This window comes from Paenibacillus sp. p3-SID1389, from assembly GCF_025151705.1.
Lineage (GTDB): Bacteria > Bacillota > Bacilli > Paenibacillales > Paenibacillaceae > Fontibacillus > Fontibacillus phoenicis.
Genome location: NZ_JALXVO010000027.1, coordinates 1 through 53,624, shown reverse-complemented (window position 1 = coordinate 53,624; position 53,624 = coordinate 1). Strand labels below are relative to the sequence as shown.

The 53,624-nt window shown below is 49.3% G+C and carries 45 protein-coding genes and 2 tRNA genes; 40 read left to right on the top strand and 7 right to left on the bottom strand.

Annotation, left to right across the window (positions count from 1 at the left end; genetic code table 11):
• Positions 1-33: 33 nt before the first annotated feature.
• From M3G15_RS12755 to M3G15_RS12640, 24 genes are all read left to right on the top strand, one after another.
• Positions 34-110 (top strand) — tRNA-Pro (locus tag M3G15_RS12755).
• Positions 111-122: 12 nt separating this feature from the next.
• Positions 123-196: transfer RNA gene (locus M3G15_RS12750), tRNA-Gly, on the top strand.
• Positions 197-531: 335 nt separating this feature from the next.
• The gene (gene ppc, locus M3G15_RS12745) at positions 532-3,333 is read left to right on the top strand and encodes a phosphoenolpyruvate carboxylase (RefSeq protein ID WP_260071140.1); all 2,802 of its coding nucleotides are present in this window, start codon (positions 532-534) and stop codon (positions 3,331-3,333) included.
• Positions 3,334-3,607: 274 nt separating this feature from the next.
• On the top strand, positions 3,608-4,183 hold the full coding sequence (gene sigW / locus M3G15_RS12740; RefSeq protein ID WP_260071139.1) for an RNA polymerase sigma factor SigW: 576 nt from the start codon (positions 3,608-3,610) through the stop codon (positions 4,181-4,183).
• A gap of 143 nt (positions 4,184-4,326) precedes the next feature.
• A complete protein-coding gene (locus M3G15_RS12735) occupies positions 4,327-4,947 on the top strand; it encodes a zf-HC2 domain-containing protein (protein WP_260071138.1) in 621 nt (206 codons plus the stop codon).
• Positions 4,948-5,199: 252 nt separating this feature from the next.
• Positions 5,200-6,030, top strand: a complete 831-nt coding sequence (cdaA, locus tag M3G15_RS12730; RefSeq protein WP_009226540.1) for a diadenylate cyclase CdaA — start codon at positions 5,200-5,202, stop codon at positions 6,028-6,030.
• Positions 6,023-7,411: a CdaR family protein gene (locus tag M3G15_RS12725; RefSeq protein WP_260071137.1), complete on the top strand. Its 1,389-nt coding sequence runs from the start codon at positions 6,023-6,025 to the stop codon at positions 7,409-7,411. The genes cdaA and M3G15_RS12725 overlap by 8 nt, the downstream gene beginning before the upstream one ends.
• 101 nt (positions 7,412-7,512) lie before the next feature.
• The gene (gene glmM, locus M3G15_RS12720; protein ID WP_260071136.1) at positions 7,513-8,853 is read left to right on the top strand and encodes a phosphoglucosamine mutase; all 1,341 of its coding nucleotides are present in this window, start codon (positions 7,513-7,515) and stop codon (positions 8,851-8,853) included.
• Positions 8,854-9,869: 1,016 nt separating this feature from the next.
• Complete coding sequence (gene glmS / locus M3G15_RS12715; protein WP_036646334.1) at positions 9,870-11,702, top strand: glutamine--fructose-6-phosphate transaminase (isomerizing); 1,833 nt, start codon at positions 9,870-9,872, stop codon at positions 11,700-11,702.
• 676 nt (positions 11,703-12,378) lie between these two features.
• Entirely contained in the window at positions 12,379-13,887 is a 1,509-nt protein-coding gene (locus tag M3G15_RS12710) for a restriction endonuclease subunit S (protein WP_260071135.1), read from the top strand.
• 16 nt (positions 13,888-13,903) lie between these two features.
• The gene (locus M3G15_RS12705; protein WP_260071134.1) at positions 13,904-15,427 is read left to right on the top strand and encodes a class I SAM-dependent DNA methyltransferase; all 1,524 of its coding nucleotides are present in this window, start codon (positions 13,904-13,906) and stop codon (positions 15,425-15,427) included.
• Positions 15,417-16,751, top strand: coding sequence for a restriction endonuclease subunit S (locus M3G15_RS12700; RefSeq protein ID WP_260071133.1), 1,335 nt, complete (start codon positions 15,417-15,419; stop codon positions 16,749-16,751). The genes M3G15_RS12705 and M3G15_RS12700 overlap by 11 nt, the downstream gene beginning before the upstream one ends.
• Positions 16,752-16,769: 18 nt before the next feature.
• Entirely contained in the window at positions 16,770-19,907 is a 3,138-nt protein-coding gene (locus tag M3G15_RS12695) for a type I restriction endonuclease subunit R (protein WP_260071132.1), read from the top strand.
• Between the two features lie 156 nt (positions 19,908-20,063).
• Positions 20,064-21,323 (top strand): nucleotidyltransferase domain-containing protein, encoded by a 1,260-nt coding sequence (locus M3G15_RS12690; protein ID WP_260071131.1) that lies wholly within the window; start codon positions 20,064-20,066, stop codon positions 21,321-21,323.
• 4 nt (positions 21,324-21,327) lie between these two features.
• On the top strand, positions 21,328-22,023 hold the full coding sequence (locus M3G15_RS12685) for a ubiquitin-conjugating enzyme family protein (RefSeq protein WP_260071130.1): 696 nt from the start codon (positions 21,328-21,330) through the stop codon (positions 22,021-22,023).
• A complete protein-coding gene (locus M3G15_RS12680) occupies positions 21,992-23,167 on the top strand; it encodes an SAVED domain-containing protein (protein ID WP_260071129.1) in 1,176 nt (391 codons plus the stop codon). The genes M3G15_RS12685 and M3G15_RS12680 overlap by 32 nt, the downstream gene beginning before the upstream one ends.
• Before the next feature lie 1,366 nt (positions 23,168-24,533).
• Positions 24,534-25,166: a MarR family transcriptional regulator gene (locus M3G15_RS12675; RefSeq protein WP_260071128.1), complete on the top strand. Its 633-nt coding sequence runs from the start codon at positions 24,534-24,536 to the stop codon at positions 25,164-25,166.
• A 413-nt stretch (positions 25,167-25,579) separates the two neighbouring features.
• Positions 25,580-26,464, top strand: coding sequence for a helix-turn-helix transcriptional regulator (locus tag M3G15_RS12670; protein ID WP_011229682.1), 885 nt, complete (start codon positions 25,580-25,582; stop codon positions 26,462-26,464).
• A 384-nt stretch (positions 26,465-26,848) separates the two neighbouring features.
• Positions 26,849-27,304: a putative iron-sulfur cluster-binding metallochaperone gene (locus M3G15_RS12665; RefSeq protein WP_081133337.1), complete on the top strand. Its 456-nt coding sequence runs from the start codon at positions 26,849-26,851 to the stop codon at positions 27,302-27,304.
• A gap of 45 nt (positions 27,305-27,349) precedes the next feature.
• Positions 27,350-28,081, top strand: a complete 732-nt coding sequence (locus tag M3G15_RS12660) for an HNH endonuclease (protein WP_260071127.1) — start codon at positions 27,350-27,352, stop codon at positions 28,079-28,081.
• Positions 28,078-28,269, top strand: a complete 192-nt coding sequence (locus M3G15_RS12655; protein WP_042684494.1) for a fluoride efflux transporter FluC — start codon at positions 28,078-28,080, stop codon at positions 28,267-28,269. Before M3G15_RS12660 ends, M3G15_RS12655 begins: the two co-directional genes overlap by 4 nt.
• A 61-nt stretch (positions 28,270-28,330) precedes the next feature.
• Positions 28,331-28,888 (top strand): cupin domain-containing protein, encoded by a 558-nt coding sequence (locus tag M3G15_RS12650; protein WP_081133339.1) that lies wholly within the window; start codon positions 28,331-28,333, stop codon positions 28,886-28,888.
• Positions 28,889-29,012: 124 nt separating this feature from the next.
• Positions 29,013-30,169, top strand: a protein-coding gene (locus tag M3G15_RS12645; protein WP_127490457.1) for an IS3 family transposase whose coding sequence is annotated in 2 segments (ribosomal slippage) — positions 29,013-29,265 and positions 29,265-30,169 — 1,158 coding nt in all. Because the reading frame shifts where the segments join, the coding sequence is not laid out codon by codon here.
• 84 nt (positions 30,170-30,253) lie between these two features.
• Entirely contained in the window at positions 30,254-30,439 is a 186-nt protein-coding gene (locus M3G15_RS12640; protein WP_260071126.1) for a hypothetical protein, read from the top strand.
• An 83-nt stretch (positions 30,440-30,522) separates the two neighbouring features.
• On the opposite strand, the gene M3G15_RS12635 is transcribed toward M3G15_RS12640, so the two are convergent.
• From M3G15_RS12635 to M3G15_RS12615, 5 genes are all read right to left on the bottom strand, one after another.
• Entirely contained in the window at positions 30,523-31,002 is a 480-nt protein-coding gene (locus tag M3G15_RS12635; protein ID WP_260071142.1) for a TetR/AcrR family transcriptional regulator, read from the bottom strand.
• A 122-nt stretch (positions 31,003-31,124) separates the two neighbouring features.
• Positions 31,125-31,268, bottom strand: a complete 144-nt coding sequence (locus M3G15_RS12630) for a hypothetical protein (RefSeq protein ID WP_260071125.1) — start codon at positions 31,266-31,268, stop codon at positions 31,125-31,127.
• Positions 31,269-31,296: 28 nt separating this feature from the next.
• Complete coding sequence (locus tag M3G15_RS12625) at positions 31,297-31,443, bottom strand: hypothetical protein (RefSeq protein ID WP_260071124.1); 147 nt, start codon at positions 31,441-31,443, stop codon at positions 31,297-31,299.
• A gap of 212 nt (positions 31,444-31,655) precedes the next feature.
• A complete protein-coding gene (locus M3G15_RS12620) occupies positions 31,656-32,768 on the bottom strand; it encodes an NADH:flavin oxidoreductase (RefSeq protein ID WP_260071123.1) in 1,113 nt (370 codons plus the stop codon).
• A 91-nt stretch (positions 32,769-32,859) separates the two neighbouring features.
• On the bottom strand, positions 32,860-33,189 hold the full coding sequence (locus tag M3G15_RS12615) for an ArsR/SmtB family transcription factor (protein WP_260071122.1): 330 nt from the start codon (positions 33,187-33,189) through the stop codon (positions 32,860-32,862).
• Positions 33,190-33,473: 284 nt separating this feature from the next.
• Between M3G15_RS12615 and M3G15_RS12610 the strand changes: the two genes are divergently transcribed.
• Together M3G15_RS12610 and M3G15_RS12605 are read left to right on the top strand one after the other, a co-directional pair.
• Positions 33,474-33,716, top strand: coding sequence for a class I SAM-dependent methyltransferase (locus M3G15_RS12610; RefSeq protein WP_260071121.1), 243 nt, complete (start codon positions 33,474-33,476; stop codon positions 33,714-33,716).
• Positions 33,717-33,831: 115 nt separating this feature from the next.
• Positions 33,832-34,515 (top strand): DUF554 domain-containing protein, encoded by a 684-nt coding sequence (locus tag M3G15_RS12605; protein WP_260071120.1) that lies wholly within the window; start codon positions 33,832-33,834, stop codon positions 34,513-34,515.
• A gap of 311 nt (positions 34,516-34,826) precedes the next feature.
• On the opposite strand, the gene M3G15_RS12600 is transcribed toward M3G15_RS12605, so the two are convergent.
• Positions 34,827-35,837, bottom strand: a complete 1,011-nt coding sequence (locus M3G15_RS12600) for a LacI family DNA-binding transcriptional regulator (RefSeq protein WP_009226525.1) — start codon at positions 35,835-35,837, stop codon at positions 34,827-34,829.
• Positions 35,838-36,089: 252 nt separating this feature from the next.
• On the opposite strand from M3G15_RS12600, the gene M3G15_RS12595 reads away from it, so the two are divergent.
• The 14 genes from M3G15_RS12595 to M3G15_RS12530 all read left to right on the top strand — a co-directional run bounded on the left by M3G15_RS12595 (position 36,090) and on the right by M3G15_RS12530 (position 53,176).
• A complete protein-coding gene (locus tag M3G15_RS12595; RefSeq protein ID WP_260071119.1) occupies positions 36,090-37,418 on the top strand; it encodes an ABC transporter substrate-binding protein in 1,329 nt (442 codons plus the stop codon).
• 95 nt (positions 37,419-37,513) lie between these two features.
• A complete protein-coding gene (locus M3G15_RS12590; protein ID WP_009226523.1) occupies positions 37,514-38,500 on the top strand; it encodes a carbohydrate ABC transporter permease in 987 nt (328 codons plus the stop codon).
• 15 nt (positions 38,501-38,515) lie between these two features.
• Positions 38,516-39,394 (top strand): carbohydrate ABC transporter permease, encoded by an 879-nt coding sequence (locus M3G15_RS12585; RefSeq protein ID WP_009226522.1) that lies wholly within the window; start codon positions 38,516-38,518, stop codon positions 39,392-39,394.
• 33 nt (positions 39,395-39,427) lie between these two features.
• Complete coding sequence (locus M3G15_RS12580) at positions 39,428-40,522, top strand: glycoside hydrolase family 130 protein (protein WP_260071118.1); 1,095 nt, start codon at positions 39,428-39,430, stop codon at positions 40,520-40,522.
• A 17-nt stretch (positions 40,523-40,539) separates the two neighbouring features.
• A complete protein-coding gene (locus M3G15_RS12575; RefSeq protein WP_260071117.1) occupies positions 40,540-41,490 on the top strand; it encodes an MTP-1 family protein in 951 nt (316 codons plus the stop codon).
• Between the two features lie 186 nt (positions 41,491-41,676).
• On the top strand, positions 41,677-42,204 hold the full coding sequence (locus tag M3G15_RS12570) for a glycosyltransferase family 2 protein (RefSeq protein WP_260071116.1): 528 nt from the start codon (positions 41,677-41,679) through the stop codon (positions 42,202-42,204).
• Complete coding sequence (locus tag M3G15_RS12565; protein ID WP_260071141.1) at positions 42,147-42,665, top strand: glycerol-3-phosphate acyltransferase; 519 nt, start codon at positions 42,147-42,149, stop codon at positions 42,663-42,665. The genes M3G15_RS12570 and M3G15_RS12565 overlap by 58 nt, the downstream gene beginning before the upstream one ends.
• Positions 42,666-42,767: 102 nt before the next feature.
• Positions 42,768-42,941 (top strand): hypothetical protein, encoded by a 174-nt coding sequence (locus M3G15_RS12560; protein WP_009226517.1) that lies wholly within the window; start codon positions 42,768-42,770, stop codon positions 42,939-42,941.
• A gap of 150 nt (positions 42,942-43,091) precedes the next feature.
• Complete coding sequence (locus M3G15_RS12555) at positions 43,092-44,807, top strand: sensor histidine kinase (RefSeq protein WP_260071115.1); 1,716 nt, start codon at positions 43,092-43,094, stop codon at positions 44,805-44,807.
• Between the two features lie 138 nt (positions 44,808-44,945).
• Positions 44,946-46,520, top strand: coding sequence for a response regulator (locus tag M3G15_RS12550; protein ID WP_260071114.1), 1,575 nt, complete (start codon positions 44,946-44,948; stop codon positions 46,518-46,520).
• Positions 46,521-46,932: 412 nt separating this feature from the next.
• The gene (locus tag M3G15_RS12545; protein WP_009226514.1) at positions 46,933-47,853 is read left to right on the top strand and encodes an ABC transporter permease; all 921 of its coding nucleotides are present in this window, start codon (positions 46,933-46,935) and stop codon (positions 47,851-47,853) included.
• Between the two features lie 95 nt (positions 47,854-47,948).
• A complete protein-coding gene (locus M3G15_RS12540) occupies positions 47,949-48,851 on the top strand; it encodes a carbohydrate ABC transporter permease (protein WP_036624457.1) in 903 nt (300 codons plus the stop codon).
• Positions 48,852-49,137: 286 nt separating this feature from the next.
• Positions 49,138-50,742 carry an ABC transporter substrate-binding protein gene (locus M3G15_RS12535; protein ID WP_260071113.1) on the top strand — a complete coding sequence of 535 codons (1,605 nt, stop codon included), beginning with the start codon at positions 49,138-49,140 and terminating at the stop codon, positions 50,740-50,742.
• A 337-nt stretch (positions 50,743-51,079) separates the two neighbouring features.
• Positions 51,080-53,176 carry a beta-galactosidase gene (locus M3G15_RS12530; protein WP_016310775.1) on the top strand — a complete coding sequence of 699 codons (2,097 nt, stop codon included), beginning with the start codon at positions 51,080-51,082 and terminating at the stop codon, positions 53,174-53,176.
• 74 nt (positions 53,177-53,250) lie between these two features.
• Here M3G15_RS12530 and M3G15_RS12525 read toward each other — a convergent pair.
• On the bottom strand, positions 53,251-53,624 hold a 374-nt coding region (locus M3G15_RS12525; protein WP_260071112.1), incomplete at its 5' end, for a hypothetical protein.

The following is a 53,624-nucleotide window of genomic DNA, read 5'->3' as shown; positions in this document are numbered from 1 at the left end:
CCACTTTTTCAATTTCATATTTCACCTTATTGACGGGATGTAGCTCAGCTTGGTAGAGCACCTGGTTTGGGACCAGGGGGTCGCATGTTCGAATCGTGTCATCCCGACCATCTCTTTAAGGTGCGGGTGTAGTTCAATGGTAGAACTCCAGCCTTCCAAGCTGGTAGCGTGGGTTCGATTCCCATCACCCGCTCCATACATAACAGCAACATCATCGGATAAGATGATGTTTTTTGTTATAATTTTAACCTTATTACCATTGCGGCCTTCCTCCCGGGTATAAAAGTTTTCTATCGACGCCTTATACCCTTGCGTTTTACTGCTTTACCGTGTTAAGGTAAGTAAAGTTGCGACGGAATCGAATCCGCAGTCATAGCGTCCAAGAATTTCTTACAAATTAAGTGAAGATTTTCAGGTCAGTTTGTTGTATGATGTTAGGAAACGCTTGGCGCACGTCATTAGGTCTAACCGACAAAGATCATGACCATGCTGAATTTAGCATGCTGCATTGGGATGAAAAGGGGGAGAAACATGACAGAGTTAACGGTTACCGCAGGTAAAGGCAACTCGAATAACCTGCTTCGGCGCGACATTCGTTTTTTGGGCAATATTCTAGGAGAGGTCCTGGTGCATCAGGGCGGCAATGAGCTCTTGGATATTGTCGAGAAGATACGTGAAGCCAGTAAATCCCTGCGGGCTGTATTTTTACCGGAGTTACATGAAGAGTTTAAGGGAATGATCAATTCTTTAGAACCCGGCATCCGTCATCAGGTGATTCGTGCATTTGCGATCTATTTCCAATTAGTGAATATTGCGGAGCAGAACCACCGCATTCGCCGTAAACGCGATTATGAGCGTTCTGCAGGGGAAGAGGTTCAGAGCGGTACGATCGAGGCCGCTGTCCGCGATTTGAAGGAACAGGGTTTTAGTTATAGCGAAGCTCAGGAGCTCCTGAGCGGCATGTCTCTGGAGCTGGTCATGACCGCCCACCCAACGGAAGCGATGCGCCGTGCGATTCTGGACATCCACAAACGGATCGCTGACGATGTCATGCAGTTGGATAACCCCACGCTGACCTTCCGCGAACGGGAGCAATTGCGGGAGAAGCTGCTTAACGAGGTCATTACCCTTTGGCAGACCGATGAATTGCGGGATCGCAAGCCTACCGTACTGGATGAGGTCCGAAATGGGATGTACTATTTTCACGAAACCTTATTCCATGTGCTGCCTGAGGTTTATCAAGAACTGGAACGCTGCCTGACCAAATACTATCCAGAGCACTACTGGCACGTCCCAACGTACTTGCGCTTCGGCTCGTGGATCGGCGGCGACCGGGACGGAAATCCTTCGGTAACCTCCGACGTGACCTGGGAGACGTTGCGGATGCAACGTAAACTGGCGGTGCGCGAATATCAGCGGATTTTGTCCGATTTGTTCAAGCACCTTAGCTTCAGCACCACCATCGTGGACGTTACGGACGAGCTGATGGCTTCCATTCAGCGGGATCGCCTGCAAGTGACCCTGCGCAAAACGCAGCAATGGAACAACGAGAAGGAACCTTACCGTATTAAGCTGACGTATATGACGGAGAAGCTGCACAATGTTCTGGATGATAGCACAAAGGATACGCCAGAGCGTTATCCAAACGTAGAGGCATTTATCCAGGATTTGGAAATCATCGACCGCAGCTTGCGTCATCACTACGCAGACTATGTGGCGGATACGCATATCAAGAAGCTGATCCGTCAGGCGGAGCTGTTTGGCTTCCATACTGCCACGCTGGATATCCGTCAGCACAGTAAAGAGCATGAGAACGCCATGACGGAAATTTTGGCGAAAATGAATATTGTGGAGAACTATGCCGAGCTGGAGGAGCAAGAGAAGATTCAACTGTTGGAACGGTTGTTAAACGACCCGCGTCCATTAACTTCTCCTTATCAGGATTACTCGGAGAGCACAAGAGAATGTCTGGACGTATATCGTACGGTGTATCAGGCGCAAAAAGAATACGGCACACAGTGTATCACCAGTTACCTGATTAGTATGACAGAGGCGGCCAGCGATATCCTTGAGGTCATGGTCTTCTCGAAAGAAGTAGGCTTGTTCCGTAAAGAAGCGGACGGTACCGTCGTTTGCACGCTTCAATCGGTTCCGCTGTTCGAAACGATCGACGATCTGCACGCCGCACCAGGCATTATGCGTCAGTTGTTCAGCATGCCGATTTACCGGGAGTCGGTGGCGGCGATGAACGATCTCCAGGAAATTATGCTCGGCTACTCCGACAGTAACAAAGACGGCGGCGTAGTTACAGCAAACTGGGAGCTGCGCGTAGCCTTGAAACAAATCACAGCGACGGCCAATGAATTTGGCATTAAGCTGAAATTCTTCCACGGGCGCGGTGGCGCGCTTGGCCGCGGCGGCATGCCGCTCAACCGCAGCATCCTCGTGCAACCGCCGGAGACGATCGGCGGGGGTATCAAGATCACGGAGCAAGGCGAAGTGATCTCGTCACGTTATTCCTTGCGTGGTATCGCGTACCGCAGCTTGGAGCAGGCGACTTCGGCGCTGATCACCGCAGCGATTCAAGCGAAGCTGCATCAAGATCAAGGGCCAAGCGCAGAAGAACAACGCTGGGAAGAGATCATGAGCGGCATTTCCGAGACATCGCTTCAGAAATATCAGGACCTGGTTTTCCGAGAGCCGGATTTCTTGAAGTTCTTCCGTGAGTCAACGCCATTGGTCGAAGTGGGTGAGCTGAATATCGGCTCCCGTCCATCCAAGCGGAAGAACAGTGATCGGTTTGAGGATTTGCGGGCAATTCCTTGGGTGTTTGCCTGGACGCAAAGCCGGTATTTGTTCCCGGCATGGTATGCGGCTGGAACCGGCCTGTATAATTTCTATCAAAATAATGAAGAGAACCTCAAGGTTCTTCAGGATATGTATCAGAACTTCTCGTTCTTCCGCACGGTGATCGATACCTTGCAATTTGCGTTGAGTAAAGCGGACTTGGTCATCGCGAAGGAATACGCCAAGATGTGCAAGGATGATGAAGTGAGGGAGCGGATCCTGGGTCAAATTGAAGAGGAATTCCATTTGACGCGGGAAATGGTGCTGAAGATTTGCGGGATTTCAGAAATTTTCGACAACCTTCCTGGCCTGCAAGAATCAATCCGATTGCGTAATCCTTATGTTGATCCGCTGAGCTATTTACAGGTGCAGCTGTTAACGGAATTGCGGTCTGCGCGTGAAAAAGGGCAGGATGATGCCGAACTGTTACGTGAAGTGCTGCTTACAATTAACGGAATTGCTGCCGGACTCCGGAATACGGGCTGATCCATTATTGGCTCAGGATAGGGATGCCAAGCCAGACCTTCTTCATAAGAAGGTCCGGCTTTTTTGCTGTTGGCTTGGCTGGATGTATTGCATTTTGGGATAAGTTGCTTTAACATTTGAATGAAGTGCCGACGACTGGAAGTACCCTTTCAAGGATTTAATGGTCAGGATTCGGATCAAGGACGACCTATTACATTGCCTTAGACCAAGGGACGAATAGCCGGACAGGCAGGGTACAAGTACCTGAGCCCTTCCAACCGATTTGGGGGAAAATATGGTGGTGGAACATTTCGATGCAAGACTGGTGAAGCTGGCCCGTAAAGGGGATCAGGAAGCCTTCGCCGAACTTGTTGATCTATATAAGGATAAGCTTTATCATCTCGGATACCGGATGCTGTCCAACCGGCACGAAGCGGAAGATGTCGTGCAGGAGACGTTCTTAAGGGTACATAAACACTGGAACCGCTACGACGATAAACAGAAGTTCTCAACCTGGATTTACCGGATCGCGACGAACTTGTGTATTGACCGACTGCGTAAGCGGAAGCCAAGTTATTACTTGGACGCGGAGATGAACGATCAGGATGGCTTGGACGGATACACTCTGATTCCTGGGGATGAACGGACACCGGAAACGGAATACTTGCTGTCGGAAACGCAGCTAACGATTCATCAAGCGATCGAAGGCTTGCCTGCCAAATATAAGTCGGTGATCGTGCTCCGTTATTTGCAGGAACTGTCGCTGCAGGAGATCAGCGAAGTTTTGGATATGCCGGTGACCACGGTGAAGACGCGGGTTCACCGCGGACGCGAATTTTTACGTAAAAAACTGGAGCATAAAATGCTCTGAAATTTGGGCTCCGCCCGGGGAATTATTTTTTGAAACGAATTCTGTAGCATTACGTATTGTAAGGTAGGATGTAGGACGACTATGATCTTAGCCGTGCCTTCCGCATTTCGCATAGATTGATACTACTGAAAGGATTGGCTGATATGGAATGCAAACATGCCTCATCTTTGATGCATGATTATCTGGACGGCGAATTAAGCCGCGACCAAGCCGAACAGCTGAAGCAGCATCTAGACGAGTGTCCGGATTGCCTCAAGGAATTCAGGGAATTGGAACGAACCGAAATGATGTTGTTTGCCACCATCAAGCAGCATAGCAACATCTCGGCTCCCGATGAACTGGTGAACCGGATCATCAGTCAGATTCCAAGTCAACCCAAACAGCAGGCATGGATCCAGTGGATCAGACGCCATCCGGCGTTGACAGCGGCAGCAATGTTCTTGCTGGTGATGTTATTCAGCGCGGTATCGCTTTGGGATAGCGACGATCAGCTGGTCGTAAAAGGAGCGGGTCTGGATCAGGTCATCATTCAGGGCGATACGGTCACGGTACCAAGTGACGCCGTGATTGCCGGGAACTTGACCATTGAGAACGGGAAAGCCGAAATCTATGGTGAAGTTCAAGGCAACCTAACCGTAATTGATGGCTCCTATTACCAAGCCTCCACGGCGCATATTTCGGGCGAAGTTAAACAGATCGATCAAGCGCTGGACTGGATCTGGTACCGGATCATTAATACGTTTACGGAAGTCGCCTCTAGGTGATCGTAAGGCGATAATGAGTTTTTGGGCGCCCTTCCATCGGGAATTGGCGCTTTTTTTATTTTTTGGGACCAGGTAAAAATTTGCAATCGTTACGAAATGAACCTATTTTTGCTGGACGCTTGCATCTGACATGTGAACGTTATAACCTAGTATTTAGGGGAAACTTATAGAGACAGGCGTGAATGAAGCTGTACATATTGTTTCCTTGTTGGCGGGCCAAACGTCCGCAAGGAACTTTCCGGGGGTCGCAGCATGAACTATTTTGCGAATTTGACTTGGCAGGATACCATTAAGGATGTCATCGATATCCTAATTGTTACCTATATAATATATCACTTGATTTTGCTTGTCCGCGGAACACGGGCCGTTCAGTTGCTCAAGGGAATTTTAGTTCTGGTCTTTATTTGGGCCGTAAGTACCTGGTTCGACTTGTATACGCTGAAATGGCTGATGAATCAAATGTTTACGTTTGGCGTGCTGGCGATCTTCATTATTTTCCAACCGGAGCTTAGACGTGCGCTGGAGCAGCTTGGCCGGGGCAAGCTGTTCGGGCGAAACAGCGCGGACGAGGAAGAGTTTGGCAAAGAGATCGGTGAAATTATTAAAGCCGTGAATTATTTATCGCGCCGGAAGATTGGGGCTCTGATCGTGTTTGAACGCGATACGGGGTTAAATGAATATACCGAATCGGGAATTCCGATGCAGTCGATTATTTCTTCGCAGCTGCTGATCAACATCTTTATCCCAAATACGCCGCTTCATGATGGAGCCGTGATTATTCAAGGCCACCGGATCTCTGCGGCCGCCTGTTATTTGCCGCTGTCGGAGAATCCGTTCATCAGTAAGGAGTTGGGTACAAGGCACCGGGCAGCGATCGGAATTAGTGAGGTCGGAGATGCTGTCTCGATCGTCGTATCGGAGGAGACGGGACAAATTTCGCTTGCGATTGACGGTCAGGTCGTCAGGGACATTAACGAGGAGTCGTTGATTTCCAAGCTGTATGCGGAATTAGGTCCGAACTCGCGCACCCAAGATAAGCGCAGCCCGTTCCGTAGACGGAAGGAGGCCGACAAAAATGGATAAATGGCTAACTCACAACAATTTTGCCAAGGTCCTTGCGCTGGTGTTTAGTATCATGTTGTGGGCGATGGTTCATTTGGACAGCGGGACTCCCGTAGACTCCACTACCTTGGCGCAGTCGCGTTACATCGACAACGTCAAAATCGAAGTGACCGGATTTGACGAGGACAAATACGTTTTGTACGATCTGGATCCCAGCACCGTGCGTATGGAAGTGAAGGGGAAACGGATCGATTTGACGACGAATTTCTCGGATTATAAGGCGAGGCTAAATCTGGAAAATCTGGGACCTGGGACATTTACCCTTCCTTTAACCCATGAGCTTCCTCCTGGGGTCCAACTGGTCTCCATGGAACCCTCCATCGTAAAGGTAACGATTGAAGCGAAGGAAACCCGGACGATTCCCGTGACCATTGTCACGAAAGGGGAGCCGGCCGACGGTTTAGTGCTTGGGACGCCAATTGTTGCCGGGAGCGGCACCGTTGATGTGACCCTGCCGGCGAGTGAGGCGCAGGAGCTGAGCAAAGTCGAAGGTACGGTGGATGTGACGGGACTGAAGGAATCCGTTAAAGGCAAAAGCGTCAAACTGACAGCATATGATAAGCAAGGGATGCCCATGGAGAATGCGAAGATTTCACCTAGTTCCGTGGTTGTAGACATCCCAATCAATAAGCTATACAAAAATGTGCCGATCGAAATACGCAAAACCGGGCAATTACCTTCCGGATACGTCTTAACCGATGTGGATATTGACGTAGAGGGAGTCGTTCTATACGGTACAAAGGAAGCGTTGGAGGGTATATCCTCCTATCCGTTGACGGTGGATCTAAGCCGTTATAACGGTTCGAATGAGACTAAATACTCGGTGGACTTGACTCCTCCAAAAGGTTTTGAGAAAATCGAGCCGAGCTCTGCCACGATCACATTGCATGTAATGCCCGGAGGACAGAAGCAGCTGGACGACATCCCGATCACGTTGAAAAATGTCGGATCCATGTACGATGTCAAGTGGATCCGGCCAACTGAGCCGAGCTTGAGTCTGACAGTGATTGGGGCCAGCGTGGTGTTGGACGCGCTCCAGCCGGAGAACATTCAGTTGACCGCTGATCTCGCACATCTGGGGGCGGGGACGCATACGATCCCGATTGAGATTAAATTGCCGGAGGGTGTGGCTCTGGCCGACCCGAACACTTCATTGTCCGTGGACGTGGAGCTGACGGAGAAAGGAAATCCAACCTCCGGTGTTCCTGTGGAGCATCCAAATCCGTCAGACGGTACACAAAGCCCAGCCGGTAATGGATCATCGCATGGATCGCCATCTCATCAAGAGGATGGAAGCAATGCGACAGACGACGATACCTCAGGGAACGGTAATGGCACGTAACATGAACATAAGCAGACAACGACGAACATAGACCGGTCAGACGCCTCCTGGGAGATGAGGAGAACGGTGCGGTACTGGCAAACAGTTGAAGGAGTGAAATCATGGGGAAGTATTTTGGAACGGATGGCGTAAGAGGAATTGCGAATAAAGAATTAACAGCAGAACTGGCTTACCAGATCGGCCGCTGCGGCGGTTATGTGCTTGCAGGGCAGGTACCTAAGCCCAAGGTTGTCATTGGTATGGATACGCGTATTTCCGGCGTAATGCTGGAGTCTGCGTTGGTGGCGGGGCTGTTGTCGATTGGCGCCGAAGTAATTCGACTTGGCGTCGTGACGACACCTGCGGTTGCTTATCTCACTCGCTTGCTTAAAGCGGACGCGGGCGTCATGATTTCCGCATCCCACAATCCGGTGGAGGATAACGGGATTAAGTTCTTCGGCAGTGACGGCTTTAAGCTGTCGGATGAAACGGAGCTGCAAATCGAAGAACTGCTCGACAAGGCTGTCGACGAGTTACCGCGGCCGATCGGCGGCGACTTGGGGACCGTGACGGTGGACAATGAATCGAAGCTGAAGTACCTTGAGCACTTGAAAACGACGATCAACTCCTCGTTTAAAGGGCTGAAGGTGGTGCTGGATTGCGCGAACGGGGCGGCCTATGAGCTGGCACCAAGATTGTTCCGCGAGCTGGGAGCCGAAGTGCATACGCTGGCAGCTGAGCCTAACGGGCTCAACATTAACGATCATTGCGGATCCACGCATCCGGAGCGGCTGAAGGAAGAAGTCGTTCGACTTGGCGCTCATGTAGGGCTTGCGTTCGACGGCGACGCGGACCGGTTGATTGCGATTGACGAGCTAGGTCAAGAAGTGGACGGCGACTATATCCTGTGCATCTGCGGCGATGCGATGAACAAAGCCGGTAAGCTGAAAGACAGCACGGTTGTCTCGACAGTGATGAGTAATTTTGGCTTCTATAAAGCGGCCAAGAAATTGGGGCTGGCTACCCAGCAAACCGCAGTAGGCGACCGCTATGTTATGGCGGAAATGCTGCGCGGCGGCTACAATCTGGGCGGGGAGCAGTCCGGTCACGTGATTTTCCTGGACTACAATACAACCGGGGATGGCATTTTGACGGCGATTCAGCTGGTCGATACGATGCTGGCTTCCGGCAAGCCGCTTAGCGAGCTGAAGAAGGTCATGAAGCAGTATCCGCAGGTGTTGGTGAACGTTCGCGTACAGGACAAGAGCAAGTTCGCGGGTAACGCTGTGATTGCTGAAGCGATTGCGGAAGTAGAGCAAGAATTGGGCGATAACGGGCGCGTGCTGGTTCGGCCGTCGGGAACGGAATCCCTCATCCGCGTTATGGCCGAAGGGCCGGAGAAAGCGGAGCTGGAGAAGCTGGTCGCGCAAATTGTAGAGGTTGTAGAGAAGCAGTTGGTGTAACGACCTGATTGTTTGGTTCATGATATAGGACTTTGAGAACCGCCGGACGGGTGAGGATGCCTGTCGGGCGGTTTTTGCTAGGGAGAGGGCGTCTGTTTGGCTCTCTTTTTGACGATTATCCGGTTGCATCAGGTTGAGGAGAGGTGAAAAGCAGGTGCAACTTAAGGGCATTAAATGCCTCATTCGGGTGCGTATTCACCCAGATCTGAACGGAAAGGGATCATGGTGCAAAGTGTCGGGCGAAAAGGGAAATGAAGGGCGAATAAGGGACATTAGAGCCTTAAGTTCCATTAGGGTACAGGGGGACAAGCTCGACGGGAGAAGGAATTCCCGTTTTTTTCTAGGCCAATAGGGTAAAAAACACGGTTCGACGAATCAGGACAAGATGATCATTGCCAAATCGTGTGAAGGTGCATATAATTAAGCATATTCGAGCAGAGAAAGTGAGGGTAGTTAGGTTTACCGGATTTTAAGCGCCAGAACTTCATTGTGCGCGTTTCGTTTGGACCGATTTAGGAAATCGGCGCGATCAAGGGAACGTTGTTGAGAAGCAGGGGCGGAAGGCTGGCTTGCAGCGACAACGGTGAATCCTTGAGGCGTTATTATCGGTTCAAGCGTACGGCAAAGCGAAGTTGACGAGGTGGAGGTGTTCGGAATGTTCGGCGGGGGCCTCCCGGTGCTGCATCGCACCGTAACCGTATCGGCAAAAGGATGGGGCGACCTTTCCCACAAACCGTGCGGGCAGATGGATAATCACATTCATAGATCGTTCATGAATGTACGTAAGCAAGTGACGCGGAAAGAGCCGCGGTAGACGGAGCAATCTGGACATTCGTGAAAAAATGAATGAAAGTTGCGTAACGTTTGAGTGATGATCAATCTGTTGATGATTGGTTGGATATATTTTTTTACAATTGAATAGTTCTGTCTCGGTGTACCGCGTAAGGCTTCTTCCGTGTTTCATTTCTTACGGCCAAAAAACCATCTTGTAAGAATGAAACGGAGGATAAATGATTATGTGTGGTATTGTTGGATACATTGGGAATCGGGATACGCAGTCGGTGTTGCTTGAGGGATTAAAGAAACTGGAGTATCGCGGGTACGACTCCGCAGGGATTGCTGTGTTTACGTCGGAGGGGCTGAAGATTGCAAAATCGCTCGGCCGTCTGGCGAACCTGGAATCCAAGCTGGAGGATGCACCGCTCAAGGGTTCGGCCGGGATTGGTCACACCCGTTGGGCTACGCACGGCAAACCGTCTGACGTGAATTCTCATCCGCATACCGATCATACCCAGAAATTTTCTGTCGTGCATAATGGGATCGTCGAAAACTATCTGGAATTGAAGGAAGAGCTGATCAGTCAAGGGTATGTCTTTGTTTCTGAAACGGATACGGAGGTCATTTCCCATCTGGTCGCTCGCGAGTATCAAGGCGATATCGTGAAGGCGGTTCAGAAGGCGATCAGCTATATGCGCGGCGCTTTTGCACTTGGGGTGCTGACGGAGTATGAACCTGACAAACTGGTGGCTGTCCGTCAAGCTAGCCCGTTGATCATTGGTCTTGGCGAAGGCGAGAACTTTATCGGCTCCGACATTCCTGCGTTGTTGAATTACACGCGGAACGTCTATATTTTGAACGATGGCGAGATGGCGGTGCTGACGAAGGATTCTGTCGAACTGATGACCATCGAAGGGAATTTTATTTCTCGGGAAATGATTCGTGTCGATTGGGACGCTGTCACCGCGGAAAAAGGCGGGTTCGATCATTTCATGCTGAAAGAGATCCACGAGCAGCCGAAGGCCTACCGGGACACGATGCTGGGCCGCATCGACGAAAGCGGACGCAAAGTCGTGTTGCCTGGCTTGAAACTGACGGACGAGAAGATCCGCAGCCTGAGAGCGATTCATATCGTTGCTTGCGGTACGGCTTATAACGCCGGTCTGGTCGGCGGGACGGCGATCGAGCAACTCGTACGCATTCCGGTGATGACGGACGTCGCTTCGGAATACCGTTACCGCTCGCCGTTGATTACGCCGGATACGCTCGTGATCGTTGTCAGCCAATCGGGCGAAACGGCCGATACGCTGGCAGCACTGCGTGAAGCGCAAGCAAACGGTGCCCATGTGCTGGCGATCACCAACGTGGTTGGCAGCTCGATTGCCCGCGATGCAGACGATGTGATCGCTACGCTCGCTGGTCCGGAAATCGCCGTCGCTTCGACGAAGGCGTATACGTCCCAGTTGATTGCCTTTTACCTGCTTGCTCTGTACATGGCTCAGGTTCGCGGTACGCAAAGCGAAGATCAAGTGGCTCATGTGATTGCGGCCATGCAGTCGCTGCCGGAGCAGGTGGAAAGCATGCTGGCTCAGGCCGATGTGGTGAAGGCTTATGCGGAGCAAATTGCTAGCAATGAGCATCTGTTCTTTATCGGTCGCGGTCTCGACTATTCCGTCGTGCAGGAAGGTTCGCTGAAGCTGAAGGAAATTTCCTACATTCACTCTGAAGCGTACGCTGCCGGTGAGTTGAAGCACGGCACCCTGGCCTTAATCGAAGAAGGCGTTCCGGTGATTGCGCTGGCAACCCAGGAATCTGTGCTGGAGAAAACCGTCAGCAACATCAAGGAAGTAAAAGCGCGTGGCGCAGAAGTCATGGCGATCACGCACGAGGAGCATGTGCCTGACCTGCTGAAGTCGGTTGACCAAGCGCTGTCCATTCCGAAGACGCTGCCGCTGCTAACACCAGCCCTGTCGGTCGTACCGCTCCAATTGCTCGCTTACTACGCTTCCCTGGCTCGCGGCAACGACGTCGACAAGCCACGGAACTTGGCGAAGAGCGTGACGGTGGAGTAAGAGGAAATAAAATTGGTGCTATCTATAACAAGTAATTAAAGTCGCCACAAGGATTGTGAAGTCGATCTAAAGATTATGGAGTCGGTATCAAAAAGCCTAGGAAACTCAGAGTCACTCCTGAGTTTTCCTCGGCTTTTTTCATTTTTGTTGCTGTGATCCCTAGCTAATCCCTTGTTTATTAATTTTCTCCAGTTTTCCAACAACACCATTATCCGAATTCATCATTTCACTGGTTTTCGCATGTTAATCCACTATGATTCTTATCACTCGTGATGAAACCGGAATTTAAGACGAGAAGATACAAAACTAAGTGCGGCAAAGAGTTTCTCGGATTTTTCGTAGTTTTTTACGATGCAATCTTAACGAAAATATCCCGTAATCTGTAAATTAAAAATGTCCAGAGCCAATAAAAAATTCAATCAAATTCCCGGTGAATACTGAACTGAATTTAGTATTGAAATACTCGATTTATCCGTGGTAGTATTTGGGTAGAAGTTATGTTGATCAAAAGGGACTAATCCCGAATCTTCTTGTTATAAATTTCTCGATTATAAAATAAGGAAGTAACCTAACTTTTATCTTGAAAGAAGGTGATAAATTGATTGAATCGTTCTGGAATATCTGTCTGCTCCATGATATATCAACACGTGATCAGTTGCTTCGCGAGGCCATTCGAGTGAAACGGACGCAACAACTTCTGGAACAGCAACAGTTGGCCGAAACGGAGCTAATGACAGAACCTGAGAAGCTGTTTCAGTGGATGAAGGAACGAGCCTTAGACAAAGAATTAGGCCATTTTCCCGGCGATCGGGATTTATTTTATAAATTATACCATGCAGGCAAGGATATGGACTTGTTGGAATACGCCATGCTAACCATCCAACAAGATCGTGTTACAGGGAGCATTGTCGTCCATCCGGGAATCGTCGAGCGGTTTGTCGATCAGTGTGAGCGACATGGTTGCACGAACATCCTGTTTGCAGAAGCTGAAAAGTATATCAAAGGACTTATCGAAACGAAATGTTACCATCGACCATGGACAATCACATTGTTAACGGAAAACTACATCATCGGCAGATTGTTCAAAACGTATTTCGAGCCCTATTCCAATATCCGCATCGTTCAAGGGTCCATTTATCAACCGTTGCCTGCAGAACATCAATTCGAAGCGATCCTGGCGATGCCGAATTTTGGTATGAAGATGAACGATGACGATGTCGCGGTTCGGGAATCCGAAGGCGCAGCGGCCAGCTACCTCCTTCCACTCTTGCAAGACGGCGGGAGATTGAGCGTGACCTTTCCTGCACGGATGCTGTTTCAATCCGGCGCGATCGCCAGCTGGCGGAAGAAAATGAATGAACAGGCGCCGGTGCAAACGATCTATTCGCTTCCGGACGGCTTGTTTCGTCCCTACACTTCTATCAAGACCTATCAGGTTGACTTCGGCAAAGTGCCTGTGAAAGAGGTGATCCTCGGGCGACTCCATATGGAGAAGTCAAAGCTTGTGGGGGAACGGGAGATTACCATCCATCCGGATCGGTTCCGAGAGCTGGATCATTGGCGAATCGAACTGCTGCTGGATGAAGATCAGGATATACTTCGTTCGTTTCAGCAGGCGGCAACCCCGAAAGTGAAGTTGCGCGATGTGGCAGAAATTTTTCGGGGAAAATCGATTCTTAAGCAGGATCTAAAGCCTGGGAACATTAAGGTGCTGAATATATCCAATCTGGATGACGGCGAAGTGCTATTGGATCAGCTTGAAACGATTGACGAGGAAGAGCGGAAAGTGAAGCGTTACGAGATTCTCCCAGGCGATCTGGTTATGACATGCCGCGGCACCGTGATCAAGCTGGCTGTGTTTCCGAAGACCGAAGGGGTGGTCATCGCCTCATCGAATATGATCGTGATCCGATTCAAGTCGGCAATCAAGAGCCATTTTGCCAAAATGTTTCTGGAAAGCCCTGTTGGAACAGCCCTTATTCAAAGCTTCCAGCGGGGGACGACTGTAATGAATCTGAACCCGGCGGATGTGGCGGAATTGGAATTGCCCCTGGTACCGGAAGAAAAACAGCAAGAATTAGTACAGCAATATATCCGGGAGAAAGAACGATATAAAGAAGTTGTCCGAGAAGCGGCGAACCGCTGGGAACAAGTGAAGAGCCAGTTATACGAGCAACTCTACTGAGGAGGAATTTAGGATCATGGCAACAGCGAACATTGGATTCGAGGAAAAATTATGGAGCATGGCCGATAAGCTGCGCGGCAGCATGGATGCAGCGGAGTATAAGCATGTTGCGCTCGGCTTGCTATTTTTGAAATATGTGTCGGATGCATTTGAAGAGAAGTACGAAGCGCTTAAAAATGAACCGTATGCCGATCCGGAAGACCGGGATGAATACGTGGCGGCGAACATTTTCTGGGTGCCGAAGGAGGCGCGCTGGAGCCATATCAAGGATAATGCGAAGAAGCCGGAAATCGGGCAGATCATTGATAATGCAATGATTGCCATCGAGAAGGAAAACCCGTCGCTGAAAGGCGTGCTGCCGAAAGATTACGCTAGGCCGGCGCTGGATAAAACTCGTCTTGGCGAAGTGATCGATTTGTTCTCGTTCAAGGTCGGCGATGAAGAGAGCCGCTCGAAGGATGTTTTGGGTCGGGTATATGAGTACTTCCTTAGCAAATTTGCTAGCGCGGAAGGCAAGAATGGTGGCGAATTCTACACCCCGAACAGCGTTGTGCGCCTGCTCGTCGAGATGATTCAGCCGTTCAAGGGCCGCGTATACGACCCCTGCTGCGGGTCCGGCGGCATGTTCGTGCAGAGTGAGAAGTTTGTAGAGGAACATCAGGGACGCATCGGCGATATCGCGGTGTATGGGCAAGAGTCGAATCCAACAACGTGGAAGTTGTGCAAAATGAACCTCGCTATTCGCGGCATCGACGGCAATCTTGGAGAGCATCATGCGGACACGTTTCACAATGATTTACATAAAAACCTGAAGGCCGATTACATCCTGGCGAATCCGCCATTCAATATCAGCGATTGGGGCGGCGAACGACTGACAGAAGACGCTCGTTGGGCGTATGGGGTACCTCCCGCTGGGAATGCCAACTATGCGTGGATTCAGCATATCGTGAACAAGCTTGCGCCCAGCGGTGTTGCAGGCTTTGTACTTGCGAACGGCTCCATGTCGACAAGTACGACGGCGGAGTTTGAGATTCGCAGCAAGCTCGTTAACGCCGATTTGGTGGATTGCATCGTCACCTTGCCGGGGCAGTTGTTCTACTCTACGCAAATTCCGGTTTGTCTCTGGTTCATTGCCAAAAATAAAGCGCCAAAGGGCTTTCGGGACCGCCGTGGTGAAATCCTGTTTATCGATGCTCGCAAAATGGGCCATATGGTGGATCGGACACATCGCGAGTTGAGTACGGAGGATATCCGGAAGATCGCCGATACGTACCACGCATGGTGGGGACAGATGGATGCTGGACAGTATGAAGATGTGAAAGGTTTCTGCAAAGCGGCGAAACTTGCAGAGGTACAAGAGCACGAGTATATCCTGACACCTGGGCGTTATGTAGGCATCGAAGATGTGGAAGAAGACGGAGAACCGTTCGAGGATAAAATGGCACGGCTGACATCGGAGCTGGCGGAGCAGTTCGCCAAGTCCCGGCAACTAGAGGATGAAATTCGCAAGCGGCTTGGGGGGATTGGGTTTGAGTTTTGAGTGGAAAATCAAGAAGGTAGACGAAATTAAAGCAGATATCTCTAATGCAATAGCAATGGGACCATTCGGTTCAAATATTAAAACAGAAAACTTTGTAGCTAGGGGCGTTCCTGTTATCAGAGGTATAAATCTTTCTAAAGGGAAGCTATATGAAGAGGAATATGTATATATAACTGAGGAAAAAGCGGATGAACTTAAATCCAGTAATGCTTTCCCTGGGGACTTAGTGTTCACTCACAGAGGTACTTTAGGGCAGGTTGGAATAATCCCTTTTAATTCAAAGTATAGAAGGTATGTCGTTTCCCAAAGTCAAATGAAACTGACATGTAATACAAAGAAGGTGAATCCTCTCTTTGTTTATTATTTTTTTAAGTCTAACATAGGTCAACATGCTTTGTTGATGAACACTTCAACTACGGGGGTCCCTGCGATTTCACGTCCAGTGACTTCCTTAAAGAATATAGAAATACCTCTTCCAGCTCTTGATGAACAACAGCGAATCGTAGATATTTTAAACGCATTGGACGATAAAATCGAACTCAACAACGCCATCAACAAAAACCTTGAAGAAATGGCCCAAGCCATTTTTAAGCGGTGGTTTGTGGACTTCGAGTTTCCAAATGAAAACGGCGAACCGTATAAGTCAAGCGGCGGCGAGTTTGAGGAAAGTGAGTTGGGGTTGATTCCGAGGGGTTGGAAATTGGATTGCTTGGATGGAATCGCTGATTACCTAAACGGATTAGCAATGCAAAAGTATAGGCCTGATGGGGAGCAGTTCATTCCAGTTATAAAGATTAGAGAACTGAATCAAGGTAGAACTAATAGTGATAGTGATAAAGCAAGTCCGAATATTGATAAGAAGTATATTGTAAATAATGGCGATGTACTTTTTTCTTGGTCAGGAACTTTGGATATAAAACTGTGGTGTGGCGGAATCGGTGGATTAAATCAGCACTTGTTTAAGGTTACATCGAAAAATTATGATAAATGGTTCTATTATTATTGGACTAAGCATCACATTGAAAGATTTAGACGTATTGCAAGTGATAAAGCAACCACGATGGGACATATAAAACGTAATGACCTTAAAGAAGCTAAGGTACTTATACCGGACCCAAATAACTACCAAAAAGCAACAGATATATTTAAACCAATTGTCGATAAAATGATCCAACTTTCGGTAGAATCGTTTTATTTGGAAAGAGTCCGCGACACCCTTCTCCCCAAACTCATGTCTGGCGAGATCCGCGTCCCTGTCGAGCAGGATCACAGCGCTCCCGATCTGCCAATGGCTGCGGAAAGCAGTGCAATATACCAACCCTAACATAAAGGAGGTGCAACGATGGCCTACTATACCACATCCTATACCGAAAGCGACCTAGAGCAGGCCGCGCTGGAATGGTTCGAAGAACTGAACTACGAGAAAGCTTACGGTCCGGATATTTCTCCCGAAGGGGAGTACCCCGAACGGCAATTTTACCATGACGTCATCCTGAAAGACCGGCTGCGCGAGGCGCTTATTCGCATCAACAAGCATGTGCCGCGCGAAGCCATCGAGGAAGCGATTCGGGTCGTTGAAGTGCCGCGCAGTCCCAGCTTGTTGATCAATAACAAGGCGTTCCAGAAGATGATTACCGATGGAATCGATGTGCAGTATCAAGCCGCCAACGGCGAATATCCGACAGAGAAAGTATGGCTGTTCGACACCGACCCGGACCGGATCGACAACAACGACTTTCTGGTCGTCAACCAGTTTACCGTTGTTGAAAATCAGGGAGAGAAGCGCCCGGATATCGTCGTGTTCGTAAATGGATTGCCGATCGCCGTATTTGAATTGAAAAGCGCCTCCAACGAAGAAGTCGGGATCAGCGATGCCTACAATCAGATGCAGACGTATAAAGGAGCGATACCGTCCCTGTTCACGTACAACTCGTTCCTGGTCATCAGTGACGGTGTGAATGCGCGGGTAGGCACGTTGACCGCCAATGAAGATCGGTTTATGATGTGGCGCACGATCGACGGCGATGACGTGGCGCCCTCCTCCCTGCCCCAGCTTGAAGTGCTTGTGAAAGGGATGTTCGAGAAAAGTCGGTTGCTCGACATTATCAAGCATTTCGTGCTGTTTCAGACCGATGGGGAGCATCTGTTCAAAATATTGGCGGGATACCACCAATACCATGCCACCAACAAGGCAATTGCAAGTACGGAACGTGCGACGATGGACGAAGGGGATCGCAAAATCGGCGTCATCTGGCATACGCAAGGCTCCGGTAAAAGCTTGTCCATGGTTTTCTACGCGGGAAAACTTGTTCTGACGCTGAACAACCCGACGATCGTCGTGGTGACGGACCGGAACGATCTGGACGATCAGTTGTTCAGCACGTTCAGCAAGTCGAAGGACTTGCTCAGGCAAACGCCTCAGCAAGCGGAAAATCGGACTCATTTGCGTGAGCTTTTGTCGGTGGAGTCGGGCGGGATCATTTTCACAACGGTTCACAAGTTCACTCCTGATGAAAATGAAGACAAGTATCCTGTACTTACGGAACGCCGCAATGTGATCGTGATCGCAGACGAGGCGCATCGCAGCCAGTACGGGTTTCAGGCGGAAATGGTTGCCGGGGAAGACGAAGCGGCCATTAAGTATGGCTACGCCAAGTATATGCGCGATGCGTTGCCGAACGCTTCTTATATTGGCTTTACCGGAACGCCGGTTGAATTGACAGATAAAAATACGCCTGCTGTTTTCGGTGACTACATCGATATTTACGATATGACCCGAGCTGTAGAAGACGGAACGACGGTCAAAATCTATTACGAAAGTCGAATTGCCCGCCTGGAGTTGTCGGAGGCGGAGCGCCCAGTCATCGACAGCGAGTATGAGGAAATTACGGAGTATCAGGAATATACGCAGCGGGAGCGTTTGAAGTCGCGTTGGGCTCGGCTAGAAGCGTTGGCCGGTACGGAGAAGCGGGTTAAGAAAGTCGCTCAGGATGTTGTCGAACATTTCGAGCAGCGGCAGAAAGCCGGCTTCGGCAAAGCGATGATCGTTGTGATGTCGAGGCGGATTGCCATCGATATGTACAAAGCGATTGTTGCTCTTCGACCGGATTGGCATAGTGATGACGACAATGAAGGCAAGATCAAGATCGTCATGACCGGTAGTTCCAGCGATCCGGAGGAGTGGCAACCGTTTATCGGCAACAAGCGGCGCCGTGAACATCTTGCGAAACGTATGAAAGATGTGAACGATCCGCTTCAGATCGTCATTGTCCGTGACATGTGGCTGACCGGGTTTGACGTGCCGAGCATGAATACGATGTATATCGACAAGCCGATGAAAGGCCATAACCTGATGCAGGCGATCGCCCGTGTGAATCGGGTATTCCGCGACAAGCCGGGTGGTTTGATCGTCGATTACATCGGAATAGCGGATTTGCTGAAATCGGCGCTGCAACAATATACGGAAAACGACCGCAAAACTGCCGGCATCGACACGGACCAAGCCGTTGACTTTATGCTGGAAAAACTGCAACTTATCCGTGAATTGCTTCATGGGTATGACTACAGCAAATTTGCTTCGGAGAAAGCATCCGAACGGATGAAGGCCATTGTTGAGACGGTCGATTACGTACTTGGATTGGGTGAAGAGAGCAAGCGGAACTTCCTAAATTGGACGACGGAATTAGCAAGAGCCTTCTCGCTTTGCGCGACGACTCCCGCAGCTGAGGAAGTTAATCTCGAAATTAGCTTCTTCAAGGCGGTAAAATCTGGTATTATTAAGTTGATAACTGATGAGAATAGGAAGAAAACGACGAAAGAGCTCGACGCCGAGTTGAATCAGCTCATTTCGAAATCGGTCGTATCCGATGAAGTGGTCGATATCTTGGAAGCTGTAGGTTTGCAGAAACCGAACATCGCGATTCTATCGGATGAGTTTCTGGAACATGTGCGCGGGTTGAAGCAGAAGAATCTGGCGGTGGAACTTCTCCGTAGGTTGCTTCAAGGTAAAGTGAGGGCCGTTTCTCGGACCAGTATTGTGCAATCGAAGAAATTTTCTGAGATGCTGGAGGAAGCGATCCGGAAATACAACAACCGTACCATTGAGACGACTCAGGTCATCGAAGAACTGATTCAAATGGCCAAAGAAATGAACGAGGCTGTCAAGCGTGGCGAAGATCTCGGTCTGGTCAAAGAAGAACTGGCTTTTTATGAAGCTTTAGCTTCGAACGAATCGGCCAAAGAACTGATGGGCGATCTGATGCTGAAGCAGATCGCACATGAACTGACCCAAGCGATTAAAAGCAACATTAAAGTCGACTGGACGCTTCGCGAGAATGTACGGGCGCAAATGCGGATTACCGTCAAGCGGCTGTTGAAGAAGTACGGTTACCCGCCGGATCTGGAGAAAATGGCCATTGATCTGGTGCTCCAGCAAGCTGAATTGATGGCGCAGGCGGAGACGGAAGAGTTTAAATATTAACTTACAACAAGGCGTAGCAACGTGAGTCAATGGGGCTATGCCTTTTAATATTCATGAATATCTTTGGTGTTAGGAGAATTATTATTTGATATATTTGGAATGAGAATGTGTGTTCCTGTTTTTTGGGTAATGACTACATTAAAGGAGATGAATATTGTGACAGTTGAACTTAGACAAAATTATAATAAAGTTTTAGAAAATTTAGCAGCGGAACTTGATATATCACCCAGCAAATATCAACAAGCCGTTCAGCGATATACTTCGGTGGGTAATTGGATTGCGGACGGAGAGTATGATGGTGTTCAGGGTGAACTTCACATTTATACTCAAGGCTCTTTTAGACTTGGTACTGTAGTTAGACCACTAAAAGAAGGAGCGGAGTCAGATTACGATATTGACTTAGTGTGTGAAATACCACTGAAAAAGTCTAGTACAACCCCTGCATCATTAAAAAAGTCTATCGGCGAGAGAATAAAGGAAAACGCTATGTATCAAAAGATGCTTGATAAAGAAAAGAAGCGTTGCTGGACATTAAATTATGCAGAACAAGACGGTATAGGATTTCATCTTGATATATTGCCTTCCGTTCCCGAATCTGTTGACCTGATTGCTGAATTAATTGGGCATGGCATTCCGGGAGATATAGCCAAAAAGTCGATATCGATTACGAATAGAGAAAGAGAAAATGTTTATTCATGGTCATCTAGTAACCCAAACGGGTACGCTGAATGGTTCGAAACAATCAAGAGGCCAGTATTTGAAAAGATGAAAATAGTACAAAAACAATATATTTTCGAGAACAACAAAGCAATATTCAATCAAATAGATGAGGTTCCAGACCAACTAGTCAAGACACCTTTACAGAGGGCCATTCAGATTTTAAAACGTCATCGTGATGTTCGATTTGCTGGTCACGAATGGGAAGCGGATAAGCCTATTTCTATGATAATTACTACTTTATCTGCAAGAGCATACCAACATGAAATGGATTTATATTCAACCATTAAAAATATCGTTGAAAAGCTATCTACGTTAGAACAACTTCTTAATCCAGGAATTAAGTTCAGCGGAGATATATCAATGCTTCAACTAATAAATAGAAACAAGGATGGGTATTGGATAATTCCTAACCCTGTTAATCCAGCAGAAAATTTTGCTGATCGTTGGCACGAAAAAGGTAATCGGAAAGCTAAAGCGTTTTTTCAATGGATTACCTGGGTTAAGGAAGACTTAGTTGACATTCTTCAACTTTCTGATGTTGGTAAGATTACAAAAACGCTTGAACAAAGATTCGGTGAAAGGATTGTTTCTAAAGCAACGCAAGGTGTTTGGTTATCAATGTCGGAAATTGCCGCAGCAAATGCTGGAATACCTCATATAGATATTGATAATCCGAGTAAACCATGGAGTTATTAATTTTATGGAGTACAATCTTAGCGATAATATTGAAGTTCAATCACTTGAATTATTCAAGGTTCATAAAGGCTTACAGCTTATAGAAGAAGATGGGAGTATTTGCATAAAAGGGTCACTCCCATTTTCTGCTACACTTTATGGAACTTGTCCAATTGTTGATTGCTATAATATAAAAATCCACATTCCAACTGACTACCCTAATAAACCGCCAACAACGACAGAGTGTGACGGAAGGATTCCAAGAACATTTCATACCAATCCCGATGGAACATTATGTTTGGGTTCACCATTAGAAGTGCGTATGAAATTCAAAGGTAGTTTGCTGAACTATGTTCAGAAACTAATCATTCCTTTCCTTTATTCTTCTTCATTCTATGAAAAGTATGGAAAATTGCCATACGGTGAGCTTTCCCATGGTTCATTAGGTATTGTTGAGAGTTATAAAGAACTTTTCGGTGTTTCGGATAGCAAAATTGTATTGGGTTTATTAAACATTCTAGCAAGAGGGAAATATAGGGGGCATCATGATTGTCCATGTGGAAGCAAAAAAAGACAGAGAAACTGCCATGGGAGCCAGCTTCTTGATTTAATGAATTATCAAAGTAAGGACGAATTTATGTTTGACTTGAACCAATGCTCTAGTGTAATTCGAAAAGGAAGGGATAGGAGTGTCAGTAACCAATATTCCCGAAAAAGTTAAAATTCGGTTATGGGGTTTAGCGGCAGGGCGATGTCAATATGAAGGTTGTAATGAACCGTTGTGGTTGGATACTCTTACTCAACATGAATTCAATGGTGCATATATTGCCCACATAATCGCAGATAGTCCAAATGGTCCACGAGGGGATGCAATTCTTTCCGAACAACTGGAAAAAGATATTTCAAATCTCATGTTAATGTGTGATAAACACCATAGACTTATCGATAGAGAGGATGTTGAAGGACATCCTGTTGAAAGACTCCGTGAAATGAAAAGAAAACATGAGCAAAGAATACAACTCGTAACATCTATTCTGGATAACATGCAAAGTCATGTATTACTATACGGTTCTAATATTGGTCAACATAGCTTCCCGTTAAATTGGGATAGAACTACTCCTGCAATGTTATCGATAAGATACCCTGCTGAAAAACCCGCAATTGAGATCAGTTTAGGTAATAGTTCCATTCATGATGGAGATGAATTATTTTGGGTTGTAGAACGAGAACAATTGAGGAGGCAGTTTTCCGATAAAGTAAAACGTAGAATTGCTCTAGGAGATATTTGTCATCTTTCAGTGTTTGCATTGGCTCCTCAGCCGTTACTTATCGAGTTAGGGACATTAATTTCTGATATTTGTCCTGCTGATGTCTATCAGTTACATCGTGAACCTGCGGACTGGGTATGGCAGGAAGATCCCGCGGATTTCAAATACATAATAAATGAACCAGATGAAATTCACCAAGTTGCAGCATTAAATCTGTCTTTGAGTGCAACCATCGACAATACCCGTATCTTTAAAGTTTTGGGGTCTGAAACCTCTGTATGGACTGTGACTATACAAACTCCTCATAATGATTTTATGAAGAGTAAGCAACAGTTATCTATGTTTAGGGAAATAATGAGACGATTACTCGATAAAATAAAGGCTGTTCACGGACATGATAATATGTTGCATGTGTTCCCAGCTATGCCTGTGTCGGCTGCAGTTGAATTAGGTCGAATATGGATGCCTAAGGCTGACTTACCGTTATGTATATATGATGAAAATCGCCAACTCGGAGGATTTAAACACACATTAAGCGTAGGCATTGACAGTGGTACCGGAAAGGAATACGCACAGGTTGGATACATGCGCGGTTGATTTTTTAAGTCTACCTTAGTAATAATTTTATTCCATAAACTGATTATGGCGTGAAAGCAAAATAAGAGTCTAAAAATTTATTTTTCTATTTTCATTTTTTGATCTTAAGGAATTCCAACACAGTCTAAAACTTATTTCTCAAAAGTTGACGAAGTTCAAAATCAAAAACCGCGCCAAATCAACTATTCCAGTCTAATACTTTATTTTCTTCGAACAAATTTTTGTCAACATCAAACAAACTCTAACGCCCACCATATAAACTCTGCACAAAGCTTATAAAGTATGACGACAAGCCGAGCTGATTTCAGGTATTTCCTCCTGATTTCACTCGGCTTTTTCTTTTTCAATCCGATCTCTTCCTCGATCTTTTTCTCGATCAATATCCCCATAAAGCCTTGCCAGACCTGGTTTAATTCTTATTTTCCTCTGTACCCTATCAAACCTAATCCCAATGTTTCTACCTGCGATACCTCCTGCTCTTCCGTCAAACTTTTACGGTTCGATTTGTGATTTTGACGGGTGTTATTCTCGATGATTTCCCCCGATTTTCAGTCAAACATGGCGTGCAGGAATTGTAGGAGCGGGAATTGGGGGAAGGGCTGAGAAGCCTTTTGGGGAGCGGAATTGCGGGGATTAGAGTGGGAGGGTGGGAGCGTTAAACTTTAATGAATGGGGACATAGTAGGGTTTTAAATTGTAATTTTTGAAATCGGCTGGTTGTTGAACTATTGGGAATTGGGTGAAGGGAAAGTATCCACCGAAAATAATAAACACGTTCAAAAGCAATTAAAGAATATTGTTTTTGAGATTATCTCCAACAGAGGTAGGGATTTTCGGTATTCAATGCAACAAATGAAACTGTGAATACCTTTGTAGAAATATTTAATGAAAAGCAATTGCCGTATCAATCTATACCACTTTCTACATTCGTCAATGCTGAGGATCCATTTAATGATGAAATTCGAGTTGCTATCATTTTTCAAGATTTGGATGAGTCCGATTTATTGACCAACATCGACAAAATAACTAATAGGGTTTTATACCCATTATGGTTTCGTGGTGTATCAATTGTGTTTATCAGCAAATTGGAGTGGCGATTTAGGAAGGAGCTAAGTACAGGGTTAAGGCTAAGTTCATTGGGATGGGCGATAAGAACGTCATTGTTTGTGATTGCTGTTATGCAGAAATTCAACAGGCATTTCCTGAGGAGTTGGCATGATAAGGAAGTGGAGTGGCAAAAGTAGAAGTTTTCGAATTCATCTCGCCACCTATAGAGTCACAAATCAAATCACAACACTCCAATTACTTACGCATTAAATGGGAATGACCTATTATATCCTTATAGGAAAACATTGAGTGGAGGCGAGATGGAAGTGACGCTTAAAGATAAGATCATAACTCTTTTGAACGAAAAAGATGGATTGACGGATCGAGAAATTGCAAATGCGATATTAGGTGTTAATGAACCTCAGCAAGCGGTTAACCAGACGTGCAGGACTCTGGCAACCAAAGGGATTATTAAAAGGAAGAATCGAAGAGATGGCTTAATAGGCAATTATTTGATTGTCCAAGGGCTGACAGCGGAAGTACCCCCAGTTAATCAAATAGAACAGACAGCAGAGATCACTACAATATTAAGAGAAGACAACCTCAAGCAGATTTTGAAGGATTACCTTCATTCAGATGGATGGGAGACTCAAATTGCGTGGGGAAGAGTCCCAGGGATAGATATTAATGCGATTCGGGGCAATGAGCGCTGGATCATTGAGGTTAAGGGGTTAGGCTCATCAAATGCGATGAATGTGAATTATTTTTTAGGTGTTTTGGCAGAAACGCTTCAACGCATGGATGATCCAAATGCCAAGTATAGCATTGCGTTGCCTGATGTAAAGCAGTTTCGCAATCTCTGGAATAGGCTTCCGTTGTTAGCTAAGAAGCGAACTGGAATATCAGCTATTTTCATAGACGAAGCAGGTAATGTTAATGAAAGCGAGCTGTAGGGGGAACGAATGATAACATGAATATTGAGATGACGACTGAAGAAGCATTCAAGTATTTTCTCCCATTTTGTACCAACTCGTTCCTCAAGTCCCGAAAACCCTTGTACAGCAAGGGATTGGAGGCTTTGGAGGGGCTAAAGTGAGATGGACATGAATTATTTTCTCTTGACATAGTAGGGAAATCAAAATGGGATCATCGCGTTCTTACGGTTTGTTACTTAAAGGGGGCAGGCGAAAGGAAAATCATTTTTTGATGTGATTTGATCAGGAAATTCGGGACTTATCCTATGCTTTGAACTTTATGATATACAAAATCAATATTCGTTTGATGTTAAACAAAGCAATATAGGTCAAAAAAAAACATGGTTTCTTCTGTTATCTTATTTGTAAGGAGGTGTAAGGAGGCCTATGAAATGAGCTACAGTCCCATTATTCAAAAAACGATTGAATATATAGAGACTAATTTGCATGAAGAATTATCTTTAGAAAACATTGCTCAGTTTGCTGGTTTTTCAAAGTACCATTTTCATCGTATTTTTCAAAAAGAAGTTGGTGTGACTGTATCTGAATATGTTCGATATCGAAGAATTGCTAATTCAGCCAACATGCTGCTTTATACGGATAAAAAGATAATAGATATTGCTTTCTATTATCGCTTTGAAACACAAGAATCATTTACCCGTTCGTTTAAGAAATATTATCAATTACCGCCAGGACAATACCGCAAAATCATGGGTAAATTAACTTTACAAAGGGAGGATGTCATGTTGAAAAACGAACAATTGAAAGGATGGAAATTAAGCGGAAGTCACCCGTTTAATTATAAAATGGGAATTGACAGAGAAATCTTTCACAAGGGGAAAGCATCTGGATTCTTAAAGGCTGTTACTGTCCAATCTCAAGCTGAATTTGCCACAATGATGCAACAATTTAAGGCAGAAAAGTATCTTGGTAAAAGGATAAAACTTTCTGGGTTTATAAAATCAAAAGGTGTTGATGGATTCTGTGGGTTTTGGATGCGAGTGGATGATGCACTTGGGGATGTGTTGCAATTTGATAATATGAGTGACCGCCCGATTGTAGGAGATACTGAATGGAATCATTACTATATCGTTTTAGATGTTCCTAAAAATAGTGCAGTCATATCTTTTGGTGTTTTACTTTCGGGGAAAGGGCAAGTATGGATTGATGAACTTAAATTTGAGGAAGTGGATGAGCGTACACCAACAACAAATATTGATTTTACAGTTGACCTTTTAGACGAGCCTACCAATTTATCTTTTGAAGAGTGGGAGTAGATGATATTTATCCCCGTAAAATATATCCGTCCAGGAAAAAATGTCCAAGAAGCCGAGCAGGGGCAGGGTTTTGCCTGGGTCCATGCTGGGCTTTTCTTCGTTTGAAAGAAGTACTCACTGTCTCCTTTTCGCCTGATTTCTTTCAAATTAGCGGACATGATTTATTTTCCCTTAACATAGCAGGGAAATCAAACATGATGAAAGCATGGTTCGGATAGTGTGAACGCTTGGAAGGGAAAGGCGAAAGGACATTTAGAAAAGACTGGAATGGATCAATGTGCATTTCATCGGCACTGGCCTGGTGTGTGATACAATATTTGATGCGAAGTATATTTAAGTCAGGAAGATCATGGCTCACTTGCCTGAATGAAAGGTGCGATTACAATGGACTGTTGTGCTCCGACAAACCGTGGAGAAACGACGGAAACAAACTGCCCGAAATGCGGGCAAAACGGAAGACGTGTGCCGCTAATCACGCTCAAGTCCCTGCTGAAACCTGCGGCTTTGGCAACGCTCGTCCCTGACCGAGATTATGTCTTTTGCCCGAACCCGTTCTGTGAAACGGTCTATTTTGCGTTGGACGGTTCGCTGGCCTTTTTCGTGGGAGACTTGAAAGTGCCTGTGTTTCAAAAGGATTCGGGCCTGGATGTTCCCGTGTGCTACTGCTTTGACTGGACGAGGGAACGCATCGTTCAAGCCCTACGGCAAGGCAAGGATTCGCTTCAGGAAATCAAGACCCATGTCCAGGCGGGCCGTTGCGGCTGTGAAGTGAACAACCCCCAGGGGGCTTGTTGTATGGGGAACGTGGCGGAGTTTATTCGACAGGTGAACGTGTACTGACCTGTTGAACATGGAGCGGTTGTTCCAGCGTAAGGGGGGAAATCAATGTTTTATAATGAACCGTTGGAAATAAGTACAGCAGTATGGATAAAGATGCTTCAAGATAAAGAAGTTACAACCGAGAATGACTTAAAAATTTTAAAGCTTGTGTATGAGAGTAAAAACCACGAGATAAGAGCTTCAGAGATCGCATCAAGATTAAACATACCACATCATGGGCCGATTAACTTACAAATAAGTAGATTTAGTAAGCGTGTCATTCATAATACAGGAGTTCAACCTCCTTTGAGAAAAGACGGAAAACCACGATGGTGGCATGTGCCTTTTTTGGGATATGAAAAATCAGGAAGATTCCCTTGGATCATGCGTCCTGAACTTGTAATTGCCTGTGAGGAAATTTTTGGTCAAAATGATACCGAATTCGTTTATTCAGTTGAAGTTTCTCGTGAGGATGTCTCGTCTTTGACCGAAGGCACATTGCGGCAAGTTTTTGTAAATCATTATGAAAGAAACAGACGTGCAAGAAGGATTTGCATTAATCATTACGGAAGCAAGTGTGTTATTTGTGGTTTTGATTTTGAAAAGACATATGGACCAATCGGTAAAGATAAAATTCATATACACCATCTCGTACCCTTATCCGAGATACAGAAAGAATACGAAGTTGACCCTATACGAGATTTACGGCCTGTATGCCCCAATTGTCATTTTATTATTCACAGCAAGAGAGAGCCTTTCACCATCGAAGAGGTAAGAAGAATGATGTTAGGGAAGTGAGGAAAGACGGCCATCGAAAAATCATTGGGGCGTTTACGACGTTTTCCACGTTCAAACTGGAGAGCGTGAATCTGTTTCGGCGGGGCGAAGGGAAGACAAGCCTTCTGTACATGGGGATGACGTACCTTCTCGGCATCGGAGCGGCATGGCTGGGATACCTGATCCATATGCTCCTTTTCACCCTATAGTGGGCCATCGCATAAAATAATCGCAGATTGTGTTGATCCCACTTCAAAGGAGGGTGAACCTTTGAATTCTTACTACTCTTACTCGTATGACAGGATGCAGTGGCGTTATCCCATGCCCGCTTATTGGCCCCCTCAACAAGACTGGCGGTACTGGCAACCGTATGCTGGCGGTATTATCCAATATACAAGGAACGACGAGAACCCTCTCGTTGAATTAAAGGATTACGGTGGTCAACCGTTCGTGGTCAATATCGAGCAAGCCGCCAAACGGAATCCGAATTATCGGACAGCAATATGGACGGGAAAACATTTGCAGGTGACGTTGATGAGCATCGATGTCGGAGGCGATATCGGTCTGGAAGTGCATCCCGATGTCGATCAGTTCATCCGCATTGAACAAGGACAGGGACTTGTGCAAATGGGTGGACGCAAAGACCGTCTGGAATTTGAAAGGAATGTGTCCGAAGATGACGCCATCATGATTCCAGCTGGGACGTGGCATAATGTGACCAATACGGGGCATGTTCCCTTGAAGCTGTATTCCATTTATGCTCCGCCCGAGCATCCGTTTGGCACGGTTCACAGGACGAAAGCCGAGGCCATGGCTGTTCATCGGTGATGGACAGCGTCGTTCTGATACCAAAGCACAAAAAAGCTGACGTGAACCCACGTGTGATGCTAGACTTAATAGTAGACACAGATTACACTGATGAAACGACAACTATCGGAGGACTGTGTCAAAGATGAAAAAGCCACTTTATGACGATGAGTACAAAAAGAAGACAGTTCAGTATGTCAAAGAAAGCGGGAAGGCGGTGGCGGAGGTAGCCCGCGAACTGAAGATAAAGGACAATACCTTGTACGGTTGGATGAAGAAGTTTGGTAGCGAGCCGGAAATCGTTCAAAATCAAGTGTTTAAGTCCGAAAACCATCAGTTACGGGAACTGCAAAAGCAAATCCGTGAGTTGCAAGAGGAGAACGAAATCTTAAAAAAGGCAATGCACTTCTTCGCGAAAGACCGTCGGTAAAATATTCATTCGTCCACGAAAACCGCTCCGAGTACCGACTGGAGAAGATGTGCAAAGTAATGAACGTATCTCGCAGCGGATATTACAAATGGCGTGATCGCCCTGAAAGTGAACGAGAGCGCCAGCACAAAGAATGGACAGAGCAGGTCAAGGAAGTGTTCGACGATTCCCGTCAGCTTTACGGGAGCCCAAAGGTCACGCAGAAGCTGAATCAGCAAGGAGTCAGCATATCTGAACGGACCGTAACACGGATTATGAAGAAGCAAGAGTGGCGGTCTAGAACCGTCAAGAAATATAAAGCCACAACGAATTCCAAGCACAGCCTGCCGGTACAAGACAACGTGTTAAACCAAGACTTTACGGCAAGTAAACCGAATGAGAAATGGGTGACAGATATTACGTATGTCGCGACCGGGGAGGGTTGGCTGTATCTGGCAAGCGTAATGGATCTGTACTCCCGCAAGATCGTTGGATGGCATATGAGTGACCGCATGACAAAAGAGCTGGTGCTGCAGGCGCTAAGGCAAGCTTACGGTCGTCAGCAGCCCGATGGAGAAGTGTTGCATCATTCCGATCGCGGCAGCCAATACGCCTCCCATGACTACCAAAAGCAACTCCAGGTTTACTCCATGACAGGGAGCATGAGCCGGAAAGGGAACTGCTACGACAACGCTTGCATTGAATCTTTTCATAGCATTATCAAAAAGGAACTTATCTATTTGAATAAATTTGAGACCCGTGCTGAAGCCGAGAAAAGCATCTTCGAGTACATCGAAGTATTTTACAACAATGAGCGTATTCACTCGACGATCGGGTACTGCACGCCATCTGATTTTGAAAGGCAGCACTACTTCAATACGGTGAATCACTAAAATCTATGTCTACTATCTTGACAGAGGTCCACTTCGTTAAACGCCTCGATTCGGGGAACGATCTCCAGCCTCGCCAACTCAACGATGAATGTTGCCAATACCCTAGGGGCTTGGGCAGCCGGTATTTTGTATACCCAATTCGGCGGGTTTGGCGCGATCGGGATGTTCTCGGCCGTCAGCTTGGCGCTCTCGCTGGGGATCTTCCTGTTTGGCGGCGTATTGCAACGGAAATCGGAACACGCAGGCCAGGAATCGCCGTCAGCTTCATAATTGATGCGGTTGCCGCTGCCGTGGGACCCAATAAGGAGTTCCACGCAATTGCGCGTTTTTATGGACCTTTTTAAATTTGTAGATTACGGCTTCAGCATCTCCATCGAAACTTCGGCAATTTGATGGAGCTTCTGTTTATCGGTGGAGGTGCGACGCATGACGCGGATTCCGAGCAAAGTCGCATGTAAACTGGACGCAAGCAGGCGGGGGGCTAATTCTGGTGAGATGTCTCCCGCTTGTTGCCCCTGTTGGATGAGCTCAGTCAACAACTGCTCTTCATTGCCGAACAGCTCGCTCGTTAATTTGCTGACCTCGGGATCTCTGTAGGCCAGCTCAGTCGCCGAGTTCACAAAGAAGCAGCCGATGGGCTGTTCGCCGTTGGTTTCAATCAGATAGTCAAAAATCAGACGGATGGATTCTAAAGCCGTACGGCCGCGTTGGACTTCCGCCTTAATGGCAGCATTCGTAATCCTCGCATACTGCTCCATCGTTTTGATGTACAGCGTGTGCTTATCGCCAAACGTGTCGTACAAGCTGCGGCGATGTACTCCCATATGCTCCACCAAATCTTGAAGTGAGGTCTTCTCATACCCTTGCTCCCAGAAAACGCATGGCCTTAAGAAGGACTTCCTTTTCGTCGAACTCTTTACTTCGTGCCATTAACCAGTCCCCTTTCAACTTTATCTTATATCAGGTGCATTCCGGCTTCATCCCCTTGAATGGCTGCACGTTCGCCGAAATGGCGGTGTATGGTCCCGATTAATAGCTGCCGCTGCTGAATTGGCAGGATGCCGCCGCCCGGGAACTGATGCGAGGGCGTCAGCAGCATGAGATGTCCGGGCTCCCATGCGGGAAGCTCATGCAGCTTCATCCCGGCGCCGTCTTATAGCCACCGGCGAGATCCGATAGCCGGCTCTGCGAAAAATATGCAGCGTGAACTCAATCGTCGGATCCTCCAGGTACACGACGTCAAAACGATCCCGCAGCGTCTGGGAGCTGCTCATACGCGTCAATCACCACGTTCCGGCCATGGGGCTGCTGAGCGGCAAGTTTACGGCCGCAAAGGCCATCTCCTTCGGCCCGTTGACTCCGGCGCAAATGAGCGAAATCAATGCGATTTTGCGGGGAAAGGCATAATTCCGGGGCAGGTGACAGCCTAAAAAAGACCTCTTCGAGCATTTCGAAGAGGTCTTTCTACAATCCCGAAAGCAAGAGATCAGCTCAACGTGGAGAGGGCTTCCTTCGTAAATGGCTTCAGCTCATCCACGCGGCCATCGCGGATTTTAGCGGCCCAAGCCGGGTCGGTCAGCAGCGCACGGCCAACGGCAACGAGGTCGAATTCGCCGCGTTCGAGGCGCTCGATCAGTTGATCAATGCCGGTTGTTTCTGCGCCTTTGCCTGACTCGAACAAGCTGGTGAACTCGGAATTCAAGCCAACGGAACCTACGGTGATCGTTGGTTTGCCGGTCAGCTTGCGCGTCCAACCGGCCAGGTTCAGTTCCGAACCCGCGAACTCCGGTTCCCAGAAACGGCGAGTGGAGGCGTGGAAAATATCAACCCCGGCAGCACTCAGCGGAGCCAAGAAGCGCTCCAGCTCCTCAGGGGTCGCGGCCAGCTTGGCACTATAGTCGACGGGCTTCCATTGCGAGAAGCGGAAAATAATCGGGAAATCCGGCCCAACCGCAGCACGGACCGCTTCAATCACCTCAACAGCAAAACGAGTACGCCCGACAAGGTCGCCGCCGTATTCATCGGTCCGCTTATTGGTGACCTCCCAGAAAAACTGGTCGATCAGATAACCATGCGCTCCGTGGATTTCCACGGCATCAAATCCAAGGCGCTTCGCATCCGCGGCAGATTGGGCATAAGCCTGAACCAGCTCGCGGATTTCCTCCTTCGTCAGCGGTTCAGAGACCGGCTTGCCGGTCAAGCTGAGGCCAGATGGTCCGATAGGATCGGCATCCGATTCAGGGAACGTCTCTCGCTGGCGGGCCGTGCCGGTATGCCAAATTTGGGGAGCGATTTTACCGCCGGTTTCATGCACTTCATTGACGACCCTTTGCCACCCGGCCAACGCTTCCTCTCCATAGAAATGCGGCACGTCCCGATCCGCAGGGGCTGCCGGATGATTGATGACCGTGCCTTCCGTAATGATCAATCCAACGCCGTTCTCGGCTCTTCTGCGGTAATAACCGGCGACATCAGGACCCGGGATTCCGCCGGGCGAAAAGGAACGGGTCATCGGCGCCATGACAATTCGATTCGCAAGCTTCAGTCCGCCGCCTTCAAAAGGTTTGAATAGAGCAGCAGCCGCTTGGGAAATGGACATGTGGATCTCTCCCCTCCGTAATCATTTTATACGTATATCTAAATATATAGATTAATAAATCGATATGCAGGCAAAAAATGATTCTGCTTGATTATTTTTTGGCTTTCAGCTTGGCGGCAAATTGCTCCAAGAAGGTATCGATCCCTTCTTCATTTAACCTGTAATACGTATATTGTCCATAACGGCGTGATTCTAACAGGCCGCTCTTTTGCAAACTGGCTAAATACGAAGAAATGACGGATTGCGCTAATCCGGATTTTTCCTGAATCGAGCCGACACATACACTGCCCGGAAACTCTTGCTTGATGACATCCGGCAGATCGGACTCCAATTTCTCCGGCTCCCGCAGCCAACAGAGAATGTTGAGCCGAGTTTCATTTGAGAGGGCCTTTAGCACGGCCAGCATGTCTTGGTCTTTCATCGTTTGATCCCCGTTCTTAGTTCGTTTGTTCCCAGTATATCAAAATTTTCGCCGCCCCATAAAGAGTGAAGATGCTGCAGCGCTCGTGATGGTTTGAATTCATGTCGTCTGCCCATTTTTCATAGCTCTTCAAAGTCCATGATCGAATAGTTAAGTGAAGGAAGGCGGGAAGTGCTGCCTTTCTTTTTTATGCCCGTTTGTCCCGTCCGGTCCATAGCCATTATGACAAAGAGCTGTTTGCTGCTAGACGGAGCATCATTGCGGGGAGCAAACTCTATGCCCCAATGCATGAAACGATCGCCCGGATCATTAATCCATACGCAGGCGACACCGCTTCTGCCCCTCTCGTGGCCGACATGGGTTGCGGGGAAGGTTCGCATTTGCAGGGGATATTACGGCAGTTGGAAAGGCCGGATGGGTTAGGCGTTGGCATCGATTTGTCCAAAGAAGCCACCCGGCTGGCTGCCCGCTCGCCTGGTCTGCGGAACAAGCGCGAATCGCAGCGTTTACGCAGCGGGATGCCGTAGAAATCACCATCGATGTGGAGATTCTGATGGGCATCAAGGAGATGCGCTAGACGGTTTTTCGGCAAAACGTTATCATGAATGAGGACAGAACAAACGAACGGATAGGAGCAGAAAGATGATCGGAACGATTGTGAACACGGTCGCCATATTGGCGGGGAGTGTGCTTGGCAGCATCTTTAAGAAAGGGCTGAAGGAAACGTATCAGTCCGCCCTATTTACCGCAATCGGTCTGGCCGCCACCATGCTTGGCATTAACGCTGCGGTGACCCATATGAAGGACAGCACGTTCCCTGTGCTGTTCATCATCAGCATGGCGGCGGGGAGTTTGGCCGGAACCGCGCTGGACATCGACGGGAAGTTCCAACGGCTGGTGGGGCGGTTCTCCACCTCGAATTTGGGACAAGGACTATCGACGGGCATCCTGCTCTTCTGCATCGGCACGTTGTCGATCCTTGGGCCGATTGAAAGCGCGCTTCACGGGAATCACACCTACCTGTACATGAATGCCACGCTGGATTTGGTGACTTCCATGGTGCTGGCATCCAGCTACGGCATCGGCATTGCACTTACTGCTGTCGTGCTCTTTCTATGGCAGGGAGCCATTTATATGAGCGCCGATTATTTGGCGACTTTTCTGACGACTCCATTGCTGACGGAAATTTCGATTGTCGGCGGCGTGCTGATTGCAAGCTCGGGGTTATCGATTTTGAAGATCTTCGATGCGAAGACGTTGAATATGCTGCCGTCCTTATTGGTGCCGGTGATCTGGTTTTTGCTTAAAGGCTGGTTCGGTTATTGAGGACTCAAGTCGGGATACTCAATACAAATTAACTGGAAAATGTACCGTTAATTTCGATGTAGACCAGCTGTACGTGCAACTAACAGTAAAACCTACCGTTAATTTCATCAATATCGCCACTTTAGCGGAAAAGCACCCAAATTAACTATACAATTTACCGTTAAATCGCCCATAACTTACGTTTCTGCCAATATTAACGGTAGAAATTCCAGTTAGTTTGTATTCTCCTACGGGGAGTGCTAACGATTCCGTCGTCCACTGATGCAAAAAAAGTCAGTCAGGGTTACCATCCTGATCGACTTTTTTTTGATTTAAACTTTCACAGCTGCCGTTGATTCGCGCACGATCAAATGGGTGGGCAGCAAAATTTCTTGATACGCTTCGTTCGGATGCTTGATCCGCCACATGAGCTGATCAAACGCTTTGTGCGCGAACAGAGACAGGTCAACCTCCATCGTCGTGATTTTGGGCGTGGCCATTTGGGAATAATGGCTGTTGTCGAAGCCGCAAATCGAGATCTCGTCAGGGATTTGGTAACCCAGCTGGCGCAGCGCCGAGCTGACGTAAAACGCAAATCCATCATTCAGGCAAAACCAAGCGCTAGGCTGGTCAGCCACACGGCTCATCGCTTCAGCGATGATTTCCTCTTCTTCTTGCGTATGCACAAGCATACGTGCTTCACGCGGCTCAAGGCCGTGCTCCCGCAAGGCAAGCATATAGCCTTCCCAACGTTCCTGGTAACTCGGCGAAACCGCGACATTGCCCAGGATGCCGATATTCCGATGGCCATAATCCAGCAGATGCTTGACGGCGATATAAGCGCTGAAACGGTTATTGGTCAGAACTGCATCGGTTGAAAGCAGCGGGTGATGGTGGTCGATCAGCACGGTGGGGATGCCTTGCTCAAGCACGTTGCGGATATAAGCCGTACTGATATGCGACAGAATCAGGAGGCCGTCCACTTGCTTCTCTTCAATGAAAGAAGGCAGCTGCAGCCGGTCGCGCATCTCGGGAGTAATCGATTGAATAAGGAGATTGATGCCGTGGTTCTTGGCTTCCCGTTCGACCGCAAGATAGATTTCCCCGAAAAACTGCATGGAAAAAGCAAAGTCTGAAGCAATCAGCCCGATGGTCTTCACTTGATTTTGATTGCCGGCGGACGTCTTCTTGTTGTAACGGTAGCCCATGGCTTCCGCCGTCTCGATAATTTTGCGCCGCGTTTCTTCGCTTACTCCGTCCTTGCCGGATAACGCCTGGGAGACAGAGTTCTTGGATAGATTCAAGCGATCAGCGATATCCTGCATGACGACTTTTTTACGCATGTTTGAATCCCCTCTATGTGTACTGCTTATCATTTTGTAACGTTACAAAATTAAATATACACAAAAAAAGTTGTAATGTAAACGATTAGCAGGAAAAAAGCTTAGTTTTCAGCATTTTGTGAAGCTGAAATCCTCTCTTGACAGCGTTGTCATTTGGATACATAATAAAAATGTAATCTTGAGTAACGTTACAAAAGAAGGTTAGTCATGAAGTTAGTAATTCTATCATCTATCTGGTAGGGGGTCATTCATGTGAAGAAGAAATTTTCCATGGCCATCATCTTGGTTCTTGCAGTTTCCCTGCTGTTGTCGGCCTGCTCCGGCAATAACGGCGGAGGCGCCAGCCAAGGCGATCAGAATGAGAAGGGAGGGCAAAGCGCTGAACCAGGCAAGAAGGTGGAACTGAAGCTGACGACCTGGGCCGGGGCGGACGAAGCGAAAGAACTGCAGCAAATTCTTGACGAATTAAACGAGAAATCAACAACGTATACGATCGTGCAGGATTCCAATCCGGCGGAATACGATACCCGATTGATCACGCAATTAACCGGGAATTCGGGACCAGATCTGTTCTGGATCAGCGCACAGCGTGCGGCCCAGTTCTCGTCGGAAGGCGCGATGCTGGACATTACAGATCGATTGAAGTCCTCTGACAAACCGGCAGCGAATCTGGATGATTATTACGAGGCTTCGCTTCAGCCGTTTACGCACGAAGGGAAGGTTTACGGCCTGCCTTGGCTGCAGCAGCCGGTGATGCTGTACGTGAATAAGGGATTGTTCGACGAAGCGGGTGTGGCTTATCCGGATGAAACCTGGACCTGGGAGCAATTTACCGATGCGGCAACGAAGCTGACCAAGGACAAGAATGACAAGCATCCGGGCGAGGATGGGTTTGATGAGAAGTCGGTGGTACAGTGGGGCTTTACATTAAACGGCTGGCCGCCATCCCAAATGTTCGTATGGCAAAACGGTGGAGACGTCTTAACCGAAGACGGTCAATCGCCAATCGACTCGCCGGAAGCGAAGGAAGCTCTGAACTTCTACGCCGACCTGGTGAAGGGTCCATTGACACCTTCGCAGCAAATCGTTCGCGATCGCGGCTTCGACAAAATGTTCCGCGATGGCCAAGTGGCTATGTTCATGGGCGGGGCAGCCGATGATCTGGATTCCACGGTCGATAACGTGCAAGCTTTTATGGTTCCAGCGGGACCAACCGGCATCCATGCCACCTTTGGCGACATCCTTGGCATGGGCATCAACGTAAATACGAAAAACCCCGATGCCGCTTTCGAAGCTTTGGTGGATCTGAGCGATGCGATCCACCACTGGAAGATCATGCCGCCGCGTAAATCCCTGGCGGACTTGGCAACGTTGCAGGAGCTTCATCCGAAGAAATCGCATTCCCTAGAGGCGATCATCAACTCGATGGAATACGCGAGACCGTACCGCTATTCCGAGAAATATCCGGAATGGGATAACATTTACTGGACGCAGCTGATGGACCCGATCATCAATGCGGGGACCGATCCGGAGAAGCTGATTCCGGAAGTCAAGCCGCTGCTGGAGAGCGCGATTAAATAATTGAAGGTTCGAGAGAGAAGGACGGGGAGGCGGGAGCCTCCTTCCTTTTCTTCATCAAGCGAACGGGCCAACCTGTGCAGAAAGGAGGAAACCGCATGGAAAACCATCTTGCAACCTTGATCCGATGGTTGCTGGTGCCTGTCGTCCTGTTAGTCATTGCGAGCGTGCTCTACTTCGTTGTTTCCAAGCTTGGCTGGAAAAAGAAGCAGGCGATCGGTTTGGCGCTCGTTTCCCCGTGGATTGTAGGTTTCCTGATTTTTACCCTTTATCCTTTGCTGGATTCCTTATACCTGAGCTTTACCGAGTCTTCGATCTTCGGAAAGACGGAATGGGTAGGATTTGGCAACTACATCAAGCTGTTTACGAATGATATCGAGTTCTGGCCGTCCATCCGGATCACGCTGCTTTACGCCGCCTTATCGCTGCCGATCGGCGTGATTGGAGCACTGCTGGTCGCCATGCTGCTGAACAATAAAATCAAGGGGATCGGCACGTACCGGACGATCTATTTCCTTCCGGCGGTGATGCCCGAGGTAGCGGTGGCGCTGCTGTGGAGATGGATGTTTAACAGTGAGTCAGGCATTATCAACTATGTTCTATCGCCGGCGCTGTCGTTGTTTGGCATCGATAAGCCCAATTGGTTTGGCGATCCGCATTATGTCATTGGCGCGTTTGTCATCATGAGCTTATGGGGGATCTTCGGTACCAATACAGTCGTATTCCTGGCCGGCTTACAGGGCGTTCCAAGCAATTTATACGAAGCGGCAGAAATCGACGGAGCCGGACGATTCGCCAAGTTCATACACATCACGATCCCGCAAATTTCGCCGGTGATCCTGCTGCAGGTCATCATGGGGATGATCGGAGCACTGCAAATTTTCACGATTGCGATGTTCGTCCGCCCAACCTCGGCCGCCGGCAAATTTATGAACCAGCTGGTGTACGAACGCGGATTCACGCAGCTGCATATGGGCGAGGCGTCGGCCATCGCCTGGGTGTTGTTTATCATCATCCTGGTGTTGACGCTGCTCGTGTTCCGTTCCAGCCCGGCGTGGGTTCACTACGAATCGGAACGGCGCTAATAGGAGGTGTAACACATGGAAAATGCTTCGACAGCCCGTACCCAAGCCGTCTCCGGCAGAACGTGGAAATGGGTGAACAAAACGTTGATTTACGTGATCGTCACGTTCTTAGCCGCCGTCATCCTGGTGCCGTTCTTCTGGATGGTGTCGACCGCTTTGCAGGCGGACGGGGATATCTTCGCCTGGCCGCCGCAATGGATTCCAGATCCGCCGCAATGGCATAACTTCGTGGAAGCGTGGACGGCGATGCCGTTTAACCGCTACCTGTTTAACACGATATTTATCGTGGTGCTGGGGATTGTTGCGGAGCTGATCAGCGCGACGATTGTAGCTTATGGATTTGCGCGGTTTCGTTTTCCTGGAAGCAGTCTGATCTTCCTCGTGCTGCTGGCCACGATGATGCTGCCGTTTCACGTCACGCTGATTCCAACGTTTCTGATCTGGCAGAAATTTGGCTTGGTCGGCCAATTCGACCCGCTTGTTCTGCGGGCGTGGACGGCGTGGGGACCGTTTTATATTTTCTTGCTGCGTCAGTTTTTCATGACCTTGCCGCGGGAATTGGACGATGCGGCTGAGATCGACGGGTCAAATTTCTTTCAGACCTTCGTTTATATCATGCTGCCGCAGGTGAAGCCGGCGTTGCTGGCTGTAGCGATCTTTGCGTTCCGGGGGTATTGGAACGACTTTCTGGGTCCGCTCATCTACCTGTCGGATATGAAGATGTATACGCTTAATGTTGGCATGTATTTCTTTATGGGCGGCGTGAACGAAGCCCCGCAATGGAATTACCTGATGGCGATGTCCACGCTGGTGGCGCTCCCGGTCATTCTGTTGTTCTTTATGGCTCAGCGTTATTTTATCGAGGGCATTACGTTTACGGGCATGAAAGACTAATCAGTCTGAATTTCGGATAGGAGGAACTACTAGATGACGATGTTGCAAAAGATAGAGATCAATCGCTCCGTGAACAATCCGCTGATTACGCCGAAGGATGTGAAGCCAACCTTCCCGGACTGGGAGGTGCTCGGCGTATTTAACGCTGGTGTTGCTGAATATCACGGTGAAGTGATCCTGCTGCTGCGGGTAGCGGAATGCCCTCGGCAGACCGACCCGCGTTATGTCCTTGTACCTGTGCTGGATGTCAATCGCCAGACGACAGGCTCGGAGCCGGCGGTGGAAATTGTGAAGGTTGACCGGGAAGATCCGAATTTTGACTTCTCCGATCCTCGGGTGATTCGCGATAAGAAAGGGGCGACGGTGTATTTAACGTCCATCTCTCATTTTCGCGTGGCACGCAGCCGGGACGGCTTGAACTTTACCATCGATGAGGCGCCAAGCGTCTGGCCGGAAGACCCGTTGGAGCGCTGGGGGATTGAGGATCCTCGGATTACCCAATTAGAGGATCAGTATTATATCACCTACAGTGCTGTTTCTGAACGGGGCGTAGCCGTCGGGCTGTTAAAGACCGCCGACTTCGTGACGTTCCGCCGGGAAGGGGTGATCCTGGCCCCCACCAACAAAGATGTGATCTTGTTCCCTAAAGTGATCGAAGGGAAATATTATATGATTCACCGCCCGTCGCCGGAAGGCATCGGATTGCCGGAGATGTGGGTAGCCGAGTCCCCGGACTTGCTGCACTGGGGGAATCATCGCTATCTGATGGGATTGCGTGAAGGAAAATGGGACGGAGCCCGCATTGGCGCGGGATGCGTACCGATCCACACCGAGGCAGGGTGGTTGATTCTGTATCATGGCGCGGATCCGTCGCATCGCTATTGCATGGGCGCAGCCCTGCTGGATCTCAAGGATCCGGGCAAGGTGATCGCCCGCATGGAGGAGCCGCTGATGGTGCCGGAAGCGGAATATGAGACGAGCGGATTTTTTCATAGCGTAATATTTGCTTGCGGCGCGATCGTCAAGGGCGAACAAGTGATCATGTATTATGGGGCATCGGACGATACGATGGCCTGCGCGAGCTTCTGCCTCCCGCAGCTGCTGGAAGCTTTGAAACCATTAAGCTAACGGAAAGGAATCAGAGGATGGCACATTTTCAGAACAGCGGCGTATTGTCGTGTGAGAAGTTGGTTGAGGCATATCGTCGTAAAGCAGAAACGATTAAGCCCGGAGAAGCCGTGAAACTGAAGTTTGAAGGTGTGGGCGAACGGGACGTATACAATATTTCAGCTCCCTTCGAAGACGAAGGGGAGCGCGTGATTGCCGGGCGTGTGGAACGCCGGGACAGCGAGGAGTCAGAGATTTGGTTCTTTGTTCGCCGCGGTGAGCATTGGGTTCGCCGGGAAGGGATGCCGGTGTTTGCGCTTCAAGATCCGTTCTTCACCCGCATCGGCGGGGAGCTGGTATTCGGCGGAGTGCAGACGTTCCCGCATCCGGAGCTGGAAGGAGCCCTCAGTTGGCGGACGGTATTTTACAAAGGGCCTAGCCTCAATCGGTTAGAGCTGTTCTTCCAAGGCCCGGATCAAATGAAGGATTTGCGTCTGGTGCAGCTGTCCGACGGAGCCATTGGCGTATTCACCCGTCCGCAGGGCGAGAAAGGCGGCAGAGGGAAGATCGGCTTCGCTCAAGTCGACCGGCTGGAGGACCTTTCGCTTGAGGTGGTTCAGGATGCGCCGCTGCTGGAGCAATTCCTTGATGAGGAATGGGGCGGCTGCAACGAAATCCACCTGCTGTCCAACGGCAAGCTGGGTGTGCTGGGCCATATCGCGCGCTTTGATGAGCAAGGCGACCGCCATTATTATCCGATGGCCTTCGGTTTCGACCCGGCGACCGGCCAATATACCGATATGGAGATCATCGCCGAGCGCTCCGATTTCCTGCCGGGTCCGTCGAAGCGGCCGGATCTGGCAGACGTCGTATTCAGCGGCGGACTCGTCCGTCAAGGCGGCGGCAAAGCCACGCTGTATGCGGGAATCAGCGATGCGGAAGCCCAGAGCTTGGTCATCGATGATCCGTTTGTGAAATTGGAACAATAAGGATTTTCATTTATACCTCTCTCGGCTTCCGAGAGAGGCTTTGTTTTTTATTGAAAAATTAGTCATAGTCAACTACACTAGCGGTAGTCTCTTCTACTTTTTTTGTACATCTACGCTACTACGGACATAGACTACTCATATACGTGATTTCACTTATTTCCGGCAAGCGAAAGAGGTGGGGCAGCGATGGGGATTTGGATCGTATTAGCCATCGGATGGATTGCGGGATGGATCCTGTTTCGGGCAGTTGTTGTTCCTGAACGGGAAGGATCTTATCGCGGGGGAGAGAAGGTGTCGGTCATCATTCCGGCGCGGAACGAAGCCGGGAATTTGCCGCATCTGCTGGGTTCGCTTAAGAAGCAAACCTATGCTCCCGATGAGATTATCGTAGTGGATGATTTTTCGGAGGATGGCACCTATGAGGTTGCTGCTAAATATGGAGTGAACGTGATTCGGAACGAGGCGCTGCCTCCCGGATGGACGGGGAAGACCTGGGCGGTCTGGAACGGCTACCGGCAATCCACCGGCGATGTGATCGTCTTCCTGGATGCGGACATTCGCTTAGCCCCCCGGGCGCTGGAGTCGCTGCTGCAGGCGCGGGCCGAGGCGGGCGGCGTCATTTCCAGGTCGGGGACGGCAATCCCGGAGCGTTTAACCTGTGGCAGTCTGCCGGTTACCGTTGGGGGTTGGCGGGCATTCTGCTCGATTTTTTGAAGGGATTTATGCCACTGGTCTTTCTGGTCGAATCGGGAATGCTGGGACGCGATTTCGGGATGACGCTGGTCGCGATCGCCCCGATCCTTGGGCATGCCTTTTCGCCATTCCTTAAATTTAAGGGAGGCAAGGCGATTGCCGTAACCTTCGGCGTGTGGAGCGCCTTAACCCGATTTGAGGCGGCTTTGGCCTATGCGGTGATTCTCGCCGTGCTGCTTGCGGTATTTTCCTGCTATAAGAAGGGAAAATATGCGTCTAGGGAAGCCGACGGCTTCCAAGTTGTCGTTGGCATGGCGATGCTGTCCATTTTTCTGCTGGTTTCCGGCTATTCACTGCCTTTCTGGGGCGTCTGGCTGGTGAATCTGATCGTGCTGACGTATGCCAATCGGCAGGCGATTCGGAGCTTTCTGACCGGAAAGGGCGGCAAGCTGCCTCGTTCCGGGGATGGTGTCACACTGTAGCTGCATCGGGCCAGCGTGTTGCTTAAATCTAGCAGCCAAGGTATATTTTGCATGTGAAATAGAAATGCTATAAGCAACCTGAGATGGAAGGAGCAAAGCTGTATGGATGCCACTCTTGAAGCGGATGAAGTTGTCCGCCGAATCAAACGATTGCAGAGTGAAGGCGTTTCGCTGAGCAAGAAGCAAGTGAAGCAGAACGATCCAGAGTTGATGCGCAACGCTTTGTTTTATTTTCCTAGCTGGGAGCATGCGGTAAAGAACGCAGAAAACTTATAATAAACACCCTATCAAACCGATTCGGGTTGGCGAAGTGAAGCCATCGACCCGGGTCGTTTTTTTTGTTATTTATTTTCTGGACAAGGGCCGATATGATGAATATGAGGCTGAATGTAAGCGATTAAATCGATGAGAAAGCTTGGCGATCCCATGAAAAAATATATTCCCTTCACCTACAAAATGCTGATTCCCTACCTGCTGCTCGTGCTGTTAACGGACGTGATCATCGGCTACGTGTCGTACGCGATGCTGACCGAATCCCGGACGGAGATGGCCGAGACGAACATCCGCACCGGAATGGAGCAGGCCCGGAACAACATTCGCTATCAGATGGACGAGATCCAGCGGATGTCGGATACCTTGTTTGGCAATCTCGCCTTTCAACGGGCGCTGCAGACCAAAGGGGAGCCGTACGACATTTATCTGGTCATGCTGGATGAGATCGTTCCGCAAATTACGGCGCCGCTCAAGCTGTTTGGCAACCATATTCGGCTGATGCTGTATACGCTGAACAGCGATCTGTATATCGTCTCGGGCGATAACTTGGAGGAGCCGATTCACCGCAGTGACTATTACATCCTGCCGTTTGAGGACATTCAGGACAGTGCCTGGTATCAAGAGTTTAAAGATTCCGAACGGGACAATATCTGGCTGCAGATTGACACCGATCAGCGGTTGGGGAACATCTCCCATATCCGCCGCCTGGTGTCCTATAGCGGGAACATGACCGTGATCGGATACGTCCGCATCACCGCTTCCTTAGACGATTTGTTTGGCGACTTCTCCACATTCCCTGTCGAGCAGGGGATTACGGTACGCCTGATTGACGCAGCGTCGGATGGTGCCTTGCTCTACCAGCGGGGCAACGCGGAAATGGGGGCTCAGCCGAGTAAATATCTGAGCCTGCATGAATCGATCCCGGGCTCCGATTTTGTAATTGAGGCGCTGGTTCCGAAAGATTACTTAACCAAGGATGCGGGCAGGCTGCAGCGCGTGATTTTTACGGTGTGCGGCATCAGCTTTATCGGTATGGCCTTCATTGGGTATATCGTGGCCCGGCTGTCCGGACGGAAAATGAAACGAATCGTGTGGCTCGTCCGTTCCTTTCAGGAAGGGAACTTTCAGAAGCGGATTCGCTTCTCGGGCAACGATGAGTTTGTACATATCGCCGATGCGTTTAACGTTATGGCTGCCAATATTCAGGGGCTGATCAACAGCGTGTATGTGCAAGGTATCCAGAAGAAGCAAGCGGAGCTGGAGGCGCTGCAGGCGCAGATTAACCCGCATTTTCTGTACAATACCCTGTCGACGATCAGCAGTTTAGCCAATCTCGGCGAGACAGCCAAGGTCACCGAAATGGTTCAGGGCTTGTCGCGGTTTTACCGGTTGACGCTGAATCAAGGGAACGTATTTACGCCGCTGGAAAATGAATTGATGCAGGTGGAGACGTATCTGGATATTCAACGGGTTAAATACGCCGGGGCTTTCTCTGTCCACTTCGACGTGGATCCCGAACTGCTGCAGGTACAGGTGATGAAGCTGATCCTGCAGCCGTTTGTGGAGAATACGTTTAAGCATGCCTGGTTTGGCGAATCGATTGCGATCGTCATTAAAGGGAAGCGGCAGGGCGATAACTTGGAGCTGAAAGTGATCGATAACGGCATTGGGATGAGGCCGGAGACGGTGCAGCGCTTGCTGATCGGTCCAAGCCAATCCGGCGGTTACGGGGTGAAGAACGTCGACGAGCGGATCAAGCTCCGCTACGGAGACAAATACGGTATTCGTATCGCCAGCATCTACGGCGGCGGAACGACGGTTCAAATCGTGCTTCCGGTGAGCCCTGGGGAGCTTCCGGCTATGGAATAATTTTTGATGATTTATCAGAGGAAAGTCTGCAAAATCGGTGAATTTGTATAGGTTTTCATTGTAAACCGATATGTTCAGTGGAACGAGCGGTAAGTATGCTCGAAATAAGAAGCAAAACTACGAGAAGGAATGACGGCCATGGAGATTAACGTATTACTTGTCGACGACGAGGCGGTAGACCTCGAGTGGCTGCGCCGCAGAGTGCAGGGCAGCGGACTGAACCTGCAGGTGGCGGCAACAGCCAATAACGGCTTTAATGCGCTTAAGGCGATGGAGCAGGTGCGAATCGATCTGATTCTGTCCGATATCCGCATGCCCATCATGTCGGGCATTGAATTCGCCCGTAAGGCCAAGGCGATCCAGCCAAGTGTCAAAATCGTATTTATCAGCGGGCACGAGGACTTTGAGTACGCCAAGGAAGCGATCAAGATCAGCGCGTCGGCTTATTTGCTGAAGCCCGTAGAAGATCAGGAGCTTTATAAAATGCTGGGTGAGCTGTGCGCGGCGATCGAGCGAGAACGGGATCAGGACCGCACGTTTACGGAGGCGCTGACGCTTGTCAACGAGGAGTTGCTGCTGCGTTGGCTGAACGAGATCTCCCCGGAGCAGGTGGAGGGGCATATTCGCGGATATTTGCACACCCTGTTTAAAACGGGAACGGCGGCAGCCCTCGTCGAAATCGACGACCTGGAATGGAAGACCGGCGATATGCCGGAGGAGGAGCGACGCAAGCAAATTCAGAAGGTGATGGCGTTTATCCGGCATTTTACCACGGAGATGAAGCTGGGAACGTTTATCGTCAGCCAACCGACACGGTTTCTATTGCTGGCGTCCGTACCTGAAACGACGTTCCTCGAGCTGCTGGAGGAGCTGATCCGGGCGGTCCGGGGGATTTCCCCGTTCTCCGTGACGGTTGGGGTTGGCAGCTTCGCGCGGGATGAAGAGGCGCTGCGGTCGTCCTATCGCCAAGCTCAGGCGGCGCTTAGCGCCAAGTGGCTGGTCGGCAAGGACCGGCTGATCCATGAAAGCCGGGTGTATCCAGGTGAAAGCCGGTTTGCCGGCGCTCGGACGGACGAGATCCTCCAGCGGATGTTGAAGGCTATTCTCAACTATGATCTCGTAACGATTGACGACTGCTTGCTGGAGCTGTTTTATCAAGGTTCCCCGCTGGCTCAGAAAAACGATGTGTACGATCTCATCATCCGCATCACCACCCAGCTGCATGCCGATCTGCGCGAAATTAACGAAAATCTGTATGAGCTGTTGAAGTGGGATACGCACCAGCCGGTGCTGCTGTTCCAGTTCGAAACGATCCACGATATCACGTCTTGGCTGCGAAAACGGTTCTTTGAGTTGTCCGAGCTGTTGTACGTCAAGAAGCAGAAGCAGAAACGCAAGCTGATTCAAGATATTATGGCATATGTCGAGAGCAATCTTGAGCAAAAAATGACGCTGAAAGACGTCGCCGCCCGCTTCGATTTTACGCCAAACTACCTCGGCTTTTTGTTTAAGGAAGAAACGGGCCGGCATTTCAGCGACTACTTGAACGAGCTTAGGACGAAGCGTATCTGCGAGCTGCTGACCGATCCCACATTGAAGATTTATGAAATCGCCGAGCGGATGGGCTATAAAAATATCATTTATTTCAACCGGCAATTCAAACAGGCCACCGGGATGACGCCCGGGGAATATCGCAAAACTCATAAGATCTGAGCGTTGATGCTATTACATTCTCGGCGGCTAACGGACAGGAGGGGCGTTATGGACCTGAGTTTGGTCGTACTTCCTTTTTAACGGACAGAGGAGACCTTATTTCGGACTTTTTTGATTAAATTGATGCCTTAGAGGCCGCATAGAGGCGCTGGGGTCCGTTAGAATGGGAAATCGACGGGAAATGAGCAAATAAGGTCATTACGGTCCGTTACAGTTTGGGTAATACCGGTGAGCCTTCTCCCTTGTGCCCGACCTCGTCACTCCGTATTTACGGAAGGCGGGGTTCTTTTTTTCTGAATTTTTGGGTCATCGTGGAATTTGTATTAGTTTTTGTTGTTTCACTGAATCCCGCAAGCAGGCGCTCATCCCTATACTGAGAGATATAGAGACAACCAAGAGGGGAGTTCGAGACATGAAGCGAAGCGGATTCTGGAACGACGTGAAGAAGTATAAGGTTCTGCTGCTCATGCTGACGCCGGCCGTCCTGTTCTTCCTGCTGTTCGCCTACGTGCCGATGGCGGGGATCGTCCTGGCTTTCAAACAATACAACTACACAGGCGGGGTGTTCGGAAGCCCCTGGAACGGGCTGGACAACTTCCGGTTTTTCTTCGACTCCGGGGACGCCTGGCGGGTTACCCGCAATACGGCTTTGTATAACATCGCATTTATTGTGGTGAACAACGCGATCCAAATTTTTGCCGCGATCCTGCTGTTTGAGGTGGCCGGGAAATGGTTCCGCAAAATCACGCAAACGGTGATGTTCCTGCCGTATTTTATCTCCTGGGTCGTCGTTGGTGCAATTGCATATAACCTGTTCAATTACGATTATGGTACGATCAACGTGCTTCTGAATGCGATCGGGCTCGAACCGATTGATATTTACAACACGGCCGCCTATTGGCCGGTGATTCTCGTCGTCGTATCGGCGTGGAAGACGCTTGGTTACGGAACGATCATGTACCTGGCTGCGATCACGAGCATTGATACGGAGATGTATGAAGCCGCCGAGATCGATGGGGCGAACGTCTTTCAACGGATACGCAAAATCACGATTCCAAACCTCTATCCGACGCTCATCATTTTGGTGCTGCTGGCGATCGGGAATATTTTCCGCGGGGACTTCGGCATGTTCTATAACATGGTTGGCAACAACGGCTTACTGTTCTCTTCAACGGATGTCATCGACACCTTCGTGTTCCGGATGCTCACGACCTCGAACGAGATTGGGATGTCCGCCGCGGCGGGATTCTATCAATCGATTTTGGGCTTCGCGACGATTATGCTGGCGAACTATGCCGTGCGGAAATACGATAAGGACCGTGCTTTGTTCTAAACGGTGCGTAAAAAACAACCGCGATGGGGCAACACGAATGAAACGAGTGGAGGTTAACGCTGATGAGTACGATGGCACCCAATCTGCAGCCGGCCATGAAGCCGGCAGCTCCCAAACGCAAACCGATCGACCGTCTGCTGCTGCAGATGATCGGATATGTTGCTTTGACTTTGCTGGCGGTGTTTTGTCTTTTTCCTTTCATTTTGGTCCTATCTTCTTCGCTGACGGACGAGAGTAAGATCATCGAGGACGGGTTCCAGCTGATCCCGGCGTCCTTTTCGCTGGAAGCCTACGGTATTCTGTTCAAGTATCCGCAGGAAATGCTGAAGGCGTACGGCGTGACGATTTCCGTCACTTTGCTGGGCACACTGTTTGGATTGTTTTTGACCTCGATGACGGCCTATGTGTTGGCACGCAAAGATTTTAAATGGCGCAGCCACTTCTCTTTCTTCTTCTTCTTTACGACGCTGTTCAGCGGCGGGCTTGTCCCGTGGTACTTGCTGATCGTGAACTACCTGGATCTGAAGGATACGCTGCTTGTGCTGATTCTGCCGATGCTGATGAACGTCTTCTACATCATTGTGATGAAATCGTTTATGAGCAGCATCCCGGAGGCGATTATCGAATCGGCAAAAATCGACGGGGCGGGCGATTTCCAAATTTATTTGCAATTCGTGATCCCGCTGTCGAAGCCGGCGCTGGCCACCATCGGGCTGTTTATCGCCTTGGGTTACTGGAATGACTGGTATAACGCGCTCTTGTTTATCTCCAATTCCGACCTGATGCCGCTGCAGTATTACTTGTACCGCTTGCTCGGCAACATGGACGGCATGCGCAAGGCGATGATGGCGGCAGGAGCCGTCGTCTCCTCGGACATCCCGACGGAGAGCTTAAAGATGGCGATGACCATCGTAGCCACCGGACCGATTATGATCGCCTATCCGTTCATCCAACGTTACTTCGTGCAAGGCTTAACGATTGGCGCTGTCAAAGGGTGACCTCGGGGCAACCCGGTTATCACATATAGGAGGCTCAAAAGTATCATCTTTTTATCACGAAGTAGGTCGTGAAGAGGAATCGGCATCGAATCTTGAATTCAGCCGGGCCTAAGCAGATGCTTCCGAAGCATGTTTCCTGCGGAAAGATTTTAGCTGCTCACGTAGCCTCCAGCTACGCTGCGCTGCTCAGTCCCTAGCTTCATCCAACCTTCTCGGTGCTAAAAACCTGATCCTTTTGACCTTTCATTTCACTATTTCTATCAAAATTGTAGGGGGAATAATCGTCATGAAACTGAAGAAGAAAACAACGTTTCTTGTGGCTATGGTGCTGGCGTTAATGACTTTGCTATCCGCTTGCGGCGGCGGGAACAATAACGCAGGCAGCGCCAACACCCCGGACGACGCAGCTTCAAATAACGCAGCAGCTTCGAACAATGCGTCGGCCAATACGGCAACCCCTGGGGCAGTGGATACGTCTCAAGAAGTTACGCTGAAGCTGTTGATGATCGGCAGCAAACCGGCGGATTATGACGAGGTATACGGCGAGCTGAACAAGCTGCTGAAAGAGAAAATTAACGCAACCGTTGAGACCGAATTTTTGGATTGGGCCGACTGGACCCAGAAATACCCATTGAAATTTGCAGCTAACGAGGATTTTGACATCGCTTACACCGCGAACTGGGCTTTCTACAATGACCAGGTGTTAAAGGGTGGATTCCTTGAGCTGACCGAGGAAATGCTCCGGACTTACGCACCGAAGACCTGGGAAGCGATGCCGCAAGCCTCCTGGGATCAAGCAAAAGTGAACGGCAAGCTGTACATGGTGCCAAACAACAACCAGGAAGTGACCGACAAGGTTGTCCTGATTCGCGAAGACCTGCGCAAGAAGTACAATCTCGAACCGGTGAACAGCCCGGAAACCTATGCCGCTTATTTGAAAACGATTGGGGCGGGCGAGAAAGGCATCAGCCCGTTTGGTGCGAAACCGGCCGACGGCTGGAAATGGCATGAGCTGGATCAAATTTTGCTGGAACAACAAAATGAATGGAACCTGGTGGATTACAACTTCCCGCTGGCTTACAAATTGGACGATCCAACCGGGAAAGTGTTCAACGTGTACGATACGCCGGAATTTACCGAACTGATCAAATACTATAAAGATTTGGCAGATAACAACGGCTGGTCGAAGAACATCGTGAGCAACAAAAACGACGTGTTCCAGGACATCAAAGCAGGCAAAACGTCCTCCTATGCACAAAACCTGGGGACGATCTCCAGCAACGTTGGCGAAATCCGCCGCGACAAGCCGGAGATGGAAGTCACCGTTGCCGATTTGACGCCGGATAAGAAAAAAATCGGCGCGATTTCCACGCAAAACGGATTGGCGATTCATGCCACGTCTAAAAACGTCGAACGTTCGCTGATGCTGATTGACCTGCTGCAGAACGATAAGGAAATCCATGATCTGACGATGTACGGCATCGCCGGCAAGCACTACGAGCCGGTTGGCGATGACAAATACAATCCGGGACCAAGCTTCAACAACTATAACCTGTCGGGCTACTCCGTATGGGGCTGGAACTCACTGCTGAACCGCACCGACGCTTCCTATCCGGAAGAAGGCAATCAAATGTTGGCGGATTGGCAGTCTAAAGTTTATCACTTCCCGCTGGAAACCTTCGTCTTTGACGACACCAAGGTGAAGAACGAAGTAGCGAACGTAGGTAACGTCATGCTGCGTTATGCAATCCCGCTGGAATACGGCCTGATCAAGGACTTGGAGAAAGGCCAAGCCGACCTGAACAAACAGTTGAAGGCGGCCGGTCTGGATAAGATTCAACAAGAGCTGCAGAGCCAAATCGACGCATTCCTTGCCGCCCAAGGCCAATAAGCAGGCGGGGGTGAAAGGAGGGGACGCCCGTCCCCTCTTTTTCATTCATCGTGACGTTTGAAGGGGCAGGAGAGCGTTTGAGAGTGTGTCGAACTGTAAAAGTACATTTGATTTTGCGAAAAACCCTCTTCATTCGGCGTGTGAAATGCAAAAGTACATTTGATTGGAGACGATGGAGGCTAAAATGGGCGGTTTGCCCTGAAATCAACTGCACTTTTGCAGTTGAAAGGCTTCGAAAAGGGCGATTTGGCGAAAATGGACTGCACTTTTACATTTCGTAGCACGTGAGAAACCAATCTACTTCATTACAGATCAGAAACGGAGAGGAGTTATTCCTATGAGTAGAAGCTCAAAACCGATGAAGTTTCCGCCAATCAGCGACAAACTGCCGGTCTTTATGCACGGTGCCGACTATAACCCTGACCAATGGCTCCATGATCCGCAGGTGCTGGCGGAGGATATCCGGCTGATGAAGCTGGCCCATTGCAATGTGATGTCGGTGGGGATCTTTTCCTGGGCTTCGCTAGAGCCGGAGGAAGGCGTCTACCGGTTTGAATGGCTGGACCGCGTGCTGGACACGTTTGCTGAGAACGGTATCTACGCCTGGTTGGCGACGCCAAGCGGCGCTCGGCCGGCCTGGATGTCAGAGAAGTACCCGGAAGTGCTGCGCGTTGAGAAGAACCGGGTGCGCAACCTCCACGGCATGCGTCATAACCACTGTTTTACGTCCCCAGTCTATCGGGAAAAAGTGACGCAGATGAACACCCGGCTGGCGGAGCGCTATTCCAGTCATCCGGCCGTGGTGGGGTGGCACGTATCCAACGAATACGGCGGGGAATGCCACTGCGACTACTGCCAAGACGCTTTCCGCGACTGGTTGAAACGGAAGTATGGCACGCTCGAAGCGCTCAACCACGCTTGGTGGACGAACTTCTGGAGCCATACGTACACCTCCTGGTCGCAGGTGGAATCCCCGGCACCTCACGGCGAAATGATGGTGCATGGACAGAACCTTGACTGGCGCCGGTTCGTATCCGACCAGACGATCGACTTCTACAAACATGAGATCAAGCCGCTCAAACAAATCAATCCGGATTTGCCCTGCACAGTAAATATGATGGACCTGTTCTACGGGTTGGATTATCGCGAGTTTGCGAAAGCTGTGGACGTCATTTCCTGGGACGCTTATCCGATGTGGCATGAGGCCGAATCCGATGCGGGGGTTGCTTCCTGGTTTGCATTTAACCACGACTTGTTCCGCTCCTTGAAGCAGAAGCCGTTTATGCTGATGGAGAGCACGCCGTCACTGACGAACTGGCAGCCGGTCAGCAAGCTGAAGCGGCCGGGTATGCACAAGCTGTCCTCGCTGCAAGCAGTGGCCCACGGGTCCGACACAGTCCAATATTTCCAGTGGCGAAAAAGCCGCGGCTCCAGTGAGAAATTCCACGGCGCGGTCATCGACCACGTCGGCCATGAGCACACGCGCGTGTTCGCCGATGTTGCTGCGCTTGGTAAAACACTGTCCGAGTTAACGGAGATCCTCGGTACCACCGTTCCAGCGGAAGCAGCCATCCTGTTTGATTGGGATAACCGCTGGGCGATCAACGACGCCCAAGGGCCACGCAATAAAGGCATCCATTATGAAGAGACCGTCATGCAGCAGTATCGCGCCTTGTGGGAGCTGGGCGTGCCAACGGACATCATCGGCTCATTTGACGACTTCAGCGGTTACAAACTGCTGGTCGTACCGATGGCATACTTAATCCGGGAAGAAACCGGAGCCAAGCTGGAGCAGTTCGTCAAGGACGGCGGTACCTTGTTCGTCACATATTGGTCAGGCATCGTCGACGAGAACGACCTGTGCCATCTGACCGGCTTCCCGGGACCGCTGCGCAAGGCGGTTGGAGTATGGGCAGAGGAAATCGACGGCCTGCATGACCATGACCGTAACGCGTTGATTCTGGAAGACGGGAATCCGCTAGGCTTCAGCGGGACCTATGAGATTCATGAGCTGTGCGAGCATATCCATGCGGAAGGCTCCAAGGTCCTTGGCGTCTACCGCGACGATTTTTACGCAGGGAAGCCGGCCTTAACGCTAAACGAGCTGGGCCAAGGCAAAGCTTACTATTTGGCCGCCCGCGTCAGCGATCCCGCCTTCTACGAGGCGTTTTACGGCAAGCTCGTTCAAGATGCCGGCGTGCGCCGGGCGCTGGATACCGACCTGCCGGCGGGAGTGACTGCCCAGCTGCGCACGGACGGTCAGCACGATTACGTCTTCGTGCAAAATTTCTCCGGCCGCGCCGTTCGCGTCGAGCTCGACCGCAGGAGCTATACAGACGCCGAAACCGGCTTGACCGTAAGCGGCACAATCGAGCTGCCGGTCAACGGAATCGCGATATTGAAGCGGGAGGCTGTTCTTCAATCATCGTTATAATAATAAAACCCTATTTTCCATATACGCGGAAAGTAGGGTTTTATTTATGGCTTATGCACTAGGACAGCTGGAGCCTATTTTTCGGAAATCAATTTCATGAAGACTTGGACATTAAAGTCGTCATATTGCACCAGCCATCGCTCGTTTACGAAAGTCATCATCAACTCGCCTTCTAACGGAACTCGGTTGCTTTCGCGGCCTTCCGAGTTTGTCAGTAGTAGATTTACAGTGTATTCGATGGTGACATTGTTCTCGTCTTGCGCTTTAATGCGGGTTTGCAAATCATCAGGTTTGATGGACAGCTGCGTATCCGCAGCAACTCTTAAAGGTAAAATGGTGATTCGATTGTTAACCTGTTTTTCGTAAAACGATTCCGTTAAAAAAGGTTTGATCGCTTCGTTTCGCTTCTGAATGGATTCGGCAGACAACAGATCCTCAGTAAAGTCAA

Coding starts and splice junctions, on each gene's coding strand:
- ppc (WP_260071140.1), top strand. CDS start 532: ATGACAGAGTTAACGGTTACCGCAGGTAAAGGCAACTCGAATAACCTG.
- sigW (WP_260071139.1), top strand. CDS start 3,608: ATGGTGGTGGAACATTTCGATGCAAGACTGGTGAAGCTGGCCCGTAAA.
- M3G15_RS12735 (WP_260071138.1), top strand. CDS start 4,327: ATGGAATGCAAACATGCCTCATCTTTGATGCATGATTATCTGGACGGC.
- cdaA (WP_009226540.1), top strand. CDS start 5,200: ATGAACTATTTTGCGAATTTGACTTGGCAGGATACCATTAAGGATGTC.
- M3G15_RS12725 (WP_260071137.1), top strand. CDS start 6,023: ATGGATAAATGGCTAACTCACAACAATTTTGCCAAGGTCCTTGCGCTG.
- glmM (WP_260071136.1), top strand. CDS start 7,513: ATGGGGAAGTATTTTGGAACGGATGGCGTAAGAGGAATTGCGAATAAA.
- glmS (WP_036646334.1), top strand. CDS start 9,870: ATGTGTGGTATTGTTGGATACATTGGGAATCGGGATACGCAGTCGGTG.
- M3G15_RS12705 (WP_260071134.1), top strand. CDS start 13,904: ATGGCAACAGCGAACATTGGATTCGAGGAAAAATTATGGAGCATGGCC.
- M3G15_RS12695 (WP_260071132.1), top strand. CDS start 16,770: ATGGCCTACTATACCACATCCTATACCGAAAGCGACCTAGAGCAGGCC.
- M3G15_RS12685 (WP_260071130.1), top strand. CDS start 21,328: ATGGAGTACAATCTTAGCGATAATATTGAAGTTCAATCACTTGAATTA.
- M3G15_RS12675 (WP_260071128.1), top strand. CDS start 24,534: ATGGAAGTGACGCTTAAAGATAAGATCATAACTCTTTTGAACGAAAAA.
- M3G15_RS12670 (WP_011229682.1), top strand. CDS start 25,580: ATGAGCTACAGTCCCATTATTCAAAAAACGATTGAATATATAGAGACT.
- M3G15_RS12665 (WP_081133337.1), top strand. CDS start 26,849: ATGGACTGTTGTGCTCCGACAAACCGTGGAGAAACGACGGAAACAAAC.
- M3G15_RS12660 (WP_260071127.1), top strand. CDS start 27,350: ATGTTTTATAATGAACCGTTGGAAATAAGTACAGCAGTATGGATAAAG.
- M3G15_RS12640 (WP_260071126.1), top strand. CDS start 30,254: ATGAATGTTGCCAATACCCTAGGGGCTTGGGCAGCCGGTATTTTGTAT.
- M3G15_RS12630 (WP_260071125.1), bottom strand. CDS start 31,268: ATGCTGCTGACGCCCTCGCATCAGTTCCCGGGCGGCGGCATCCTGCCA.
- M3G15_RS12625 (WP_260071124.1), bottom strand. CDS start 31,443: ATGAGCAGCTCCCAGACGCTGCGGGATCGTTTTGACGTCGTGTACCTG.
- M3G15_RS12620 (WP_260071123.1), bottom strand. CDS start 32,768: ATGTCCATTTCCCAAGCGGCTGCTGCTCTATTCAAACCTTTTGAAGGC.
- M3G15_RS12615 (WP_260071122.1), bottom strand. CDS start 33,189: ATGAAAGACCAAGACATGCTGGCCGTGCTAAAGGCCCTCTCAAATGAA.
- M3G15_RS12610 (WP_260071121.1), top strand. CDS start 33,474: ATGCATGAAACGATCGCCCGGATCATTAATCCATACGCAGGCGACACC.
- M3G15_RS12605 (WP_260071120.1), top strand. CDS start 33,832: ATGATCGGAACGATTGTGAACACGGTCGCCATATTGGCGGGGAGTGTG.
- M3G15_RS12600 (WP_009226525.1), bottom strand. CDS start 35,837: ATGCGTAAAAAAGTCGTCATGCAGGATATCGCTGATCGCTTGAATCTA.
- M3G15_RS12590 (WP_009226523.1), top strand. CDS start 37,514: ATGGAAAACCATCTTGCAACCTTGATCCGATGGTTGCTGGTGCCTGTC.
- M3G15_RS12585 (WP_009226522.1), top strand. CDS start 38,516: ATGGAAAATGCTTCGACAGCCCGTACCCAAGCCGTCTCCGGCAGAACG.
- M3G15_RS12580 (WP_260071118.1), top strand. CDS start 39,428: ATGACGATGTTGCAAAAGATAGAGATCAATCGCTCCGTGAACAATCCG.
- M3G15_RS12575 (WP_260071117.1), top strand. CDS start 40,540: ATGGCACATTTTCAGAACAGCGGCGTATTGTCGTGTGAGAAGTTGGTT.
- M3G15_RS12570 (WP_260071116.1), top strand. CDS start 41,677: ATGGGGATTTGGATCGTATTAGCCATCGGATGGATTGCGGGATGGATC.
- M3G15_RS12560 (WP_009226517.1), top strand. CDS start 42,768: ATGGATGCCACTCTTGAAGCGGATGAAGTTGTCCGCCGAATCAAACGA.
- M3G15_RS12555 (WP_260071115.1), top strand. CDS start 43,092: ATGAAAAAATATATTCCCTTCACCTACAAAATGCTGATTCCCTACCTG.
- M3G15_RS12550 (WP_260071114.1), top strand. CDS start 44,946: ATGGAGATTAACGTATTACTTGTCGACGACGAGGCGGTAGACCTCGAG.
- M3G15_RS12545 (WP_009226514.1), top strand. CDS start 46,933: ATGAAGCGAAGCGGATTCTGGAACGACGTGAAGAAGTATAAGGTTCTG.
- M3G15_RS12540 (WP_036624457.1), top strand. CDS start 47,949: ATGAAGCCGGCAGCTCCCAAACGCAAACCGATCGACCGTCTGCTGCTG.
- M3G15_RS12535 (WP_260071113.1), top strand. CDS start 49,138: ATGAAACTGAAGAAGAAAACAACGTTTCTTGTGGCTATGGTGCTGGCG.
- M3G15_RS12530 (WP_016310775.1), top strand. CDS start 51,080: ATGAGTAGAAGCTCAAAACCGATGAAGTTTCCGCCAATCAGCGACAAA.